This is a genomic window from Kitasatospora sp. NPDC032150, from assembly GCF_055579945.1.
In genome coordinates this window covers 1-57,671 of sequence record NZ_JBVIMH010000024.1, presented here as the reverse complement: position 1 = coordinate 57,671, position 57,671 = coordinate 1, and the positions used below count along the sequence as shown (strand labels likewise).

Annotated in this window: 37 protein-coding genes, 1 tRNA gene and 3 pseudogenes; 26 read left to right on the top strand and 15 right to left on the bottom strand. The window is 70.9% G+C overall.

Translation table 11 applies throughout. The features are described from left to right. Positions 1-111: 111 nt before the first annotated feature. The 4 genes from ACZ5ON_RS25365 to ACZ5ON_RS25350 all read left to right on the top strand — a co-directional run bounded on the left by ACZ5ON_RS25365 (position 112) and on the right by ACZ5ON_RS25350 (position 5,724). Positions 112-1,197, top strand: a complete 1,086-nt coding sequence (locus ACZ5ON_RS25365) for a PP2C family protein-serine/threonine phosphatase (protein WP_465596994.1) — start codon at positions 112-114, stop codon at positions 1,195-1,197. Between the two features lie 366 nt (positions 1,198-1,563). Further along, positions 1,564-3,525, top strand: a complete 1,962-nt coding sequence (locus ACZ5ON_RS25360; protein ID WP_465596991.1) for a glycoside hydrolase family 5 protein — start codon at positions 1,564-1,566, stop codon at positions 3,523-3,525. A 230-nt stretch (positions 3,526-3,755) separates the two neighbouring features. Next, a complete protein-coding gene (locus ACZ5ON_RS25355; RefSeq protein WP_465596988.1) occupies positions 3,756-4,679 on the top strand; it encodes an NADP-dependent oxidoreductase in 924 nt (307 codons plus the stop codon). Positions 4,680-4,785: 106 nt separating this feature from the next. Further along, a complete protein-coding gene (locus tag ACZ5ON_RS25350) occupies positions 4,786-5,724 on the top strand; it encodes an AraC family transcriptional regulator (RefSeq protein ID WP_465596985.1) in 939 nt (312 codons plus the stop codon). 78 nt (positions 5,725-5,802) lie between these two features. Here the strand turns inward: ACZ5ON_RS25350 and ACZ5ON_RS25345 are convergent, their stop codons facing one another. Then, on the bottom strand, positions 5,803-7,143 hold the full coding sequence (locus ACZ5ON_RS25345) for an N-acetylmuramoyl-L-alanine amidase (RefSeq protein ID WP_465596982.1): 1,341 nt from the start codon (positions 7,141-7,143) through the stop codon (positions 5,803-5,805). Positions 7,144-7,305: 162 nt separating this feature from the next. Here ACZ5ON_RS25345 and ACZ5ON_RS25340 point away from each other — a divergent pair, with 162 nt between their 5' ends. Beyond that, a complete protein-coding gene (locus tag ACZ5ON_RS25340) occupies positions 7,306-7,581 on the top strand; it encodes a hypothetical protein (RefSeq protein WP_465596979.1) in 276 nt (91 codons plus the stop codon). Positions 7,582-7,920: 339 nt separating this feature from the next. Here ACZ5ON_RS25340 and ACZ5ON_RS25335 read toward each other — a convergent pair. Continuing rightward, a pseudogene (locus ACZ5ON_RS25335) lies at positions 7,921-8,293 on the bottom strand (MmcQ/YjbR family DNA-binding protein). A gap of 156 nt (positions 8,294-8,449) precedes the next feature. On the opposite strand from ACZ5ON_RS25335, the gene ACZ5ON_RS25330 reads away from it, so the two are divergent. After that, entirely contained in the window at positions 8,450-9,043 is a 594-nt protein-coding gene (locus tag ACZ5ON_RS25330) for a hypothetical protein (protein WP_465596976.1), read from the top strand. Between the two features lie 147 nt (positions 9,044-9,190). Here ACZ5ON_RS25330 and ACZ5ON_RS25325 read toward each other — a convergent pair whose 3' ends face one another. After that, complete coding sequence (locus tag ACZ5ON_RS25325) at positions 9,191-13,435, bottom strand: ricin-type beta-trefoil lectin domain protein (protein WP_465596973.1); 4,245 nt, start codon at positions 13,433-13,435, stop codon at positions 9,191-9,193. A 651-nt stretch (positions 13,436-14,086) separates the two neighbouring features. On the opposite strand from ACZ5ON_RS25325, the gene ACZ5ON_RS25320 reads away from it, so the two are divergent. From ACZ5ON_RS25320 to ACZ5ON_RS25310, 3 genes and pseudogenes are all read left to right on the top strand, one after another. After that, positions 14,087-21,214 (top strand): polymorphic toxin-type HINT domain-containing protein, encoded by a 7,128-nt coding sequence (locus ACZ5ON_RS25320; RefSeq protein WP_465596969.1) that lies wholly within the window; start codon positions 14,087-14,089, stop codon positions 21,212-21,214. Positions 21,215-21,231: 17 nt separating this feature from the next. Continuing rightward, on the top strand, positions 21,232-21,420 hold the full coding sequence (locus ACZ5ON_RS25315) for a hypothetical protein (RefSeq protein ID WP_465596966.1): 189 nt from the start codon (positions 21,232-21,234) through the stop codon (positions 21,418-21,420). A gap of 311 nt (positions 21,421-21,731) precedes the next feature. Continuing rightward, positions 21,732-21,949, top strand: a pseudogene (locus ACZ5ON_RS25310) (integrase); the annotation flags it as partial. A gap of 38 nt (positions 21,950-21,987) precedes the next feature. Here the strand turns inward: ACZ5ON_RS25310 and ACZ5ON_RS25305 are convergent. From ACZ5ON_RS25305 to ACZ5ON_RS25290, 4 genes and pseudogenes are all read right to left on the bottom strand, one after another. Then, positions 21,988-22,323 (bottom strand): transposase, encoded by a 336-nt coding sequence (locus tag ACZ5ON_RS25305; protein WP_465596963.1) that lies wholly within the window; start codon positions 22,321-22,323, stop codon positions 21,988-21,990. A gap of 43 nt (positions 22,324-22,366) precedes the next feature. Further along, positions 22,367-22,504: pseudogene (locus ACZ5ON_RS25300) on the bottom strand (hypothetical protein); the annotation flags it as partial. A 10-nt stretch (positions 22,505-22,514) separates the two neighbouring features. Beyond that, positions 22,515-23,165, bottom strand: coding sequence for a transposase (locus ACZ5ON_RS25295; RefSeq protein WP_465596960.1), 651 nt, complete (start codon positions 23,163-23,165; stop codon positions 22,515-22,517). 211 nt (positions 23,166-23,376) lie between these two features. Then, positions 23,377-23,868 (bottom strand): YybH family protein, encoded by a 492-nt coding sequence (locus ACZ5ON_RS25290; RefSeq protein ID WP_465596957.1) that lies wholly within the window; start codon positions 23,866-23,868, stop codon positions 23,377-23,379. A gap of 282 nt (positions 23,869-24,150) precedes the next feature. Between ACZ5ON_RS25290 and ACZ5ON_RS25285 the strand changes: the two genes are divergently transcribed. The 4 genes from ACZ5ON_RS25285 to ACZ5ON_RS25270 all read left to right on the top strand — a co-directional run bounded on the left by ACZ5ON_RS25285 (position 24,151) and on the right by ACZ5ON_RS25270 (position 29,657). Continuing rightward, a complete protein-coding gene (locus ACZ5ON_RS25285; protein ID WP_465596954.1) occupies positions 24,151-24,537 on the top strand; it encodes a hypothetical protein in 387 nt (128 codons plus the stop codon). A 307-nt stretch (positions 24,538-24,844) separates the two neighbouring features. After that, positions 24,845-28,276 (top strand): patatin-like protein, encoded by a 3,432-nt coding sequence (locus tag ACZ5ON_RS25280; protein ID WP_465596951.1) that lies wholly within the window; start codon positions 24,845-24,847, stop codon positions 28,274-28,276. Between the two features lie 293 nt (positions 28,277-28,569). Continuing rightward, positions 28,570-29,412, top strand: a complete 843-nt coding sequence (locus ACZ5ON_RS25275) for a hypothetical protein (RefSeq protein ID WP_465596948.1) — start codon at positions 28,570-28,572, stop codon at positions 29,410-29,412. A gap of 127 nt (positions 29,413-29,539) precedes the next feature. Beyond that, positions 29,540-29,657 (top strand) — tRNA-OTHER (locus tag ACZ5ON_RS25270). A 325-nt stretch (positions 29,658-29,982) separates the two neighbouring features. Here the strand turns inward: ACZ5ON_RS25270 and ACZ5ON_RS25265 are convergent. The 3 genes from ACZ5ON_RS25265 to ACZ5ON_RS25255 form a co-directional block, all read right to left on the bottom strand. Further along, the gene (locus ACZ5ON_RS25265) at positions 29,983-31,071 is read right to left on the bottom strand and encodes an alpha/beta hydrolase (protein WP_465596945.1); all 1,089 of its coding nucleotides are present in this window, start codon (positions 31,069-31,071) and stop codon (positions 29,983-29,985) included. 176 nt (positions 31,072-31,247) lie between these two features. Then, positions 31,248-32,390 carry a serine hydrolase domain-containing protein gene (locus ACZ5ON_RS25260; RefSeq protein ID WP_465596942.1) on the bottom strand — a complete coding sequence of 381 codons (1,143 nt, stop codon included), beginning with the start codon at positions 32,388-32,390 and terminating at the stop codon, positions 31,248-31,250. Positions 32,391-32,763: 373 nt separating this feature from the next. Further along, on the bottom strand, positions 32,764-35,319 hold the full coding sequence (locus tag ACZ5ON_RS25255; RefSeq protein WP_465596939.1) for a helix-turn-helix domain-containing protein: 2,556 nt from the start codon (positions 35,317-35,319) through the stop codon (positions 32,764-32,766). 278 nt (positions 35,320-35,597) lie between these two features. Here ACZ5ON_RS25255 and ACZ5ON_RS25250 point away from each other — a divergent pair, with 278 nt between their 5' ends. Beyond that, on the top strand, positions 35,598-35,825 hold the full coding sequence (locus ACZ5ON_RS25250) for a hypothetical protein (RefSeq protein WP_465596936.1): 228 nt from the start codon (positions 35,598-35,600) through the stop codon (positions 35,823-35,825). An 87-nt stretch (positions 35,826-35,912) separates the two neighbouring features. On the opposite strand, the gene ACZ5ON_RS25245 is transcribed toward ACZ5ON_RS25250, so the two are convergent. Beyond that, positions 35,913-36,494, bottom strand: coding sequence for a TetR/AcrR family transcriptional regulator (locus ACZ5ON_RS25245; RefSeq protein ID WP_465596933.1), 582 nt, complete (start codon positions 36,492-36,494; stop codon positions 35,913-35,915). A gap of 129 nt (positions 36,495-36,623) precedes the next feature. Here ACZ5ON_RS25245 and ACZ5ON_RS25240 point away from each other — a divergent pair, with 129 nt between their 5' ends. Beyond that, positions 36,624-37,571 carry an SDR family oxidoreductase gene (locus ACZ5ON_RS25240; protein ID WP_465596930.1) on the top strand — a complete coding sequence of 316 codons (948 nt, stop codon included), beginning with the start codon at positions 36,624-36,626 and terminating at the stop codon, positions 37,569-37,571. A gap of 395 nt (positions 37,572-37,966) precedes the next feature. On the opposite strand, the gene ACZ5ON_RS25235 is transcribed toward ACZ5ON_RS25240, so the two are convergent. Both ACZ5ON_RS25235 and ACZ5ON_RS25230 read right to left on the bottom strand, forming a co-directional pair. Next, the gene (locus tag ACZ5ON_RS25235; protein ID WP_465596927.1) at positions 37,967-38,461 is read right to left on the bottom strand and encodes a cold-shock protein; all 495 of its coding nucleotides are present in this window, start codon (positions 38,459-38,461) and stop codon (positions 37,967-37,969) included. Between the two features lie 571 nt (positions 38,462-39,032). Then, entirely contained in the window at positions 39,033-40,739 is a 1,707-nt protein-coding gene (locus ACZ5ON_RS25230) for a putative Ig domain-containing protein (RefSeq protein WP_465596924.1), read from the bottom strand. A gap of 568 nt (positions 40,740-41,307) precedes the next feature. On the opposite strand from ACZ5ON_RS25230, the gene ACZ5ON_RS25225 reads away from it, so the two are divergent. Then, positions 41,308-42,624, top strand: a complete 1,317-nt coding sequence (locus ACZ5ON_RS25225) for a serpin family protein (protein WP_465596921.1) — start codon at positions 41,308-41,310, stop codon at positions 42,622-42,624. 139 nt (positions 42,625-42,763) lie between these two features. Here the strand turns inward: ACZ5ON_RS25225 and ACZ5ON_RS25220 are convergent, their stop codons facing one another. After that, entirely contained in the window at positions 42,764-43,528 is a 765-nt protein-coding gene (locus ACZ5ON_RS25220; protein ID WP_465596918.1) for a G1 family glutamic endopeptidase, read from the bottom strand. 1,029 nt (positions 43,529-44,557) lie between these two features. Here ACZ5ON_RS25220 and lanKC point away from each other — a divergent pair. Both lanKC and ACZ5ON_RS25210 read left to right on the top strand, forming a co-directional pair. Continuing rightward, positions 44,558-47,131 carry a class III lanthionine synthetase LanKC gene (gene lanKC, locus ACZ5ON_RS25215; protein WP_465596915.1) on the top strand — a complete coding sequence of 858 codons (2,574 nt, stop codon included), beginning with the start codon at positions 44,558-44,560 and terminating at the stop codon, positions 47,129-47,131. 62 nt (positions 47,132-47,193) lie between these two features. After that, positions 47,194-47,331 carry a hypothetical protein gene (locus ACZ5ON_RS25210; RefSeq protein ID WP_465596912.1) on the top strand — a complete coding sequence of 46 codons (138 nt, stop codon included), beginning with the start codon at positions 47,194-47,196 and terminating at the stop codon, positions 47,329-47,331. 223 nt (positions 47,332-47,554) lie between these two features. On the opposite strand, the gene ACZ5ON_RS25205 is transcribed toward ACZ5ON_RS25210, so the two are convergent. Beyond that, positions 47,555-48,622: a helix-turn-helix transcriptional regulator gene (locus ACZ5ON_RS25205; RefSeq protein WP_465596909.1), complete on the bottom strand. Its 1,068-nt coding sequence runs from the start codon at positions 48,620-48,622 to the stop codon at positions 47,555-47,557. 149 nt (positions 48,623-48,771) lie between these two features. On the opposite strand from ACZ5ON_RS25205, the gene ACZ5ON_RS25200 reads away from it, so the two are divergent. From ACZ5ON_RS25200 to ACZ5ON_RS25165, 8 genes are all read left to right on the top strand, one after another. Next, positions 48,772-48,993, top strand: coding sequence for a hypothetical protein (locus ACZ5ON_RS25200; RefSeq protein WP_465596906.1), 222 nt, complete (start codon positions 48,772-48,774; stop codon positions 48,991-48,993). 51 nt (positions 48,994-49,044) lie between these two features. Further along, the gene (locus tag ACZ5ON_RS25195; RefSeq protein ID WP_465596903.1) at positions 49,045-50,193 is read left to right on the top strand and encodes a helix-turn-helix transcriptional regulator; all 1,149 of its coding nucleotides are present in this window, start codon (positions 49,045-49,047) and stop codon (positions 50,191-50,193) included. 129 nt (positions 50,194-50,322) lie between these two features. Then, positions 50,323-50,523, top strand: a complete 201-nt coding sequence (locus ACZ5ON_RS25190) for a hypothetical protein (protein WP_465596900.1) — start codon at positions 50,323-50,325, stop codon at positions 50,521-50,523. Between the two features lie 113 nt (positions 50,524-50,636). Beyond that, positions 50,637-51,506 (top strand): JmjC domain-containing protein, encoded by an 870-nt coding sequence (locus ACZ5ON_RS25185; RefSeq protein WP_465596897.1) that lies wholly within the window; start codon positions 50,637-50,639, stop codon positions 51,504-51,506. A gap of 22 nt (positions 51,507-51,528) precedes the next feature. Next, positions 51,529-52,401 carry a JmjC domain-containing protein gene (locus ACZ5ON_RS25180; RefSeq protein WP_465596894.1) on the top strand — a complete coding sequence of 291 codons (873 nt, stop codon included), beginning with the start codon at positions 51,529-51,531 and terminating at the stop codon, positions 52,399-52,401. Between the two features lie 320 nt (positions 52,402-52,721). After that, positions 52,722-53,666, top strand: coding sequence for an ABC transporter ATP-binding protein (locus tag ACZ5ON_RS25175; RefSeq protein ID WP_465596891.1), 945 nt, complete (start codon positions 52,722-52,724; stop codon positions 53,664-53,666). Further along, complete coding sequence (locus ACZ5ON_RS25170; protein WP_465596888.1) at positions 53,663-55,027, top strand: ABC transporter permease; 1,365 nt, start codon at positions 53,663-53,665, stop codon at positions 55,025-55,027. The genes ACZ5ON_RS25175 and ACZ5ON_RS25170 overlap by 4 nt, the downstream gene beginning before the upstream one ends. Positions 55,028-55,121: 94 nt before the next feature. Then, positions 55,122-57,671: bifunctional YncE family protein/alkaline phosphatase family protein (locus ACZ5ON_RS25165; RefSeq protein ID WP_465596885.1), on the top strand; the 2,550-nt coding region annotated here is incomplete at its 3' end.

Genomic DNA, 57,671 nt, shown 5'->3' with positions numbered 1-57,671 from the left:
CCACCCGCTTTCGTCGCGGCCCCGGAGTCGGTGGTGAGGCGCCGGGCCGCCCGCCGATCGGCGGCGAGGCTCAGCGCCACCGGCCTCGAGGTGCCGGCTCCGCCGGCCTGGATGCGTTGGCTGCCGGCCGCCTACGTCGCGGGCGTCCTGATCCTGGAGCCCCTGACCCCGGTCCAGTGGCCGGTGAGTTTCCTGCTGGTCGCCCTGCCGGTGGTCGCCGCCTTCACCTGGGGCCCGGCCGGCGTCGCCGGTGCCACGGTCTTCGCGGTCGGGTTCGAAGCCGTCCTGGCCGGTACCCCCTGCTGTGCCGGCCGCGTCTCGCACGACCTGTGGGAGAGCCACTACGTCGGGTCCTACGTCTCCACCGCACTGGTCGGCCTGCTCGGTACCTTCCTGGCCGCCCATCGCAAACGCCAGGAAGCCCACCTGGTCAACGTCAACTCGGTCGCCGAGGCACTGATGCGCACCCTGCTGAGACCGGTGCCGCCCCGGGTCGGCCATCTGCTGGCGGCCGCCCTGTACCGCCCGGCGGTGGTCGGCAGCCTGGTCGGCGGCGACCTCTTCGACATCTGCTCCACCCCGGCGGGCGAACGTGCCATCATCGGGGACGTCCGCGGCAAGGGACTGCGGGCCGTGGGCACCGTCGCCGACATCCTCGGCAGCTTCCGCCAGGTCGTCTACGAGGCCGGTGACCTGCAGCAGGTGGCCGCCGGGATGGAACGCCGGATGACCCGCGAGGTCGAGTCGATCCCCGACTCCGAACTGTTCGTCACCGCGGCCCTGGTCGAGTACGACTCCGGTGCCCAGCAGGTGACGATCATCAACCACGGCCATGTCGAGCCCGTCCTGATCTCCGGCGGCGAGGTCGGCCTGGTCACCGGACCGCCCGCCCTCCCACTCGGCCTGGGCGCCCTGCTCGCCGAGCAGCCCGTCGCGTACACCTGCCGACTGGCCCGTGGCGACGTCCTGCTGCTCTGCACCGACGGGCTGATCGAGGCCCGCGACCCGGCCGGAGTCTTCTACCCGCTCCTCGACCGGCTGCGCCAGCGCTTCGGCGGCCGGCCGGCCCCGAGCCCCGCCGAGGTCATCGACTTCCTGGACACCGACCTGCCCCGCCACGCCGGTGTCCTGCACGACGACGTCGCCGCCCTAGCCATCACCCCGGACGGCGCCGAAGCGCCTGACGTGCCGTCATGACGGTCTTCGGGTCTGGCTGCGACGGCTGGCGCGCGGGTCGGGCGAAGAGGCGGGATCACCGCCTTCATCCCGCGGCGGGGCAACCAGTCAGGGGAAGAGCCGCAGATCCCTCCCGATGCGTGATCGCGTGACGCGCTCCCGGGACCAGCGGATGCCGCTCACCTGACACCGACTCACGCGGCTTCGATCCGGCCGGTTGCCGTCCGGCCCGCACGCGGTTGTTCAGCAGCCATCCAGCGCGCAAGTCCCTTCCGTTATCCCGTACATGGCAGGATGCATCCGACTCGACGGGGCGGCGGCATGCCGTCCCGGCGGCAGCCTTGCCCACCCACCTCCTCGCAACACCCACCCTCCGAGGGAGAAGTAGTGACAGACAGCAGGCCAGGCCCGGTCCCCAGGGGACTGTTCGCCCGTGCTCTGGTGGTCGCCGGATCCGCGCTCGCCCTGGTCGTCGGGGCGGCCGGCGGCGGGGCGGCGGTCGCGGCCACGCCCGCCGCGAGCCCCGCCGCGAACGTGCTCACGGGCGCTCAGCTCAGTGCCTCCTGGACCGGGCCGCTCAGTACCAGGGGACGCTACATCGTGGACGCGAACGGCGAGCGGTTCAAGCTGGAGTCCGGCAACTGGGAAGGTGCCCAGGGAACTTGGACCGGAAGCGGCGACCCCGCCGACCCGGCGAACCACGCGCACGGCGAGCCCGCCCACGACATGCCGCTGGGGCTGGACCGCGCCCCGATGGCGAGGATCCTGGCCGGGTTCCACAGCCTCGGCATCAACAGCATCCGGCTGCCCTTCTCCAATGCGATGGTCCACAACACCACCCCGGTGCCGGACTCGGCCGTCGCGGCCAACCCGCAGCTGCGCGGTGACACTCCGCTGCAGGTGTACGACGCCGTGGTCGCGGCGCTCACCGCGGACGGGTTCGCCGTGATCCTCAACAACCACACCACCACGTCCCGTTGGTGCTGCGGCCTGGACGGCAACGAGCGCTGGAACAGCGGCCAGTCCACCGCGCAGTGGGAGGACGACTGGCTGTTCATGGTGAAGCGCTACCAGGACAACAAGCGCGTCGTCGGCGCCGACCTGCGCAACGAGGTGCGCCGTGACACCTTCGACGACCCCAACTGGGGTCGGGGCGACGGCCACGACGAGAACGCCGCCTTCGAGGAGGCCGGCAACCGGATCCTCCAGGCCGACCCGGACATGCTGGTCATCATGGAGGGCATCAACTGGTACGGCATACCGCTGAACGGACTGCCGCACGGGCGACCGATGCTGACGCCGGTCCAGAACCTCTCCAACACCCTGATCCGCTCGGACAAGTTGGTCTACGCGGCGCACTTCTACGCCTACACCGGCCCGGCCAACAGCGGCGCGGGCAGCGGCCTCGGGGCCACCAGCGACCCTCGCTACGAGGACTTCACTCCCGCCCAGCTCGCCCAGGTGGTGAACCAGGAGGCGCTGTTCGTCACCCAGTCCGGGCAGCACTTCACCGCGCCGGTGTGGGTCAGCGAGTTCGGCGCGGCCGGCCGCGGATCGACCGACGCCAAGGAGCAGGCGTGGCTCCACAGCTTCACCGACGTCCTGGCCGCCAATGACACCGACTTCGCGATCTGGCCGCTGGTCGGCTGGACTGACAACGGCGTTCCGCTGGACAACTGGGCGCTGCTCGACTACGACCAGCACGGCAACCAGCTCAGCATCAACGACCCGGGCGACTGGCGGGCCGCCGACTGGAACCGGCTGGTGAACGCGCCGAGCCTGACCGGCCCGGTCGCGCCCACCGCCCGCTGGAACATGCTCAACCTCGACCACGCCGACTACGACGTCTCCGCCCGGATGCTCGGGCAGCCCGACTGGGACTCCGGCGCGCGCAAGGGCAACTGCCCGGACGGCCAGCGGCTGATCGGCCTCGGCCGCAACGACAGCCGGGGCCTGTGCACGGACTCCGGCGAGCCGGCGCAGTCCGGTGGCGCCTACCTGCCGGTCACCGACGAGCGCTATGTGACGGAGGGCGACTGGGCAGCCGGCTACAACAAGCTGCAGTGCCCGGACAACTCCTTCGCAGTCGGCTACAGCGTGCGCGGCAACGCCATGTCAGCGCTGCTCTGTGCACCGTCGAGCACCCCGCTGCCCACCTCGGGCCGCAACGTCTGGTTCGACCGCGGCGACAACCGTCCCGCCACCGGCGGCTCGGGCGCCAGCGACTGGGCCCCCGGCTACTACAAGGGCCAGTGCGCCGACAACGAGTACGTCGCGGGAGTCGCGTACACCTGGAAGTGGCTGCACGGCGGGGTGCCCGACGCCCTGCTGTGCCGCCCGCTGCGCTGACCCCGCGGCGCCCTGCCGGCCGGGCTCACACCCGGGTGCCGGCCGGCGGGGCGCGCAGCTGCTCGCGAGCGGTCGGCAGGCCGGCCGTCGCCAGCGTGAGCGTCCCATTGCCCGGGAGTGCCTGAAGAGAAGACGCCTGGACATGTACGGGAGACTTCAGGCCATTCTGCGTCTCGCCCGGCCTTCCTAGGGTTGATCACGTCAACCGCGAAGGAACAAGGGAGAGTCCCGTGCGCGCAGTAGTCCAGAACTCGTTCGGCGGCCCCGAGGTGCTCGAGGTCGTGGAGACCGAGCGGCCCCGGCCGGGGGCGGGTGAAGTCCTCGTCCGGGTCCACGCGAGCGCGCTGAACCCGGTGGACATCGCGGTGCGGTCGGGCATGCTGCCGCTGCTCGGGGAACCGCCGTTCGGGCTCGGCTGGGACATCTCCGGGGTGGTCGAAGAGGCCGGGCCCGGGGCCGGGTTCGCGGTCGGTGACGAGGTGTTCGGGATGCCGTTCTTCCCGCGCGCCGCCGCCGGCTACGCCGAGTACGTCACCGCGCCCGCGTCGCAGCTGGCCCGCAAGCCGGCCCCGCTCGACCACGTGCACGCCGCGGCGCTCCCGCTGGCCGCCCTCACCGCCTGGCAGGGTCTGGTGGACGGGGCCCGGGTCAAGGCCGGGGACCGGGTGTTGATCCACCGCGCGGCCGGCGGAGTCGGCCACCTCGCCGTGCAGATCGCCAAGGCGCGCGGCGCCCAGGTGATCGCGCTGGCCGGCGGGGCCAGGCACGAGTTCGTCCGCGGTCTGGGCGCCGACGAGGTGATCGACTACCGGGCGGTGGACTTCACCGAGGCGGTACGGGACGTGGACGTGGTCCTCGACTCGACCGCCCAGGGCGACCGTTCGCTCACCGTGCTGAAGCCCGGCGGTGTGCTGGTCACCATCCTGGAGCACCGGGACGACGCGCTCCGGGCCAGGACCGAGGCGGCCGGCCGGCGGTTCGCCGGGATCTCGGTGGAGCCGGACGGCGCCGCGCTCGCCACGATCGCGGGGCTCGTCGAGGCCGGCCGGATCCGCCCCCACGTCGAGGAGACCTTCCCGCTGGCCGAGGTCGCGAAGGCCCACGCGCGGGTCGAGTCGGGACGTACTCAGGGGAAGATCGTCCTGACGGTCTGAACCTGCCGGGCCCCAGGGGGCTGATCCCGCCGGCGCGAGGGTGCGGGACCTCAGGGGATGGGCGGCCCGCACCGCCCCGCGGTGAGCGAGTGAGAGGGAGCGGAGCATGGACGTCCTGACCGAGGCACTGGCATCGATGCGGACCGGTCACCCGGCGTCGGTCCGCACCGACGGCCGGGCGCCCTGGGGGCTGCGGCTGCCGCCGGTGGCCGGGGCGGGGTTCCACGTGGTGCTGCACGGGACCTGCTGGCTGATCCCGGCCGAGGAGTCCGAGGCCGGCTTCGGGCCGGTCGCCCTGGGGCCCGGCGACGTGGTCTTCCTGCGGGACGGCAGCGGCCACGTGCTCGCCGACGACCCCGCCACACCACCCACCAGGGCCCGGCCGGAGCAGTACCGTCAGGCACCGCCGATCGGATCCCTGTCGATCGGCGGAGACGGTCCGCTCACCAGCCTGCTCTGCGGCAGCTACCACCTGGACCAGACCCGGCCGCACCCGCTGGTCCGCCAGTTGCCCGAGCTGATCCACCTCCCGGCGCGGCACGGCCGGCACCCCGAACTCGCCGCCGCCGTCCAGCTGCTCGGCGCGGAGCTCGACAGTCCGAGGATCGGCTCGGAGGGCATCGTGCCGACCTTGATCGACTCACTGCTGCTGTACATCCTGCGGGCCTGGTTCGAGGAGCAGCCCGCCGCTGCCGCCCGGGGATGGGCCGCCGCGCTCGGCGATCCGGCGGTCGCACCCGCGCTCGCGGCCATCCACGACGACCCGTCGGCTCCGTGGACCGTCGAATCCCTGGCCACCCGGGCCGGACTCTCCCGTGCCGCCTTCGCCCGCCGTTTCGCCACCATGGTGGGGGAACCGCCGCTGGCCTACGTCAAGCGCTGGCGGATGACCACGGCCGCCAGACTCCTCCGCGAGGCCGACGTCCCCCTGAGCACCATCGCGTCCCAGGCCGGCTACGGCTCCGAGTTCGCCTTCGGCAAGGCCTTCAAACGCGAGTACGGCCTGGCCCCCGGCCACTACCGCCGCCGGGCCCAGGCGGCCTGACGCTCCGGACGGACCCGGGGTGGGCCGGAACAGCGGGCGCAGGGATCCACGCCGGGCCCGGCGCCCGCTCACCCGGGCTCAGCCGACCTGGACGACGTCCACGTCCGACGCTTTCACGAAGCCCACCCGGTGACCGATCTGCACGGTGACGTACCCGGTGCCGCCCGGGAAGTAGGTGTGGTCGTAGGGGAGTGAGGAGTCGAAGGTCGGCGCGTAGTAGTACCCGGCGGGCGCCTCGCTACCGCCGGGGTAGGACTGGCCGGCCTTGACGGTGTACGGGAGCGGCGCGCCGGTGCGCGGCTCGGTGAAGTCGGCCGGGTAGTCGGCGGCCTCCGGGTAGGCCGCCCCGTACACCTGGACCTCGCTGCGCCCCGCCTTGGGCCGCACCACGGTTCCGGCGGTCGGGGTGGTGGTGCGGGTGCCGCCGGGGGTCTGGAACCAGGCTTCCTGGCCGTACCACCAGATGGCGGTCCAGCCGGGTCTGCGCTCGGCCACCACCGCCTGTTGGGTCGCACTCACCTTGTCGCCCCAGTCGTCGGCGCAGTCGGTGCCCGCCGCGCCCGGCGGGTGGAGCGCCGGGTCGGCGAACAGCGGTGCGTCGGTGGACGGTTCGGTGTACAGCGGGACTGCGCTACTGGGCTGGAGCGGCAGGTCGGTGTGCTTCTCGCAGTCGCGGAAGGCCTGCAGGTTCTGCGCGAACACCGGGTTGACGGTGACGAGTCGGCTGTCGGGCGGGGCGGTGGGGACGGTGGGCCGTCCGACCAGGGCCATGAAGCGGTTCCAGTCCCAGTACGGTCCCGGGTCCCAGTGCATCGCCTTGGTGCCGGCGGTGGAGGTGGGCGGCACGTCGTCGTGCCCGAGGATGTGCTGCCGGTCGAGCGGTACGCCGTACTCGTCGGCGAGGTGGCGGACCAGCGCGGCCGTCGAACGGTACATCCAAGGCGTGAACCACCCGGCGCCGGCCGTGGCGTAGCCCTCCTGCTCGATGCCGATGGAGTGGGCGTTGACGTAGGAGTTGCCGCTCTGCCAGGCGACGTCCCCGGTCCGTACCATCTGGGTGGTGTGGCCGTCCCGGGAGCGGACCACGAAGTGCGCGGAGGCGGACCGGGCCGGGTCCTGGAAGATCCTCAGGGTGGCCGCGTACCGCTCCTCGGTGTCGTGCAGCACGAGGTACCTGATCCTGTTGGTGTACGGCCGGTCGGAGAGGTCGTAGTTGCCGTAGGCCCGCTTGTCGCCCAGGTCACCGTTCTGCTGGTAGGCCGCCGGGACCCAGTCGCAGTGGAGGAAGCGCGGGCAGTCGGTGCTCTGCCCGGTCGCGCCCGCCGCACCCGGGAACGTCGCCGGGCCGAACGTGGCGAGGCACAGGGCAGCGGCGGCGGTGAGGGCGAGTGCGGTACCGATCCGGTGCTTCGTCGTCATGACAGCCGTCCTGTGGGTGGATTGGGAGGATCACGACTCGCTTCGGATCGGGTTCCGGAACGGATTGTAGGTGCCGGAAGCAATGTCGAGCCCTCTCGCTGCGGTGGCCGCCGGAGCACGCGAGTACCAAATCTGAATGCGCTCGACGAGTGCTTCGGCGATGTGGTCTGTGACGGCGGGTTCCAGGAGACCGACGGAGGCGCGGGCCTGGTACTGGCCTTCACCGACTACCACAGGTTCGCCGAGGCCCGCTCGGAGGCCGCGCAGATCGTGCTGGACATCATCGCCGACCAGGCCCGGCGCGCGGCGGTGTTCGGGCGGCGGGTGATCTGCCTCGTCCACAGCAGTGATCAGGACATCAGCTTCGAGCCCGTCGGCGCCATGCCCGTCCTGTGGAACGACGCCGAACGGATCGACGCCAGTCGGCGCCCCGACTGAGCTTGACTCTGTCGGGGATCTTGGTCGCTGCGGCGTCAGCTGACGGCTCGCCAGGAACGCAGGCGCTGGATACCTTGCTGGTCGAGGTGGTTTTGGAAGGCAGTCGGTGGTCGTGGGGGTGTGCTCTCGCCCGGGGGCTGTCGGCTGAGGCGTTCGATGTTGACGGCGATGGCGGTGAGTACGTGCTGCAGGAGGGATTTTGAGAGCCCCACAGCGACTCCAATCCACTCTGACGCCGTAGCCGACCGATCCGCGCGTTTGGGCCCACCTGAACGCCGTTGGGCGCCCCAGGGCGCCGGACGCGGATCCCCACACCCATGCGCGGGCTCGCCGGCCAGGTCACCGGTTACCCTCACCCGGGTCGACCGGTCCCAGCACGCCGAAGTCCTCCCCGAGGCGGTCCGGTGCGGCCTGCTTCCATGAATCCACAAGAATGTCGTACAGCTCGGCCATGTCTTCAAGGGCGCCGAGCCGCACGCGCACCCAGGCGGAGGACACCTCATGCGGTGGCACCCAGAACTTCTCCGGCTCCGCGGCGATCAACTCCGCCCGATCATGCTTCGGACACCGCACAGCGAAATGACGTCTGATCGTCAGGCACCGTGATGAACATCTTCCCGGCGACCCGAAACGTCGACATGCTCCACGCCTCCTTCTCCACGGTCTCTGGGAGGGGCAACGCGATACGACGAACATCATCGGCATCCACCACGCTCACCACCCTAGACGTACGGCCACCGCCGAAGCCGTGCGATCCGCACAGCTGGCCTTTCCCTATACCACCAACACGACGCATGATGCGGGCAGTTGAGGTATCGTCCGGGGCCGTCGGTTAAGAAGTGATGGTTCGGTAAGAAGATGGAGTGAGATGAAGAGCATTATCCGGTGGCCTCTGCTGATAGCGACCGTGCCAGTTGTGCTGCTCGCGGGTGAGGCCGGGGCGGCTCTGGCCGACGGCGACGCGGATCAGCAGGCGCTGGGGCGGTTGGCCGCGTGGCTGATCGGTGGGCTGGTCTGGATCATTGCCCTTGGGCTGGTGAAGGCGGCGCTGCCGGCGACCATGCTGGCGACGGTGGAGGGCGCGTATCCGTCGGTGGGGACCAGGGTGGGTCGACTTGATCGGCTCGTTCGCCGCCGAAGGACGGTGGCCGAGGATGTGGACGCGCTCCGAAGGGGGCAGCGGATCTTCGCCCGTGCGGTCATGGTAGAGCCGGAGATCGGATCGGGCGCCCTGTTGTTGTCGGTCTCCGAGGACGGCAGCCCGGCGCTGGCGTGGAAGAGGCTCGGCCGACCGGTGACACCGCTCACTGGGCCCTACCGCCTGGACAGCGCGACTCCGCGGAAGAACCCTCTCACGCGCAGCTTTCCCGCTGCCGTGTCACTTCGCAGCGCCGAGGGGACGCATACCTTCCGGTTGAGGGATGCCGACCGGGATCTGCTGAAGCAGACGATTGCGAACTGACAACCATGGAAGGCCCATCCGATCCAAACTCGGGACGGCCTCCTTGCGTTCTGAGTCGATACACCCCACGGCCCCCGACGCGCTCCAGGGGATCGCGTCGGGGGCCGGTGTGCATGGCGGCGGACGCCGCTCAGGGGGATGTCGAGGTCATGTCCCCGGGAGCGGAGCGGTCCGCACGGGCTGAGCGTTGGAGATGCTCCAGTGCTGGGCCGGGACGTTGTAGCAGTCCCAGACCTGGAGCTGCGTCCCGTTTACGGTGCTGGCGTCGGGGTCGTCCAGGCAGCGGCCGGTTGTGGGGTTGTAGAGGCCGCCGGTGCCGGTGGGTAGCCATTGCTGGTTGGAGCCGCCGGTGCAGGTCCACAGCAGGACGTGGGTGCCGTTCGCGGGTGTTCCGTGGTCGGCGTCCAGGCAGTGGCCCTGGTTGGTGATGGTGCCGTTGGCGTTGAGGTTCCAGGACTGGGCGGCGATGCCGGGGTAGCAGTCCCAGACCTGCAGGGGGTTGCCGTCGGCGGTCTGGCCGTTGCTGTTGTCGATGCACTTCGAGACGCCGGTTCCGCTCTGGATGACGGTCGGCGCCGAGGTGGTCACCGGGCTCGCGTAGGGATGAACCGCAACCTCCGATGCGCTGCCGTTGAAGTATGCCGCCGACGCGTTGTTGTTCCTGAATCTGCCCATGACGAGCGGCCCGCCACTCTGGAAGGCGGTGTTGTGCAGTCCGGTCCCGGCGAGTGCGCCGTTGACGAAGAGAAGCAGTTGCTTGGTATCGGCATTGTAGGAGGCCGTCAGCTGCTGCCAGGTGCCGAACTGCACCCGGGCGGCGGCGTTGGTGGAGTCCGTCTGGTCGACGGCCGCGCCGTTGGTGTCGGATGCTGCCATGCCGAACCGCCACTCGGACACGCCGGATCCCCGGTCGGAGGGCCAGAGCTGGAAGGTACTGGCGGTTGTTCCGTCCTGCGAGAGGAGGACACCGCCGGAGCTGTTCGCCTTGGCCCAGAGGGAGATGGTGAACGACTTGGTGGTGTCGAGGGCGAAGGCCCCCGTGGTCAGAACGGAGTCCGTGCCGTTGAAGGCGGCGACATCGGTGCTCCGGCCGCCCACGGTGTCAGCGCGGAATGCCGCACCGCCCTGGACGGTCAGTGGGTGGGCCCCGGTGGTGTCGGCGGCAGTGGTACTGCCGGTCGCCTCGTTGAGCTTCCAGCGGCCGAGCGGCGCGCGAAAGTCGCCTGCGGTGAATGCTCCAGCGAAGTCGTTCACGGGTGTGGCGGCGGTGCCGTCCACGGTGCGACCGGGCCAGACGACCAGCTTGCCGTCGGCGGTCAGCGCCCACAGGTCGGCGATGCCGTCACCGGTGAGGTCGCCGTTGGAACCGACGACGGGGAAGGCTGCCGGGGTGACCCCGCCGGTGGTGGGGATGGTTCCGCTCGTGGGATCGGTGAGCGCGGTGTAGTTGACCGTGCCGTCCGCGTTCTTGGTGATCGGGTATGCGTGGATGGCGCCGTTGATGCGGTCGCGGGCCCACAGGGTGGGCTGGTTGCCGCCGTTGGCGGGTCCGGGGCTGATCAGGTCGTAGTTGTCCCACTTGCCCTTGGATACCTGGGTGTCGGTCGGTTTGAGCAGTCGGGCACTGGTGGTGCCGGGCGGGAAGAGCCAGAGCTGGTGGTTGATGACGGCGAGGAGGGAGGTGCGGGTGAGGATGTGGTTGCCGTTGGCGTCCGTGCCGACGTTCTCGCCTTCGGGTGTGCCGAGGGCGAGGATCTGGGTGGCGTTGGACCAGTCGGTGCCGAAGTCGGCGGGACAGGTGATGGCAGCGCCGGTGATGTCCTGGCAGGTTACCGGGGTGTTGTTGGTGGTGCCGGACTTGTAGAACGAGGTGCGGGAGATGAGGTTGCCGTGGCCGTCGTTGCCGTAGAGGTACAACCGGGGATCGCCGGTCGGGTGGGCGATCAGGTCGTCCACCGGTGCGCCGCCGTACAGTGAGGCGCGATGGGTGACCTGGACACCGTTCCATGTGCCTGTCGGCGAAAACGCGGCTGAGCCGCTGATGTTCCCGGCGGCGGCCGCTCCGTCGAGCGCTGGGCGGATCAGCCGGAGATTGCCGTTCACGTCCGGCAGTACCACATCGGGCTTCCCGTCGCCCGTAAGATCACCGAAGACCGGCATGCTGCCCGGCTTCCACGGGGCGTAGAAGCTGTAGGCGGCGGGCTGGCTGTAGTTCCCGGCGTTGTCCTGGGACTGCACGTAGAGGATGTTGGTTCCCCAAGTGCCCGGAACATAGCTGAAGTTGGTCGTTCCGTCAGCGCCGGCCGTGACTGTGCCGGGATCGCCGCAGTGCCAGCCGGTGACCGGTGCGGGGTTGTTGCTCCAGCGGAAGCAGGCGACCCCGGAGGCGCTGCCGTCGGCCGGGGCAGGGTCGGTACCGCTGATGGTGAAGGTGCCCGCGTCGGTGTTGAACTTGGTGGGGTTGTTGTTGGGCGTGCCTGAGGGTGGGAAGTCGGCGGAGCTGACGCTCACGGTCGGAGGTGTCTTGTCGACCCGGAAGTAGCACGGGTCGGAGGCCGAGGAGGTGAGGATGTCATCGGTGGCGTTGGCCGTCCAGTGGTACTGGTGGCCGTCGCTGAGGGAGTTGATCCCGACGGGGACGGTCGCCGTGTTGAACGAGCCGAGCCAGCCGCTGTCGGCCGACCAGTTGAACTGGCTGTTGTTGTCGTCCCAGAGCCGGAAGCCGGTGTGCAGGTTGAACCCGGCCGGGGACCAGCTGCTGGCCGAGAGGGTGATGTTCTGGTTGGCACCCACCCAGCCGGGGTTGTAGGAGGCGCCGCCGCCGGGAGTCCGGCATCCGTTGTACTGGTTGGTGGCGGCGAAGCCCGGGGTCGGGCTGGTGGCCGGAGCCCAGATGCTCGGGGTGATGTCGTACTCGGTGACGATCTTCGGGTTGTTCGAGAGGTGCTTTCGGTAGGTCTTGTCGTACTCGTCGTCGGGCACGATCGCGATGGTCCAGACGTCCCACTTGTGGGCGATGGCGGTCTGCATCATCGAGGTGACGTCGAAGTCGATCGGCCCGGCACCGGTGATCTTGGTGGAGGGACCGACCTTGTCGCAGCCGCTCATTCCGTTGCCGCACGGCTGGTTGTTCCAGGTGGTGTGGCTGTCGATCTGCGGGGTGTTGTAGAGGCCGAGCGGTACTTCGGTGCTGGGGCTGGAAGCGTCGACCACGTTGGCATAGAGCGTCGAGCCGTAGATGGTCGGCGGCTGGGGCGCGCCGCCGGGTTGCGTGTAGAGAACCGGGTTGACGGCGATCTGGTAGTAGGGGCGGTAACGGCCGTAGCCGGTGCAGTCACTGTACCCGCAGTAGCCGGTACCGAGGTTGGTCACCGAGTTGTAGTTCTCGACGTCCGGATGGTTCTCCTGGACCTGGAGTGAGCCCTGGGTGCTGCCGGACGCGCTGGTGAGCGTCGGGTCGAGGTACCAGGGCCCGGTGCCCTTGCCGAGCGTCTCCGAGTCGGGGGTGAGCTCGATCGCGGTATCAGTGGCCTTGATACCGATCTTCGCGACGGTGGCGCCATCGCCGGGACCTGCCGGGCCTGACCCGCCGACGGGCGTGGTGGGCTCTGCCTTCGGGGCGACACTACGAGGACTCGCCTTGGCTGCCTTGGAGTTGGCGACCGGGACCTTGGGCGTGCTGGAGTCCCACTGGAAGGGCGTGGGAGCGTGCAGGCGCACCTTCCCGTCGCCGTCCTTGACGCTGACGTTCCCTGCCTTGTCTGTGGCCACGCTCAGGCCGGTGGCCTGCACCGGGAAGTGCAAGGTCTTGAGTCTCGCATCGGCTGCCGCGGTCACCGTGTGGACGACTATGACATCCCGCCAGCCGCCGTCCGGCAGCGCGGTGAGCTGCAGGTCGACGTCGGGCAGGACGTCGCGGTAACTGGCGGTGTCGCCGGAGAGTGTGGGCGCTGGCAGCGTGAACGGTGCGGTGACGGCGAGTTTCTTGCCGTCGGCGGTGGTGATGGTTGCGAGGGGGCCGTCGCCCCCGCCCGAGACGGTCAGGGTATTGGTGGTGACCGCAGGGCTGAGAGTTCCGTCGCTGTTACGCCGCAGCGTGGTGTCCAGGTCGGCCCACGCCGTGCCGCGCTTGGTCCGCACCGGCTGAAGGAAGTCGGAAGTGGTGAGTCTGCCGTTCGGATTGGCCGTGGTCTGCGACGTCTCGGTGGTCAGTGCGTCGACCACGACAGGCTTTCCGGTGGACCTGGCCTGCTGGCGGGCGTTCAGGATCGACTGCTGCTGGTCTGCCAGCGTGGCTCGGACGGGCCCCGTGGACGGCGCAGGTCCGGCGGCGGCAGAGGCCGGCGCGATGAGCAGGCCGACGCCCAGCGCGGTGGTCGCCGCCAATACCACCAGGCGTCGCGTCCGCGCTCGTGGCGGGCTCGATGTTCTCGGTACCCGGTTTGTCGGTTTGATGTGAAACATGACGGTGAAGTGCCCCCCTCTTCAGTATCCGCAACGTTCATACGGAGGTTCGGAGCGGAACGATGTGGGTTCCGCACGGGTGCCGTCAAATGCCCTGCCGTCAAATGTCCATATGTCCTGATTGGGCATCAGGTGCTATGTAACGAATAGGCAAATCAAGGATCATCTATGTCCGTGGACGGACAGATTGGTTCCGCGGGCTTCTAAGGTCTGACTGATCTTCGGATCTCCATGTCGACAAGCCCACTCATTGGGCTGATTTGTACCCGGAGTTGACCTTTGAGAGCCACACGCGCTCAAGGACCAGTCGGGCGATGGCTGCGCAGTCGGCCTCGCTGGCTGAGTCTGATAAGTCTGCTGGCGGTCTTGATGTCCCTCCTGGCGGCACCGTCCGCCGAGGCACTGGCAGCCCGCCGCCCCCACGGCAAAGTATGGACCCCGCCGAATGCACCCCTCGGCAAGGGGGAAAAGCCTCTTTCGGGCAAGAACCTCACTGTAGGCAAACTCAGCCCGCCCAAGTTCCCTGTTCCAGCTGACTGGAAGCCATCGGCGCACCGTGAGGCGGTCGGTTCCGCCACGGTGGCGATCGGCGCCGATCCGGGTGCCACCCACCGGAGTCTCGCTGGTCAGGCCGACCGGGCAGGTGGCCAACCGCTCTCCCAGGCCGGGCAGCTGCCGATCGCGCTTGCCCCGGGCAAGAAGGCCGGCCAGTCGGCACGGCAGGTACGGGTCGAGGTCACCGACCGAAGCAAGGGCGAAGCCGCCGGAGTCAGCGGCCCCGTGGTCGCCCTGACCGATACGGCCCCTGCCTCGGACACGGTGCACAGCGTCACGGTCTCGGTCGACGTCAAATCCCTTCAGGGCGAAGGATGGTCGGATCGCGCCCGCCTGGTGGCGCTGCCCGCCTGTGCGTTGACGACACCCCAGCTTGATGCGTGCCGCACGAGGACCCCGGTCGCGTCCTCCCTCGACCCGAGCACCGGAGTGCTCACCGCCGAAGTGACTCTGCCGGGCAGGCAGGCGGCGGGCGCCGGGAAGAGCGCTCTCGCAGCGCCAGCCGGTCGGGGCGGCGAGGCCCAGCCCGGCTTCCTCCAGCCTGCTGCGGCGCCCTCGGCGTCGGCCGCCGTGCTCGCGGCCGTCTCCTCGCCGTCCGGCGCCATGGGCAGCTACTCGGCGTCCCCGCTCTCCCCGTCCGCGGCCTGGGGCGCCGGGACCAACATGGGTACCTTCACCTACTCGTACCCGATCCAGACCCCGGCCTCGCTCGGCGGTTCGGCACCCGCGGTCAGCCTCAACTACGACTCCTCGTCGATCGACGGCAAGACCTCCTCGACCAACGCGCAGGCCTCCTGGGCCGGCGAGGGCTGGGACTACCAGCCGGGCTTCATCGAGCGGACCTACCGGGGCTGCGACAAGAACGGCATCCCGGGCTCCGGTGACCAGTGCTGGGCCGGCTGGAACGCCAAGCTGGACCTGGGCGGCCACTCCGGCACCCTGGTCCGCGACGACGCGACCGGCACCTGGCACCTGAAGGGCGACGACGGTTCGAAGGTCGAGCGGCTGACCGGCGCGGCCAACGAGGCCCACGGCGGCGAGTACTGGAAGGTCACCACCACCGACGGCACGGAGTTCTACTTCGGCCTCAACCACCTTCCCGGCGGCAACAACAGCGACCCGGCGGCCAACTCCGTCGAGTACGAGCCGGTCTACTCGCCGAACAGCGGGGACGACTGCTACGACGCCTCGAAGGGCAACGCGTCGTGGTGCCAGGAGGGCTGGCGCTGGAACCTCGACTACGTCGTGGACCCGCACCAGAACCTGATCACCTTCACCTACCAGCAGGACCTGAACTACTACAGCCGCGGCGGCGGCCAGAACAACGGCACCGGCACACTCACGGCGTACGTCCGGGCCGCCGAACTGACCCAGATCGCCTACGGCCAGCGCCTGCCCGAGCAGGTCGCAGCGAACGGCGGCGCCAAGCCAGCGGCGAAGGTGCTCTTCACCACCGCCGAGCGGTGCACCCCGAACGGCAGCATCACCTGCACCGCCACCCAACGCACCACAGCCAACCAGTCGTCCTGGCCGGACACGCCGCTCGACGAGAACTGCGCCGCCACGGGCGCCTGCACCAACTACTCGCCTACCTTCTGGTCCCCGCTTCGCCTGGCGAAGATCGAGACCCAGGTGTTGGCCGGCACGGCCTACACCACGGTCGACACCTGGGACCTCAAGTACAAATTTCCCGACCCGGGTGACGGGACGAAGCCCTCGCTGTGGCTGAGCTCGATCCAGCGCACCGGCAGTAACGGGCAGACCGCCCAGACGCTGCCCGCGGTGACCTTCACAGAGCGAATGCTGCCCAACCGCGTGGACGGCCTGGTCCCGGCCGAACCGGCGTTCAACCGCCCGCGAATGCAGCAGATCGACACCGAAACCGGTGGGCGGATCATCGTCAACTACCGGTCGACCGAGTGCTCGCGGGTCAACAACACCATGCCGTCCTCCGAGGACGGCAACACCAAGGCCTGCATGCCAGTGAGGTGGTACCTGCCGGGGTCGTCCGCGAAGGACCCGGTGGCGGACTGGTTCCACAAGTACCTCGTATCCTCGGTCACCGAGCAGGACACGGTCACCGGCCCGAGCCTGGTCAAGTCCACCGACTACGGCTACGGCGGCGATGCGGCCTGGCACCGCGACGACTCCGAGCTGACCGAGGACAAGACCCGTACCTGGGACGAGTTCCGCGGCTACCAGACGGTGACCACCACCACCGGAAACGCGTATCCGGGCGAGGCTCCCAAGACCCAGCAGGTGAGCACCTACCTACGGGGTATGAACGGCGACCACAAGGCCGACGGCAGCACCCGCAGCGTCTCGGTGTCCTTCACCCCGTACCCGGGCGCCGCGGCGGTCACCCGGACCGACGACGACTGGCTCACCGGTAGCGTCCTGGGCAAGCAGAACTACGACAAGGCGGGCGGTGACGTGGTCTCCGCCGAGACCACTGTCCCGTCCGGCGATGTGGTCACCGCGACCCGCAAGCAGTCCAGGGGCATGCCCGACCTGGTGGCCCGCTTCGACTCCACCCGGACCGACGACACCTCCTCGGGGCGGAAGGCGGACGGTTCCTGGCAGACCACCAGTGAGACCGCGACCACCGATCCCGCCCACGGCAACCGGGCGGTCCAGGTGGACGACAAGGGCGACGGCACCGCCGCCACGCCCGAGGTGTGCGCCAGCAAGAGCTACGCGTCCGGCAGCAACCCGATGATGCTCACCCTCGTCGCACGCGAGCTGATCGTCACCGGCCCCTGCGGCACGACTCCGAACACGTCCAACACTCAGAAGGACACCCGGACCCTCTTCGACGGACAGCCGTTCGGCCAGGCGGGCGCGACCGCCGACCCGACCAGCACCCAGGCCGTTGACTCGTACGGCAGTGATGGCAACCCGGTCTACGCCACGCTGACCACGGCGACGTTCGACGCCTACGGCCGCCCGAAGACCTCGGCCGGCCCCGACGGCAAGGTAACCTCCACCGATCTCGCCCCCGCCAGCGGCGCGATACCGACCAAGGTCACCCTGACCGGCCCGATGGGGCCCGATTGGGCCACCTCACAGACCTTCGACCCCGGGCGCAGCCAGCCGCTCGTGTCGACCGACGCCAACGGCCGCACCTCCAGCCAGCAGTATGACGGGCTCGGCCGTCTCACCGCGGTCTGGAACGCCGACAACCCGACCAACCAGCCGTCCAACTACACCTTCTCGTACTCCGTCAACGGCCTCACCGGTCCGTCGGTGGTGACGTCGAGGTCGCTGCTCGAGGACGGCAGCTACTCGATCAAGAACGAGCTGTACGACGGCCTCGGGCGGCTGCGGCAGACCCAGGCCAACGGGGCGAACGGCCCGGGCACCGGCCGTCTGATCACGGACGTCGTCTACGACTCCCACGGCTGGCCCGTCAAGAAGTCCGCGCCGCACTTCGACAACGCCAACGAGCCGAACGGGGCGGTGTTCGTCTCGCAGGACTCGCAGGTGCCCGCACAGGACTGGGTCACCTACGACGGCCAGGGTCGGGTGCTCTCCGACGCGTTCGTCTCCTACGGCCAGCCGCAATGGACGTCCACCACCGCCTACCCGGGCGTGGACCGGACCGACACGGTGCCGCCACCCGGCGGACAGCCGAGCAGCACCATCACCGACGCCCGCGGCCGTACCACCCAGCTGTGGCAGTACCGCACCGCCACCGCCACCGGAGTCGCCTCCGACGCGAACATCACCTCCTACTCGTACACGGCGGCCGGCCAGCCGGACAAGCGCACCGACTCTTCGGGAAACGTCTGGTCGTACCTCTTCGACCTGCGCGGCCGTCAGACCTCGGTGACCGACCCCGACAGCGGCACCACGACGACGGCATACGACGTCAACTCGCGGATCGCCTCCACCACCGACGCCAAGGGCAACAAGCTCAGCTACACCTACGACGTACTCGGCCGCAAGACCGGCATGTACGCGGGCGATGCGGCGCCGTCCAACCAGCTCGCCGGCTGGACGTACGACACGGTGCCGGGCGCCAAGGGCCAAATCGCTTCGTCCACCAGGTATGTGGGCGGCGCCTCCGGCTCGGCGTACACCCAGGCCGTCACCAGCTACGACACCATGTACCGCCCGCTCACGACCAGCACCACCATCCCGGCAGCCGAGGGTGCTCTGCAAGGCACCTACACCACCAGCAACCAGTACTCCACGATCCTGGGCACCTTGATCCACACGGACTTCCCAGCACTCGGGGGACTTCCTGCGGAGGGTGTCGACTACAGCCCCAGCAACACCGGCCTGCTCCTCGCCTCTGGTGGCATCAGCAGCCTGGTAGCGAGGGTCCAGTACGACCCGCTCGGCCACGCCATCAGGACCACCCTGGGTGACTGGGGCACTCAGCTGGTCTCCACCCAGCAGTACGACTGGGCCACCGGCCACCTGATCCGGTCATACCTGGACCGCCAGGTGAGCCCGACCTCGGTGGACGACACCGGGTACACCTACAACCCGGCCGGCCAGATCACCTCGGTCACCGATCTGCAGAACACATCGGCGACCGATCGGCAGTGCTTCGGCTACGACTACCTCGGCCGGCTCACCAACGCCTGGACCGACACCGGCGGCACCACGACCAAGCCCACCGGCACGTGGACGGACACCTCGGGCAGCGTCCAGGGCTCCGGCACCGCATTGTCCGTGCCCGGCATCGGCGCCTGCACCAACGCCGACGGCCCGGCCATGAGCGGTACCCCGGCCAAGCCCAGCGTCGGCGGCCCCGCCCCGTACTGGCAGACCTACGGCTACGACGCCACCGGCAACCGCAGGAGCCTGGTCCAGCACGACGTCGCAGGCGACACCGGCAAGGACGTCACCACCACCCAGACGTTCGGGAGCGGGCCCAACACCGCGACCAGCGCCCCCAATACGGGCGGCGGTACGGGTGGCCCGCACGCCCTGCTGACCTCCTCAGTCACGTCCGCCGCTGGAACGAAGGTGACTTCGTACCAGTACGACGTCGCAGGAAACACCACCGGGATCACGGACACGGCGGGGACCACGACCCTGACCTGGAACGGTGAGGACAAACTCGACTCCCTGTCCAAGAGCGGCCAGTCGCAGTCCACGTCCTACCTCTACGATGCCGACGGCAACCAGCTGATCCGCCGCGACCCTGGCAAGACCACGGTCAACCTCGGCAGTGACGAGCTCACCCTCGACACGGCGTCCGGGTCGATGTCGGACGTCCGCTACTACCCCTCACCCGGCGGCCTGACCATCACCCGGGTCACCGCGGCCACCGGCGGCGGCAAGCTGGTCTACCAGGCCTCCGATCCGCACGGCACCAACAGCGTGCAGATCGGCACCGACGCCGCACAGACCCTCACCCGCCACCCGACCGACCCGTTCGGCAACCCGCGCGGCACCCAGCCGGATGCCTCAACCTGGGCCGGCGACAAGGGATTCGTCGGAGGCACCAAGGACGACGCCACCGGCCTCACCAACCTCGGCGCCCGCGAGTACGACCCCGCCCACGGACGGTTCATCAACCCCGATCCGCTGCTGGCCGAGTTCAACCCCCAGCAGTGGAACGGCTACTCCTACAGCGGCAACGACCCCCTCAACAGCAGTGACCCCAGCGGACTCATCTCCGACGGGGACCCGAAGATCCGCGACTACTGCAGCGCCAACCCGACGGCCACCATGTGCGGCGGTGTGCCAACCGCCCATGCCACAACCGGTGGCAACGGCAACGGTTCCGGCGGAGGCGGAGGCGGAGGCGGCGGAGGCGGAGGCGGAGGTTCCGGCGGCGGTGGCGGAGGCGGAGGGGGTGGTGGTGGCCACGCGAAGAGCAAATGCGGTGGCTTCACCGGCTGGCTGAAATGCACGGCCAAAAGCGCCACACACGCCGTCGTCAAGGTCGTCAAGGAGCATCCCGTCATCGCGGCGATGGTCGTCACGGCCGTCGTCGTCGGAGCCGCAGCCTGCATCATCGTGAGCGTTGGAGCCTGCGGGGCCGTGCTATTCGGCGCAGCCGTGGCCGCGACGACCGGCGCAGAGGCGGGAGTGGCGAGCGCCGTCATTGGCGCTGCGGCCGCTGCCACCGCCGAAGGCGCAGTGGCCCTCGGCAGTGCAGCACTGGCAAGCCTCGGCGCGGGTGCCGCAGTGGCGGCTTCGACCGCACAGAAGGCCGAGCAGGCCGCCAGTGGTGTGAGCGCCCGTGCGGCGCAGCCGGCGGCCAAGGAGGCCACGGCGGCTAGCAAGGCCGCTCGCCCGAGCAGCGGTGGCGGCAACTGCAACAGCTTCCCGGCAGGTACCCAGGTACAGCTGGCCGACGGCTCCACCAAGTCCATCGACCGCATCCAGTTGGGCGATGAAGTCACCGCCACCGACCCGCAGACCGGTACCACTGTGCCCCGCTCGGTCACAGCCACCATCGTGACCCCGGATGACAAGGAGTTCACCAACCTCACCGTCTCGACCGCCGGGCCTCGTGCCCCGCCCGCCGACCGGCAGACCATCACCTCGACGGCACACCACCCGTACTGGGACATCACCACCCAGCGCTGGACCAACGCCGCCGACCTCAAGCCCGGCGACCAACTCCGTCGCCCCGACGGCACGACCATCCAGGTCATCGCTGTCGAGTCCTACCGCACAGCCCCGCAAACCGCCTACAACCTCACCGTCGCGGACCTGCACACGTACTATGTGCTGGCGGGGGCCACGCCGGTCCTCGTACACAATTGTGGCGATGGCGCTACACTTGGTCCAGCCACGGGGAACAGGGATATGGGCCCGGGCCCTGCGAATTCTCTTCCGAGGGCGCGGTTCTTGCAAGATGGCAGCAATGCGGCTGGGGGGAGAGTTTTTACCTCAAACGCAGTCATCACGCAGGAAGACTTCGTCGGTATCGTGGACGACGCTCTTGAGCGTGGGGATGACATCCATATCCTCACCGGGACACATGGCAGTGCGAATGGTGCCATGACTCCGGAGTACCGCTTTTACACTGATGATGTTGACCGATTTGGGGACTTTCCTGGCGTCAGGATTCACGATGTCCCGTCCATGTCGCAGGAGGAGATTAGCGGAGTCCTGCAAAGCCCCGGGACTATTATCGGAGCATTCTGCCATAGCGCGATTTGCCTCAATCCTTACAGGTAAGCCACGGGAGACATGATATGAACACCGAGCCAGGAGAGCCGAAGCGCGAGTACGTCGGCTTTATTCGGATCGCCGGCCAGCCGGAAATTCAATTGCGGCTGATGGCTTCGTCATCGAGCGAAGCCCGGGCAATCGTCATCGAGCAGTATGGCGAGGGGCACATCATCTCGGTATGGAACGAAGAAGACGCCAGGCGTCCCCGGTAGACTCACCTCGACTTCTCCGAGGTTCTCTCGACGGCGCGACTGAACGGCTCCGGGCTACACCAAGGCCCAGTGCGGTTTAATAGCGAAAATTGCGACTGCCAGGCGCGACGGACCTCGTTCGGGGTCTGGTATTGGCCAGTGGCCCCACCGGATACATTCCGGTGGGGCCACTCGACCAGAAGCGCAAGCTCTGGCGTGACGGTAAGCGCTGAGCTGTGCGCAGGTCGCGGCCTTGATCGTCGATCTTCGGATCTACTTGGCGCTACCCGACGTCTTCACCTGCACCGGCACCAGCGGCATCATGATCTGTCATGCTGCTGCGTCTGGCCTACCTCGCCGCGACCAACACCCTCGCGCTGCTGCGACTCCTGCCGATGAGCGACAGAGACAAGGACATCGAGATCCTCGCTCTCCGGCATCAACTGCTGGTCCTGCAGCGCCAGGTCGGCCAGCCCGCCTTCACCGTACCGACCGCGCCATACTCGCCGGCCTGCTCCACCACCTCCCCACGGGCAAACTACGGCGTCTCTCACCTTGACTCTGTCGGGGATCTTGGTCGCTGCGGCGTCAGCTGACGGCTCGCCAGGAACGCAGGCGCTGGATACCTTGCTGGGCGAGGTGGTTTTGGAAGGCAGTCGGTGGTCGTGGGGGTGTGCTCTCGCCCGGGGGCTGTCGGCTGAGGCGTTCGATGTTGACGGCGATGGCGGTGAGTACGTGCTGCAGGTGGGCCTTGGCCAGGCCGCGGTATCGGCAGTGGCGCATGCCGTGGCCGTGGGCGAACTCGCAGATCGTGCCCTCGATGCCGGACCGCACCGCGTAGCGCTTGTGCCAGGCCGGTTCCTGCTGCTCGGCACGGCTGCGTATCTGCAGTTCGTGCAGCTCGCGCGGGGGGGAAGCCCACATTGCGGGCGGCGTCGCGGGAGGTGGTGCACTTGGCCCGGATCGGGCAGGGCTGGCATTGGCTCTTGGTGAAGCGGGCCACGATGAGCGGGGCGGCGGTCGGCGAGGATGTCGGGTAGGGGCCGTGCCAGCCCCTGCTGACCTGGCCCTGCGGGCAGGTGACCTCCTGGCGGTCGAAGTCGATGCGGAAGTCGTCACGGGCGAAGCCCTCGCCCCGGCGGGTTGGTGGGTGGGGTTGCCCGGGAGCGGTCCGACGACGGTGATTCGGTGCTCGCGCTCGGCCTGCTCCAGGTGGGCCAGGGAGGTGTAGCCGCCGTCGACCAGGTGCTGGTCGGGCCGCAGTCCCCGGTGTTCCAGCCGGGTGTGGATGCCGGGGGCAGGACTTCGGTGTCGGCGCTGGTGGCCGGCATGGTGGCCACATCCGTGATCACATTGGCGCCGTCGTTGGAGCAGGTCTCGGTCACGTGCGCGAGGAATCCCGTCCAGCGGGTGACCTGCCCCCGGCGGGCGTATCGGGCTGTCGGATCGTAGGGCGAGACGATCCGGTGTGCGGAGGGCGGCAGGCCGCTGTCGTCGTCATCGTCGCGCAGGCAGCGCGCGGCCTCGGCGGCGTCGCGGTCGGAGAGCCCGAGCAGGAACTGCAGCACGCTCACCGTGGCCAGCTGGGCGGGCGACAGCCCAGGACGCCCATCACGCGGGTACCAGTCGGCGAAGTCCTCGTCGCTCCACAGACCGTCGAGGCGGTCCCGCACCCACATCGCCGTCGTGCCACCTGGGTTGCTGGCACGCGCCATCCTCGCGGTCAGCGCCGGTACCTCGGCGCCCGGACGGGGACGCACCGACATCTCTCACTCCTCGTAAGTCTCACGGGCCTCGTACACCCGCAAGACTGACGCACCACCATGATCTCAGGCAGCCGAATACCAAGATCCCCGACAGAGTCAAGCTGAGGCTCCGGCCCGCCGAACGGGGAACCCGCCTCGGCGACCAGCGGCCCACGGGTGTCCGTACCGCAGGTGCGGGATGACTCCCCCGGCTCTCCAGCCGGGGAGGATGTCAATCGCCCCGGACGGCCCGCTGGTAGGCGCGCAGGGCGTCGGGGTCGTCGATGCTGCCGTGGTGGTGGTACTGGCGCCACTGCCCGTCCTCGTACCGGAAGTAGCGGCTGGTGCGGATCGCCAGCGGGACGGTCGTGCCGTCGGCGGTGGTGTAGCTGCCGGTCTCCCGGCCGGCGAAGACCGCGTGCTGTTCGCCCAGGTAGGCGACCACGTCGCCGAAGGTGACCAGGACGCGGACGGGGCCGTCGAAGACCTTCGCGTAGAGCTCGGCGATGGCGTCCCCGCCGCGAAGGATGCCGCCGAGCGGGTTGTTGAGCTGGGCGAGCGGGTGCGTGGACCAGTCGGCGCGGAGTGCGCCGATGTCCCGGTTGTTCAACGCGTAGTAGAACGACTCAAGCGCCGCCTCGGCGCCCTCGGCTGACGGATCGGCAGTCTCGGAGAGCCGGTTGCGGGAGTCCGGGCCGAAGGAGATGTCGGTTTTCTCGATCATGATGGTCCCAACACCGGTTGCCGGCCGGACGATTCCCGATGCCTTCCCTCACCGGGCAGTAGGGGTAAGGCCGTTGGCGTGGATTCCCGAGCCCGGCGGTCCGGGGCGTTCTCCCCGGTGGGGCGAGGGCGTCGCAGGCCGCCCCGGCCCGCTCCGGGTGGTGTGCGGCCGTCCCGTTCGACGGGGTGCGAAGGGATGTGCCCTGGATTGCGGGCGTATGTCGGCCAACTTAGCCTGCCAAGTGCCACTCAGCTGATGATGCCGATGATGAGGAGCACGTCGATGGGAAACCGGACGACCACTACCGAGCGGGCCCTTCCTCGATTCGAGGAGGCCGAAGGTCTGGGGCCGCGGGACAGCCAGTTCGTGAGCGATCTCGTGGCGGTGCTGGAGAAGCACGGTAACCTCGACCGCTTCGGCCTGGTCCTGCTGCACGACCACTTCCCCGTGGGTGACGGCGAAGTCCTGGTCGAGACCCATGACCTGGCCGCACGCACGCTGAACGTCCAGGTCGAGAAGGCGGGCACGACCAAGCACACCAAGCCCTCCCAGTGGCGGTTCGTGAGGACCACCACGAGCGCCGGTGGCAAGAGGGTCGAGAGCCACGCCTACCAGGTGATCCTCCAGTGCAGCCCGGTCAGCGGGTGCCCGGGCAGCGGTGGCAGCTGACTTCGAAGGTCCGGCTCCCACGGTGAAGTCCGACCGCCCGGTCGGGGCGAGCGCAGGCCGGGCGGTCACAGGATGGCTCGTCAGCCTCCCCGGGCGGGGTCCTGGTCCCCGTGGATCGGGACGCCCTGGAGGCGGGCCCGGATGAAGTCCGCGTACGCCTGGGGCGTGGACTGCGTGGGCGGACGGTGGTCGAGCGCGGCGAGCCGCTGTGGGAAGGGGCCGAATGCTTGCTTGAGCGGCAGCCCCGCCGGCCCTGGCCGACACTGCCAACAGCAGGTCCGAGGGGCGAACCGATGGAGATGGTGTGGTGGACACGGCGGATGAGAGCGCTGATCCGGTGGGCGGCGCGGCCGATGACGCGGACTTCGACCGCCAGGAGATCCGCCTGGCCGTGGTGCTGAACGGGGGAGTGAGCCTGGCCGTGTGGATGAGCGGCGTGACGCTGGAACTCCACCACCTGGCGATGGTCCGCCGCTGGAACCTGACGGCCTATCGCCCGCTCCTCGAACTGCTGCAGTCCGACGCACGGGTGGACGTCGTCGCCGGCACCTCCGCGGGCGGCATCAACGGCGCGTTCCTCGCCCTCGGGCTCGCGCGCAACCGGGACCTCACCGGCATGCGGGACCTGTGGCGCACCGACGGCAGCCTGGAGCAGCTGCTGCGCAGCCCGCTCCGGAAGAACCCGCCGTCCCTGCTCATGGGGGACGAGTACTTCCTGCCGGCGCTCACCGGTGCGCTGCGGCAGGTCCTCGCCTCCCCGCCGCCCGCAGGGGCCGGCGGACCGGCCCGGCGCGCCGCGGAACACCCGGTGGAGCTCATCCTCACCGGCACCCTCTGGGAGGGGCGGACCACCTCGTTCACCGACGACATGGGAACCGGGATCACCGAGGTGGACCACGACGCGACCTTCAGGTTCGCCAGTCCCGCCGACGGCACCGGCGCCCTCGGCGACCTGACGCAGGACGCGGTCGTGGACCAGTTGGCCAGCGCGGCCCGGTGCACCTCCTCCTTCCCCGGGGCGTTCGAGCCGCACTGGGTCGAGGTGACGGGCCCGCCAGCTCCCGGCGGCGGACCGTGGCCCTCCACCGCCGGCGGCGCCGACTTCGGGCAGTCGCAGTACGTGCTCGACGGCGGGGTACTGCTCAACAAGCCGATCCGCCCGGCACTGGAGGCGGTCTACCGGCAGCCCGCGGGTGTACAGGTGCGCCGGGTGCTCGCGTACGTGGTGCCCGACCCGGCCGAGGCCACCACCCTGCCCACCGAGGTGCCGTCACCGGCGAACCTCCCGCACGCCCGGGACGCGCTGCTCGGCGTGCTCACCCGGCTGCGCTCGACCGACTCGGTGTCTCGGGAGCTCACCGAGATCCGGACCCGCAACGAGGCGGTCAACCTGCGACGCCGGGCCAGGGAGCGGCTGGCGGCCGCGCTGACGGGCGGTGCCGACGACCTGTCCGGCCGGGCCTGGGAGGGATACGTCGAGGTCCGGATCGAGAACGCCGCCCGGATCATCGCGGGACTCATGGCGGCGGGCCAGCGGCCCGGGCAGCCCGGCTGGAGCCGCCGCGAGCTGGCCGACACGCTGCACGGGTTGCTCCACCGGAAGCGGGGCGAGGAAGACTCGTTCATCCCTGCCGACCCCTTCGACGTCGCCCTGACCCGGACGGGCGCGGACTGGGACTGGGGCATCACCACGGTCGAACGGCTGGCGGACGTGGCCGTCGACGTGCTGCGGCGAGCCGTCCTGCTCTCGCCCATGGGATCCGCGCAGCGCCGGGAGATCGTCGCGGCCCGCAGCCGACTGAGCCGCACGGTGGAGGGCATCCGCCGGGACCGGCGGGCGCTGGACGCCTACTGGGCGGGCGCACCCGCCGGCGGCAAGGTGGAGACGCCGGACGGCGAGCTGCGCCGCCTCCCGCCCATGCCGGCCCGCGAGCCGGACGGGCTCGGCTCGGTGACCGCCCCGGACGCCCTCGCGCGCTGGCTCGACCAGGTCATCGACGGCTGGGTGCGCCCGGGGACGCAGGGCGGGAGCGGTGAACGCAGGCAGTGGCAGTACCAGCAGGCCTGCGAGGTGGCCGCGCACCTGGGGGCGTGCCGCGACGCCATCGCCGACGTGGTCGCGATCGGGCGGACCATCGAGTCCCAGCGCCTGGAGAGCCGGCGGCTGGCGGACCTGCACGACTACCTGTTCGGGCCGGGGCCCGTACCCGTCGAGGGTGCGGAACCGCACCTGCTGCGGCGGATGCTCCGGCTCGACGTGGTCCAGCTCGCCTTCGCGGGCGCGAGCCAGGAGGTCGAACAGGAGGTGGAGCTGATCCAGTTCTCGTCGACCACCCCGGATCTGCTGACCGGCGTGCAGCTCCACCACTTCGGCGCGTTCTACCGCCCGTCCTGGCGGGTCAACGACTGGCTGCACGGGCGGATGGACGGCGCGGCGCACATCGTGCGGATGCTGCTCTCACCCGACCGGCTACGGCAGTGCGGTGCTGTGCTGGCGGACGGCGGGCCGGCCTCGCCCGAGCTGAGCGCCGAGCTGCGGCGGCGGCGCGCGGAAGAGCTGCTCGGCCTCGTCCGGGAGTGCGCCGTCGCCACCGGCCCGCAGGGTGCCGTCGACCGCGACTGGCTCGCGGAGCGCTGGGAACTGGAGGACGAGGAGGAGTGCCGGCGCTTCATCGAGAGCGTCGTCACGGTCATTCCCCGGGAGGTGGCGGACGGGCCTGACGCAGCGGAGGTACCTGACGCACCGGATACGGCTGACGCATCGGTTCGGACCGCTTCGGTCGTTCCGACCGTCTCCGCCTCCGCCGGGCAGGCGCGGGGCGGCGCCGACAGCGACACTGCTCGGCCGGGCCCGGGCGGTGCCACGGTGCCGGGTACGGCCGCGGTCGACGCGGCCGGGCTGGAGGCCTGCGTCCGGGCGGTCAGCAGATCGGTACGGACCTCGATCCTCCGGGAGGAGATCGGCGCGCTGGCGGACTCGATCCGCGGCGAGGCCCCGGACGACCGCAGCGAGGCCAGCCGGATCTGGCTGGACTGCTACGACGCCAAGCGGAAGGACACCGGCGGCGCGCTCCGGACGGACGACCTCTGGTACCTGTGGCGGGCCGCCGACGCGATCGGGCGCGAGCGGATCCCGGGCGACATGGGCAGCGACACCTTCGCCCGTACGGTCGCCCACGCGGCGGCGGCCGCCGCCAACACCGTGACCGCGTTCAAGCCCCGGCAGGCCACCGCGCACGCCCCGGGCCCGCACGGGACCAAGTCGGTCGGCATGGTCCTCGCCGCCTTCCGCGGCTACACCCTGGCCGTCTGGGGCATGGTCTCCTTCCTCACCCGCCGGAGCCGCTTCGGCACCCGGGCGGTGGAACTCGCCGTCGCCGCCGGCGGGGTACTCCTCGCGTGCGCCCTCTTCGTGCCCGGTCTGCCGATGGCCTTCACGCTCGCCGGTGTGCTCCTGCTGCTCTCCGGGTCCTCCGCGGCGGCGTTGCTTACCAGGGGAGCCCGCGGGGTGGGACGGCGTCTCGCGGTCCTCGCCGTGCTCGTCGCCGCCGCGCTGGGCTATCTCACCTGGGAATGGGTGCACCGCTCACCGGCGGACGCGGAGAGCGTGCTGATCAGGATCGGGGTGGGCGCGCTCGTCGTCCTGGCCGGATGGTGGGTGGCCCGGTCCCAACGGGAGGCCCGGACGACCCGGGTACGGGGGAAACCGGAGCCGGAGGACGGCGTACGACGGCCGTGACCGGCCGGCATTCGACGGCCCGGGGCAGGAGGACCCCAACTACCGTGCCCGCACCGGTACCGAGCGGTGATTCGTCCGCCCACCGCACCGCCGGAGGGAGTTGGTCGAACGTCAGTCCTTTCGGCCAGGTGCTCGTGTGTCAACCCCCGCTGTTCAACGGGGATTGCCGATCGAAGCCGGACGGATCTGCCGACAGGCCGCGAGTCCCGTCCCCGAAGCGGCTGACGCCCGTCCCGCGATCCGGAATCGGCCGGGCCTCCCGGAGGCCGGGCGGACACTCCACAATGATCGCCATGAGTCCCAGTCCCGCGAACGAACAGCATGATGACGCCGAGCAGCCCGCCGGGCCAGGCAGGCCCGCCGCACCCGGCGCCACCCCCGAGCTCGCCGCCGCGCTCCACCAGCGCCTCGACCGGCTCGAAGCGCTGATCTCCACCACCACCGCCGCCCCGCCGGCCGGCGCCTCGCCGGCCGTCCGTCCCGCCTGGCGCACCGCGACCGAGGCGGAGCAGCGCTGGGCGGTGACGGTCGCGATCCTGGTGGCGGTGGGCCTGCAACTCGTCCTGCCCGCCCGGTTGACGATCCATCCGGGCTGGATGCTGCCGGCGCTGGAGTTGGGCCTGCTCTGCGCCCTGGTGGTGATGCACCCCCACCGCCGGCTCGACTTCAGCACGCAGGCGCTGCGCGCGGTGAGCCTCAGTCTGGTCGCGGCGATCAGCCTGGCCAACGGCTGGTCGGCGGTGAAGCTGGTGGGCGAGCTGGTGGGCGGGGCCGGCGGCTCCGACGCGACCGAGCTGCTGGTCACGGGTGGCGCGATCTGGGCGACCAACGTCATCGCCTTCGGGCTCTGGTACTGGGAGTGGGACCGTGGCGGTCCGGCCGCCCGCGCTCTCGGCACCGCGGACCACCCGGACCTGCTCTTCCCGCAGATGCAGCAGCCGGAGATCGCCCCGCCCTCCTGGGAGCCGGGCTTCCTCGACTATCTGTACGTCGCCTACACCAACGCGACGGCCTTCAGCCCGACGGACACCATGCCGCTCTCGCGCTGGGCCAAGATGCTGATGATGACGCAGTCGACGATCTCGCTGCTGACGGTGGTGCTGGTGGTCGCCCGCGCGGTGAACATCCTGCAGTGATCTCTCCTCCCGGGCGCTCCCGACCGGTCCGTGGCCTTTCGGTACCGCTCCCGGCAAACCCGGTGGCGCCGTCCCGGCGGGCTTCCCTACGATCGCCGCAGCGGGATCGCGCAGTCCCGCAGGATGCGGGCCGTGGCAGAGCGGCCCATTGCGGTCGCCACCCGGAGGAACCCCGGGTGGCGATCGATGGGGGAGGGGCGGACCTGCTCCGAGCCCGTCCGCGGGTTCGAATCCCGCCGGCTCCCGCATCCGTCCAGGACGGGCAGGCCGCGTCGCGGGCCGTCACGCGGACCGCCCCTCCGGCATCAAAGAACGGCGCGCCGCCGAACGTGGCCGCGATGTTCCAGCTCCAGATGGTCGGAAAGGATTTGATCAAGCGGGGGATCCGCCCGGAGTTCCGGTGGGACGACGGATCGGCCTGAACCCGGGGCCTGCTGGAGCAGCCCGCCCCCCGGCGGGCGGGCTGACGCCTTCCTCGACCGGACCGTCCGCCCGGACGCGACGGCCCTTCGGCATCCAGGCGCCCAAGGGGGCGACCGGATGCCGAAGGGCCGTCAGCCGGTGGAGGGTTCAGCTCGCCGCGGTGAACGCGGCCTGGAGCCGCGTGATGTAGTCGGCGAGTGCGGGAGCCCAGCAGCCGTAGTCGTGGCCGCCGTCGCACGTGGGGGAGAGCGACGAGCCGTTGCCGTAGTCGACCAGGCGGCTGGGGATGCGGAGCTGGTCCAGGCGGGTCTTGACGGTGTTGGAGGCGATCTCCGTGAAGTGGTCGATGGGCCACTGGTTGCCGGTGTAGAGCGTGATGTCGGTTCCGCCGAGCCTGGCCAGGTTGGCGGTGGCGGCGGGGTTGACCTCGTTCCAGATGTGGTCCGCGTTGAAGACCGGGTACGGCGAGCCGAAGATCGCGTCGCTGTCGACGTAGGGCCCGTAACCGGTGCACCGGCCGGTACCCGCAGGGGTGGAGGTGCTCACGGCGCACCACGCGCCCGTGACGTTGAGTTCCGTGGCCAGGACGGCCGTGCGGACCGCCGCCATGCCGAAGTCGATGCCGCCGGACAGGGAGGCGGTGTGGCCGAACAGGTCGGGACGGACCTCGGCGTAGCGCAGTGCGCCGTAGCCGCCCATCGACAGGCCGACGACGGCCCGGTGGGACCGGTCGGCGACGGTGCGCAGGTTGGCATCGATGAAGGGGACGACCTGGGTGGTGTGGAAGGTCTGCCAGTTCGCCGCGCCCACGGTGGTGTTCTGCATGGCCCAGTCGGCGTACCAGCCCTTCAGGCCGCCGTCCGGCACCACGGTGATCATCGAGTCCGAGTGCAGCGCGGGGGCGGCCGCGGCGTCGTCCACGGTGCCGCCCCCGCCGTGCAGGAAGTACGCCACCGGCCACCGCTTGCCGGGGTCCGCTCCGTAGCCCTGGGGAAGGAAGACGCGGATCTTGTGCTCGCCGGACAGCTGCCGGGTGGTCACGGTGATGGTGAAGTCGGTGCTCGAGTGCACCTCGGGGGCGCCGACCTGGGTCAGGCCGAAGCCGTCGGCGAACGTCGGAACGCCGGCCGTGTCGGCGTGTGCGGGTGCGGCCCCGAGCAGCGCGGCCAGGGACATCGCCGCGGCGGCGACGGCTGCTTTCGCGTGCAGTCGCCAGGTGGGTAGAAGTGACTTCATGGTCGTCCTTTCGGAACGCGGGTGACATTCACGGTGCGGGAGCGGGTCCCGCTCGGCCGGGCCGTCAGTCCTCCGCTGCCGCCCGGTGTGCCAGTGCGGCCCGCCCGGTGCGCCCCGCGTCCGGAGTACCGGGCGGGCCGCCAGCAGGGTCGAAGGGCTGCGGTCCGGTCAGCGGGTCAGAGCGCGCAGAAGGCGTTGACCGTGGCGTTTCCGGTGTCCTGCTGGCCCTTCGTCCCGGAGAGCAGGTGGAACTCGTTGTTGGCGCGGACCACCTGCTTGGTGCCGTCCTCGCTGGCCAGCCAGTCGCTGAAGTAGCCCAGCACGGCACCGTTGTGGCCCCAGACCCACTGGCCGCAGGGCAGCTGCTCGTGGAAGATGCCCAGCCCGTAGCCGGCCGTGCTGCCACCGGCGATCGGGACGGTGGTCTTGAGCTCGGCCTCCTGCGCCGGCGGCAGGAGCTTTCCGGTCAGCAGCGCCCGGGAGAAGGTGGCCAGGTCGTCCAGGGTCGACACGATCGCTCCGGCGGGGCCGAAGATCTGGACGTCCGAGGCCGTGACGTCCCTGATCACGATGCCGACCACCGGATACTCGTACCCGTGCAGGTAGTTGCCGTACAGGGCCGGATCGGCGGTCGGGAAGCCGGTGTCGTGCAGGCCGAGCGGTTCGATGATCCGGTGCTGGACCTCGGTGGCCGGGTCGTTGCCGGTGACGGCCTTGATCACCATGCCCGCCAGCACGTAGTTGGTGTTGGAGTAGTTCCACTGCTGGCCCGGCGCGGAGGTGGGCTTGTGCTGCGCGAGGGCGAGGTTCACCAGGGTCTGCGGCGGCCAGGGCTGGTTGGGATTGGCGTTGATGGCGTACGTCAGGGAGAAGCCGGGGTCCTTGGCGTAATCGGGCAGGCCGGAGGTCTGGTTGAGCAACTGGCGGATCGTTATCTTCGTCCCGTCGTAGCCGTTGGCGTTGACCGCGCCGGGGAGCCACTTGCCGACGGTGTCGTCGAGCGAGAGCCGCTGTTCGGCCTCCAACTGGAGCAGCACGGTGGAGGTGAACGCCTTGGTGTTGCTGCCGATCCGGAACCGGGCCTTGGGGTCGGCGGGCACCTTGGTGCTGAGGTCGCCGACACCCGCGTGCACGTACTGGGTGGTGTCGCCCTGGCGCACCAGGCCGATCACGCCGGGGTATCCGTCGGCGACGCCCTGCTGGGCCCCGACCTGGAGGATGCCGGCCGCGGTCGACGCGCCCGCGTTCGCCGGCCCGGCACCGGCCAGCGCGGCGAGCACCAGAGTCGCGCCGACAGCGGTCAGACGTAGGGACTTCATCGGACTCCTCGATCTATGGATGGTCCCGGCACTGCGGTGAGTTGACGCGGCGCCGGGGAGGTGAGCGGGCGGCAGCGGATGTGATCCGCCTCGTGAGCCGCAAGGAGTTATGCGGCCCCGCACACCGTGCGCGGCGTCCGCGGTTCCAGGCCGGTCGCTCCGGACGCCGGTGCCGCGGACCGGGTAGCTCCGATGGTGGTGCTCGTGCGGTTCCGCGGACAGGCCAAGGCACCGGCCATCTATGACCGGTCGTCACGGAAGGCCCGCCGGCGGCCGTAAGCACCGGCCTTGCGCGCCGGCTCGGTGGGGTGTCAGGTGGTGAGTCAGCCCGGCACGCCGCCGCGCCTCCTCGGTGGACGACACGCCCCGGCCGTCAGGAGGGTCCGTTCTGCGCGGAGTGGAACCTGGCCGGCATGTAGTTGGCCTGCTGCTGGCGGAACGTGTGGCCGAGGTGGTGTTGCAGCCGGACGTGGCGGAACTGGTAGACCGCGCCGGTCTGGCGCAGCACTCCGCGGTGGTACGCGTCGTCCAGGAAGGCAACCGTGTCCCAGGGCAGCTTGCCGGTCAACGGCAGCCAGCCACGGGACAGCAGGACCCACTGCCCCCAGGCGGTGAAGGCGAGGGCGTAGGAGACCGAACCCCCGAGCCCGCCGACCGCACCGATGAGGAGCCCGTCCGACAGCCCCCAGTTCAGCGGTCCGAGCGGGCCCTGGAGCAGGTCGACGACCAGGCGCCCGCCGAGGGAGATCGCGAGGGTGAGCAGTGGCGCCAGGACGAGGACCTGCCGGCCGACCGTGGTGCGGTTGGCGGACAGCAGGCCGACCGGAGTGGCGGCGGAGGTGACGTCCACAGGCGCCTCGAGTGCGGCTGTGAGCCCGAAGACCAGCCCGGCGGCCGAGCCGAAGATCAGCCCGAAGGCCAGCATGTTGATCAGGGTGTCCTCGACCAAGGCAGGGTTGTCGAGCGGGATCCCCGGGTACACCGCGCGTTCGAGGGCGAGCGCGCACGCGAATCCGACGCCCATGACGAATCCGCCGAACAGACCGTTGCCGAAACGGCCGGTGAACGTGTGGACCGGCCGACGGCTGATGCGGCTGTGGGCGCCGGGCAGCCGCAGCCGCACGCGCGCCGGTTCGAAGGCGGTCCCGCCGCCGTACGCGATCATGACTGCGTACACGGCTCCGAAGGCGAGTCCGGCGACCGGCCCCATGAGGCTCCCCTGCAGCAGGATCTCGCCGATCCCGAGCCGGGTGACGAACGGGCAGACCAGCCAGTCGGACAGGGTGATGCACAGCGCGGTCGCCAGCACGACGGCCATGACGCGGGTCGAGCGCGGCAGCGAGTCGCCGATCTGCCACCAGGCGAGGTCCTGCCGGTCGTGGTCGAGCCGGACCAAGTGGTGGGCGAGGTAGCCGAGCCAGTGCCGGGCGCGGTCAGAGTCCCGGTTCGGCTGCCGGCGTCGTTGGCCGTCCTCGGTCCGCTCGGGGACGCGGCGCCGGTAGACGGCCGGCACGAAGCCCGCCAGCAGGTGCTCCTCCAGGGACTTCCTGGTGGGGAACCGTGTGGTGTCCAGCAGTTCGGCCGGATCCCGGCCGGGCGTCTCGCTGTACATGGTGCGTGCCAGGATGACCATGAGCGGGGTGGTCAGCACCTCGGCAAGGGGCGCGCTCGCCGGGGCTTCCCTGCGCAGTTCCCCGAGGACGACGTCCCACACCGCCCCGGTCCCGCCGTCGCCGTCGTGGTCGCCGCCGTGGCCGTTGCCGTTGCCGTGACCGACGGTTCGAGCGGTCCGGGGCAGGTAGGTCACGAGGTCGTCGATGGCGAGGTCGGTGAGCTCGATGCCGGCCGCCCAGACCACTGGTGCGTGCGCCGCTTGGACGGCTTCGGCGAACTCGCCGCGCCGGCTGGTGAGAACGAGCGGGAGCGAGGTGGCGTTGAGTGCCTCGAGTGCCTCGCGGCGCAGGCCTTCCGCGATCTCGTCGAACCCGTCCAGGACCGGGAGGATGAGGTCGGCGTCGACCAGCGCGGAGGCCATGGTCGACCCGCTGGGGCTCCTGCGGGCCAGGTGCGGGTGGTCACGCAGCAGCCGGCCGATCAGCCAGTCCCGGAGCGTGATGGCCGTCGGGTCCCAGGAACCGAGACTGAAGATGACCGGTACCCGGCCGGGAACGGGCGAGGCTTCGAGAAAGTCCAGGACGAACCTGATCGTGAGGATCGACTTGCCCGAGCCGGCCCGGCCGAGAATCACCAACCGGCCGGAGGAGATCCGCCGGTAGACCTCGGCCACGCTCCGCAGGTCACCGCTCAGGTCCACCTGGCGCGGCACCGCGCCCGGTCCGAGACGCTGGATGTTCTCCTGCCGGTCCGTCAGGCCGGCGGGCGCCTGCTGCCACCGGACCGGCAGCGGAAACGGGTCGTGGACCCGGCGCTGCTCCTCCTCGCGCCGCCAGCGACGCCTGACCTCCCTCGCCAGCTCCTGCGCGGCGTCGGCGAGCGCACCGGGTACCGGCAATGGCGAGGGGACCGCGGGCGGAGGAGGCCCGTCGACCTGTTCCGGTGAATCGGCGTTCAACTCGGCCGAGCCAGCCATCGGTTCGGCCGAAACAGTCACCAACTCGGGCGGAGCCGCCATTGATTCGGGTGGATCGGCCACCAACACGGGTGGTACGGGATCGGGTTCGGGTGCCCCGGAAGCCACTGCATCCTGCGATCTCGCGAGCGTGGCCGCCAGCCGTCGGCGGTCCTCGTGCCCGACATCGAGGGCATCCGCCAGCAGGTTCACCGTTCCCAGCCGATGATCGGTGGACTTGCCGGTCTCCAGCCGGCGAATGGTGCGAACGCTCACCCCGGAACGTTCCGCCACCTGCTCCTGCGTCAGCCCGGCCTGATGGCGCAGCCGACGTAGCAGCGGGCCGAGCTGATCTGTCACCGGGTCGCCTCCCTACTCGCCAGTATGGCCGCTGGCGAGCCTATCGTGACGACCGGTCACATCTGGCCGGTGCCTTGGCCTGTCCGCAGATCAGCGCGGACTCCACGATCAGTGACAGGTGGCTGCACGGGCAGCGGCAGGTGCAGGGCCGCGGAGGGTGGGAGGCGAGGGCCCGGACGGTCGGGCAACGGGCCAGGTCTGGTTGCCACCCGCCGATCGACCGCACCGTGCCGGCGGTGGAGAGGACAACCGCGCATGGCGACATCCGAGGAGTCAGCATGGCGTACCGCTACTGGTGCGGTGAGTGCAGCTTCAAGACACCGTGGCTCACCGAGTCCCAGGGCGAGCAGCAGCAGGTCGAGCACTATGCCAAGCGGCACCCCGGTGTTCCCCCTGGTGGCGATGTCGAGGTCGACCGGAGGGATCCGGTCGGAGGCCGTGGCTGCCTCCAGATAGCGGCGATCGCGCTCCTGTTGCTGTTCCTCGCGGCTTCGTGCCGCCGCTAGCGGCGTCCCGGGGGCCGAAGAGCCCTTTCCCCCGGAGCGGTCGGATCGCGGCGCGGAGTTCGAACTCCTCGTAGAGGGGGAAGCCGGTCAGCGCTCTGCGGACGGGCGGCCCGCCGTCACGTCTCTGAGCTCGCCGAGCGACTCCCGGATGAGTTGCGCCAGGCTCCGCCGGCCGGTTTCGTCGAGCCAGCGTTCGAACGCGATCTTGAATACGGCGATCCCTGCCTCGGCGGCCAGACCTGCGGCCGTGTCCGCGACGCCGCGCTGACGCAGTGCCTCGGCGAGTGCCGCGGACAGCGACGCGAGCTTGATCAGTTCCCGTTCTCGGAGCTCCGCGTTCGCGGCGATGACGGTCTGACGCTGCCTGGCGCTGTCGCGGCGCTCCTGGAGCACGACGGCGGCGGCCTCGAGGGCCGCGCCCACCGCCTCGATCGGCGCCGCGGAATCAGGTGCCTCGGCGACGGTGCTCACGAAGAGGTCCTGCAACGCGCCCGCGCCCGCGAACAGGACCTCGCGCTTGTCGGCGTAGTGCCGGAAGAACGTCCGCTCCGTCAGCCCGGCCCGTTTGGCGATCTCCGCCACCGTGGTCTGCTCGTACCCGCGCTCGATGTAGAGCTCCAGTGCCGCCTGTTCGAGCCGGCCGCGCGCGTTTGGCTCCCATCGCCCCATGTGCTGAATCCTAGCTGATGACAGTGACTGACATCAGAGCTATGCTGGGAGTGATGACAGTCCCTGACATCGCGACCTGTCGTCGCGCATGCCTTTGCAGGGATCCAGAACTCACCTGGAGGTCTTCTCATGCGTGTCCTCGTCACCGGAGCGTCCGGCTGGATCGGCTCCGCCGTCGTACCCGAGCTCATCGGCGCGGGCCATCAGGTTGTCGGGCTCGCCCGCTCGGACGCCTCGGCCGCCGCCCTCACCGAGGCCGGGGCCGAGGTGCACCGCGGCACTCTTGACGATCTCGACAGCCTGCGGAGTGCGGCTGCCGCCTCGGACGGTGTGATCCACCTCGCGTTCAAGCACGACATCGCCTTCTCGGGGGACTTCCAGGGCGCTGCCGATGCGGATCGCCGCGCCATCGAGGCGTTCGGAGAGGCGCTCGCGGGATCTGATCGACCGTTCGTCATCGCCTCCGGGATGCTCGGGCTCGCACCGGGGCGGGTGATGACCGAAGCCGACGGGCTCGGGCCCGACTCCGGGGCGGCGGCGTCGCTGATCAGCGGTGTGCAGACTCGAATGGCCAATGCCCGGGCGACGCTCGCCCTCGCTTCCCGCAGCGTCCGCTCGTCCGTCGTGCGACTCCCCCCGACGGTGCACGGCGAGGGAGATCACGCCTTCATGGCGACCCTGGTCGCCATCGCTCGCGACAAGGGCGTTTCCGGCTACCCCGGTGACGGGTCCAACCGCTGGCCGACGGTGCACCGGACCGATGCCGCGCACCTCTTCCGGCTGGCGCTGGAGACGGCTCCGGCGGGATCGATGCTGCACGCGGTCGCCGACGAGGGCGTGCCGATCCGTGCCGTCGCCGAGGTGATCGGCCGGCAGCTCGACCTCCCGGTGGCCGCCGTCTCCAGCGAGGACGCGGGTGAGCACTTCGGCTGGCTGGCCAGCCTCCTCGCGGTGGACAGCCCGGCTTCGAGCGCGCTGACCCGTGAGCTGCTGGGGTGGCAGCCGACCGGTCCTGGGCTCGTCGACGATCTGGAGAAGGGCCACTACTTCCGGGTCGACCGGCCCTCTCGGTGGTAGCCGGCATCACCGTCCGGCAGGACGGGTTGGCCCCGGTGGATGCGACGTGTCCGTCCAGCCGATGCGCCGGGACGGCTCGCGGGGGTGCGTGATGCGCCGACTCCTCGGTCTCGCCAGGGAGGCGGAGCGGCGGACGAGGGCAGGCCCCCAGGGGCTCCTGGCGTGCGCTCAGCGGTCTCCCCCCGTTCGCGGCCGGCGCCCATCCGGAACCGGATGCCAAGGGCCGCCGCCGAAGCCGGACTCCACCTGCCGAGAACCGGAGAACTGCGGGAGCTGATCGTCGAGCGGATCGAGTCCGCCTGAAACCGGCCGGGGGCCGGATCAGGCGGACTCGACGCTCACCCGGGTGCGATTCGGACGGGCGAGGGCATCGGCCATCCGGTAGAGGCGATGAGTCAGGCCGCGACCCAGCCGCGTGACTGTGCGGACGCGATGACGGCTTCCCGGATCTGAAGGATCTGGGCGGAAGTCAGTGTCGGCACTTCCTCGAGGAGGAGTTCGGTCAACTGCTGCCGGAAGTCGGCGGTCGGCAGCGCATCGCTCGCGCCGCTGCTCGCGCCTGCGCCTGCGCCCGCGCCGCTGCTCGCGCCTGCGCCCGCGCCTGCGCCCGCGCTCGCGAGGTCGCCCGAGCGGAGCAGTCGCCGCTGTGGTGCCGGCTTCGCTGCCGAGCCGTCGGATCCGGCGGAGTCGAGAAGCCGGACCTGAGACGCGACCGGGCCGCGATCGCCGTCCTGAAGTTCGAACTCGACTCGCACCCCGGAACGGAACAGGTACTTCTCCTCCATCAGGTCGTTCGCGTGCATGAAGACGTCCTCACCACCCAGGTCGGACGCGATGAAACCGTACCCGCGGACGTCGTCGAACCTCAGAACCCTGCCGGAAACCAACACGAACCACACACCCCAACACAACTCAGGCCGTCGACGAAGACGCCACCTCGATCGGCGTCCGAGGCAGCGTACCTCCCTCCTTCCGCAGGGTATCCAGGTTTCCCGAAACCGATCCTTCGTGGCCGAGTTCCAGGGACGCGCCCGTGCTGACGGGCCACGGCCAGTCGGCGGTGCGGCGAACTGCCATCGAGAGCGTCAGCCCGCGATGGCGTGGACACCCGGGCGGGCAAGGGAGTTCGCCCGGCCAGGCGTCCCACGCGTGGCGGGCCGACCTGCTCCGGTTGCAGCCGGGCTCGCAAGGCACGCAGGAGCTGCGCCAAGTCGGAATGCTGCGGGGCTCGATGACTTCCCATGACGATCAGGATCCGGCCACCACCCCCGCGACGGTCACCGCGTTCACCACGAGCAGCCACATCATCAGCTACAACATCACCGCGACCGCCCGGCGTTGATACCGCCCGACCGGCCTCCCCGGCCGTCGAGCCATCAGCGTGGACGAGGTCGTCGGCAGGCGCAGGGTCCGACCACGAACGCCGGTTGCCCTCCGGAGCGGAGGGCAACCGGCGCTCGGTCACGACACGTTGACCGCGGTGTCATCGAGGACGAAGGAGGTCTGCTTGGTGTAGTCCTCGATGCCGCTGAACTTGAGGGTCACGGTCTGGCCGGCGTAGGCGGCCAGGTTGAAGCCGTGCTGCTGGTAGCCGGCGGCGGCGTTGACGTTGGAGTAGGTCGCCAGGGTGGTGCCGTTCGCGGTCACCGTCAGCTTGTCGTACGCGGCGGTGCCGGGCTCGGCGGTGTCAATGTGCAGCCAGAAGCTGAAGTCGTAGCTGGTGCAGCCGGCCGGCAGGGTCACCGTCTGGGCGAGCGTGTCGGTGTTGGTGCTGCCGTATCCGTCCAGCCAGGCATCGTACGTGCCGGAGTGCGACGGCTCGCTGGAGCTGCTGTTGATGGTGCTGCTGCCGCCGGTGCTGGTCTCCGTCCAGCCGGCCGTCGAACCGGCCTCGAAGCCCGGGTTGGTGAGCAGCTGGGCCGCGGCGCAGCCGCTGCCGCCGGAGGGCTGAACGGTCCAGGTGAAGGTGGCGGAGGACGACGGACCGGTGGAGTCGGTCGCGGTGGCCGTCACGGAGTAGGTCCCGGCGGTGGTCGGGGTGCCGCTGATCAGCCCGGTCGAGGAGTTGAGGCTCAGGCCGGCGGGGAGGCCGGACGCGGTGTAGCTCAGGCTGCCCCCGGCGGTGTCGGTGGCCGAGAGCTGGAGGCTGGTGGCGCTGCCGGTGGTGGCCGTCCGGGCACCGGGGTTGGTGAGGCTGACGCTGCCGGCCGTGGTGCCGCCGCTGCCCGAGGCGAGCCAGGCGCTGGCGTTCAGGGCGAGCGCGGCATCGGTGCCGGCCGGGTCGTTCCAGCCGTCGTAGAGGGTCTTCCCCGCCGTGCCGGTGCCGTCGTCGATGGCCGAGCTGTCGCCCCAGAGGGCGAGCCGGCCCTTGCCGAAGGTGCTGGTCGCGAAGAAGGCGCCGGTGGTTCCGGAGTAGCCGGTGCGGTAGACGATGCCCTTGACCGAGGGGTTGTCGGCGGGCTTGAGGGTGAAGGTGGTTCCGTTGCGGATGATGCTGCCGGTGACGGTGCCGAAGGGCCCGTGCAGCACGGGGTCGGTGGCGTCGTTGATCGCGGTCGGGTTGTCGGTCTGGATGTTGAGCAGGTCGACCGAGAGCCCGAACGGGTCGTTGCTGTCGACCGAGTTGGTGGTCATCAGGTCGTTGATGATCGCGGGGGAGTCCCAGCCGTCGTTGTTGCGGTCGCTGACGGTGTGGTCGGAGATCAGGAAGAGGCCGCCGCCGTTCTGGACGAACTTCATCACCGCGGTCTTCTCCGCGTCGCTCAGCCGGATGTTCGGCTCGGGCAGCACGAACTCGTCGAAGTTGGCGAGGTCCAGCGCTCCACCGGTGCCGTAGGTGATGGTGGAACCGCTCGGCAGGGTCTTCAGGCTGTACTGGCCGGTCTTCTGGAGGGCCACGCCCCAGCTGGAGATGGCACCCGTCCAGTCGGTCTCGGACTGCGGGTTGGCGTTCTGCCCGAGCGGGTCCGGCTGGCTGGTGCTGATGATCCAGTCCGCGTTGCCGGCGGTCTCGGCCTTGCTGTTGTCGAACAGGATCCGGTGCTGCGTGGTCGTGGCGGCCGGCGTCGCCGCCGCAGCGCGGTGGGGTACGGCGGTCATCCCGGCGATCGCTGCCAGAGAGGCGGCGGTCAGGGCTAGCGGGCGGATGGTGCATCTCGATCTGAGCATGAGTCAGTCTCCTCGTGCTGTGGGGTGACAGAGGACGGTGCTACGCGCGTAGGCGCGCCGGACACCGTTCCATGATGGGGTAATCGGAGCTTGAACGGAGTACGTCGGATCGGTGTAACCGCTGCTCCGTCGCGCCTTCTGCGACTCCTTCGACCGGTCGCTCGAGCGCCTGGACGTGTCCTGAGCAGCCCTTCTAGGGGGACAGCGGTGGCTTGAAGCGTCGCAGATGCTGGAACGGCCTTCAGATTTGCCGAAAATGACGGTGCGTCTCGGCGCGAATTCTTCAGACGCACCGTCAAGCCTTGTGCCCTCTGCCCTCTGCCGTCTGCCTACTTGCCTTCGGCTTGCGGCGGCTACCGGCTGTACTGATCGTAGGTTGACGGGCCGCAGTTCGGTCGGCAGCGGCCGCGCCTCCCGGACGGCTTCACCGCGATGCCGCGAGGTCGAACGCCGCCGTCCTCTGGCACAACAACCAGGACTCCCCAAGGCGGTTGCAGCGGGCGGGCGGCCGTGGTGACCGAGCTCGGACAGCGGGGAACCGTCGCCGCCCCCGTCACGTCGAAGGGCCATGACGAACCGCAGTTCCGGGAACCGCCGCAGCGCGGCCCTGCTCCTCGGCGCCACGCTCGCCGCTCCGCTGCTCACCGGCTGCGGTAGCAGCGACACCGCCCCCGTGGTGGTCCGGGCCTCCGCGCCCGCCACCCCGGCTCCGGTCGACCCCGCACAGGTCACCGCGGTCTCCGCCGCCACCAATGCCTTCGGCCTGGACCTCCTGCACGCCCTCGCCGGTACGTCCGACGGCGCGAGCCGCAACCTCGTCCTCTCCCCGTCTGGCCTGGCCACCGCGCTCGCCATGGTGCTGCCCGGCGCCCGCGGTGCCACCGCCGACGAACTCGCCAGGGCCCTGCACACCGATCTCACCCCACAGCAGTACGCGCTCGCCGCCGGGGCACTGGACCGCCGCATCCCGCCCACCGACGGGCTCACCCTGCGCCAGACCGACGACCTCTGGGCCCAGCAGGGCTTCCCACTCGCCCAGGCGTACCTCGCCACTCTCGCCGCCGCCTTCGACACCGGCGTGCACACCACCGACTTCAAGAAGGACCCGGACGGCTCCCGCACGAAGGTCAATCAGGCCGTGGAGAAGGCCACCGACGGCCGGATCAAGGACCTCTTCAGCGAGAAGCAGATCACCAAGGACACCCGGCTGGCGCTAACCGACGCCCTCTACCTCAAGGCGAAGTGGGCCTCTCCGTTCAAGCACGCGCACACCTCGGACCAGCCGTTCCACCGCCTCGACGGCTCCACCCCAGCGGTCAGCACGATGAGCCAGAACAGCACCTTCCGCTACGCCGAAGGCTCCGGCGGCATCCTCGGCGAACCCTGGCAGGCCGTCGAACTCCCCTACGCGAAGAGCGGGTTGGCGATGGATCTGATCGTGCCCGCGCAGGGCGGCTTCGCCGCCTTCAGCAAGGCGCTGGACCAGGCCCAGCTCGACCGGATCCTCGGCGGGCTCGGCGAGCGGCAAATCGACCTCACCTTGCCGAAGTTCCACTTCGACACGTCCGACGACCTCGTCCCCGCCCTGCACGTGCTCGGCGTCCAGGCGGCCTTCGACAACCGCGCCGACTTCACCGGCCTCCTCGGGCCCGGGACGTCCGAGCGGCTCAAGGTCGGCGCTGTGGTGCAGAAGGCCACCATCCAGGTGGACGAGGACGGCACGGTGGCCGCGGCCGGCAGTGGGGTCGTCATGGTGCCGGGCGCCGCGGCCCCGACGAAGGCCGTCCAACTCCACATCGACCGGCCGTTCCTGTTCCTGATCCGGGACACCGCCTCGGGCCGGCCGGTCTTCCTCGGCCAGGTCACCGACCCGCAGGCGAGGTGACCGGGCCCGCTCACCGGGCCTGGGGTGGGATGCCGATCCCGGGTTCGCCGACGCCTGCGCCGAGGTGACGCGGGGCGCGGCTGTTGCTGCGCGAGCTGCCGTGGACCCTGGCCGACAACATGTCATCGGGGCGGGACGGTCAGCTGTGCTGCCAGGTCACCGAGAAGTTCCCGCCGCCGGAGAGGGTGGAGGTGGTGGCCTTGGTGGTGCTGCCCGATGCCATGTTGATCTGGTCGGGCGAGAAGTTGCCGATCGGCTGGCCGTTGGCGGTGGCGCTGGTGAAGCTTGCCGTGCCGAAGTTGGTGAGCGGGAGCACGCCGGTGCCACTGGAGGGTGCCTCGGCGATGATCTCGGCGGAGGCCAGAGCCGCGCTCTTCAGCGTCTTGTTGACGGTGTGGCTCCAGCCCTGAGTGGTGTCCGACAGCTTCAGGGTGAAGGAGCCGCTGCCGTTGGTGGTGACGCTCGCGGTGAAGTGGTCGCCGGGGCGGACGGTGCCGCTGAAGTTCACCGGGTAGGCCGGGTACATCTCGTACCAGGAGTAGTACTGCGGGGAGCCGCCCGAGCAGTCCACCTCGCTGCCGGTCTGCTCGACGGAGTTGCTGCCGTCACCGTCGAGGCCGATCCAGAAGCTGGAGTACGTGGTGGCGCTGGTGCACTTGCCCGCGGGCTGGACCCAACTCGCTGTGACGCTGGTGAACTTGGAGCCGGTCGCGGCGTATCCCGACCAGTTGCTGCTGGTGCTGTCGCGCCCAACGCCGCCGTGCAGGCCGACCACGTGCGGTCGTGCGGCGGATGCCATCGGCGCTTGCAGCGGCAGGGAGCCGGAGGCGGCGAGCGCCGGTACGGCGTTGCCGAGAACGGCCAGGACGGCGGCGGACACAGCGGTGCAACGGCGTATCGACATGGGTTCTCCGTGGGGGTGGAGGAGGCCCGTGGTGCTGCCTCGGAGACATGGGGGGTGTCATCGGCACAGGACCTTGGCTGCGCTCAGGCAAATGTAGGGGGAGGCAGCTCTCATGGGCGGTAACGAGTGCGCAAAGCTTGCTTTCTCATCTGACGCATCAGCAGAAACGGTGAAATATGGGTCGAGAGGTGGTCATTCGTCAGTTTCATATGGTCTGGGCGCCTTTGGTGCTAACAGCAATGGGGCTGGACGCGATGAGTGTCAATGAGTCGAAACGGGCGTCTGGGCGCGAACTCAAACGATCTCGCTGGGGGAAACCGGCGGTCATCGCCCCGCGCGGGCCTCCGAGGCGGGCGCCACCGGGGACCTGGCGGGCTCGGGAGCCCAGCACCCCCTGCCCGGCGGACAGTCGAAGGGAGCCGCCTTCCGGAAGCCTCTCGGCGAATCACGCCAGCGATTTCGGTGCGCTCTCGAGTGGCCAATCTCCCGCGCTCCCCGAAGGGCATCCGCTGTGCGCCCGACGCCTTCTCGAAGGTGCTGGATTCTCGGTCGTCCAAATGCTGTCGGCAGGGATGTGAATCCCCGTCACCACTTGTGGCTGCGCGGTGCACTGAGATCGTCCGTCGGCATCAAGGGCGGGCGTTGCCGACGACCTCTGCCAGCTCGCTGCATGCATCCACCGTCCGACGCGGGACACCTGACCGCTTCGGCGGCACGCTCGCCGAAGTCGCCACCCCCGCGCACGAGATCAGCCGCCGCCGCTCGGGAGAGCCACCTTCCGGCGGGACGGGAACGGGCAGACCCGCGGGCCGCCTCCTCTCCATCCGTCCACAAGCTGCCTGGCACGAAGGTGGCGGATCGGATCCGTCGACCGCGCTGCCCGCGGCTGGCAGGGTCGAAGGCAGCCCGCAGTCGGCGGGGCCCACTGCACCGGGGGAACTCCCTTGACGACGACATCCGACACCTGGGCGACCACCGGGCGGGGCGCGGGCGGGAGCCGGCCGCGGACCGCGGGCTGAGGCGAGCGCCATGGACGACCGCTACGAGCGCCACTGCCTCGCCGACCCGCTGTTCTACGACGACCCCGCCCGTGCCGAGCGCCCGGACGACCGCTTCGCCGCCGCCACCGCCGCGCTGCCGCCGGGTTGGCTGCGCCACGAGCACGGCCCCTGGGTGCACCTCCGGCCGCCGCACGCCCGACTGCCCGAGCAGGGCTGGAAGGTGCACGTCTCGGCGACCGTGGACGAGGCCGAGCGGGTGATCGACCAGCTCCTGGCGTACTGCCTGGAGCAGGAGCTGACCTGGAAGTTCCTGCGCAGCCGGGCCACCGTGCTGGCGCTGAACGGCAAGTACGCCGACCGGCGCTCCAGCGGCAAGCTGATCACGCTCTACCCGGAGGACGACGCCCGGCTCGAGCAGGTGCTCGACGAGCTGTCCACCGTCCTCAAGGGCGTCCCCGGCCCGTACGTGCTCAGCGACCTTCGCTACCGGGAGGGCCCGCTCTACCTGCGCTACGGCTCGTTCGCCGAGCGCTACTGCACCGACGAGCACGGCGAGCGGGTGCCGGCCATGCGCGGGCCGGACGGCGAGTTGGTGCCCGACACCCGTGGCACGGTCTTCACGGTCCCGGACTGGGCGCCGGTGCCGGAGGTCGTCGCGGCCCAGCTGGCCGCCGACCGCGAGCGGGAGAGCGAGACGGCCGCCGACTTCCCGTTCGAGGTGACCAAGGCGCTTCACTTCTCCAACGGCGGTGGGATCTACCTGGCCACCGACCAACGGGACGGCCGCCAGGTGGTCCTGCGCGAGGCCCGCCCGCACGCCGGGCTCGACCACACCGGCAGGGACGCCGTACAGCGGCTGCTGAGCGAGCGCCAGGTGCTGGAGGCGCTGGCCGGCGTCGACTTCGTGCCCGCGCTCTACGAGTACCGGCAGGTCTGGGAGCACCACTACCTGGTCGAGGAGTACATCGAGGGCGAGCGGCTGGAGGACGTCTTCACCCGCACCTGCCCGCTCGCCCACCCCGACCCGCGACCGGCGGAGCTGACCGAGTACACCGCCTGGGCGCTCGACGTGATCGACCAGGTGAGCGGCGTGCTGGCGGTGCTGCACGAGCGCGGGCTGGTCTTCGGCGACCTGCACCCCAACAACGTGCTGATCCGCCCGGACGGGCGCTGCGCGCTGGTCGACTTCGAGATCACCTTCCCGGCCGGCGACGCCACCGCTCCGCCGCTGGGCGCCACCGGCTTCGTCTCAACCGCGGCCCGGCGCGGCACGGCGGTGGACGCGTACGCGCTGGCCGCGCTGCGGCTCTACCTGTTCCTACCGCTGAACAACCTGCTCGGGCTGGACTCGGGCAAGGCCGAGCTGGCCGGCCGGGAGATCGCGCGGCGCTACCCCGTCGCATCCGGCTTCGGGGCCGAGGTCACCGACGCGCTGCACCGGGCGGCCGGCGGGCAGCTGCCGCCGGGAGCCACCGAGCGTCGCCCGGGGCCGCCGCGGCCGGCCTGGCCGCAGGCGCCGGCGGCGGACACCGAGGCCTGGCGTCCGGTGCTGGACTCGCTGGCCGCAGGCGTGCTGGCGATGGCCACGCCGGAGCGGACGGACCGTCTCTACCCCGGCGACGTCGCACAGTTCGGGCCGGGCCACGCAGGCCTGGGCCTGTCCTACGGCGCCGCCGGCGTGCTCCACGCGCTGCAGGCCTGCGGCCGGCCCGTTCCGCCCGAGCACGTCGACTGGCTGGTGACCAGGGCGAACGCGGCACCGGACCTGCCACCCGGACTGTACGACGGACTGACCGGCATCGCCTGGTCACTGGCCCGGCTGGGCGCGCCGCAGGCGGCCGGCGCGCTGGTCGAGCGACTGCTCGCCGGCGACCTGCCGATCGACCCGGGGCTCGGCTCCGGGCGGGCCGGTATCGCGCTCGGGCTGCTCGACCTGGCCGGCGCGCTCGGCCAGGACCGCCTCGCCGAGCGGGCCCTGGCACTCGGGCACGAGCTGGCCCGGGAGGAGCGGTCGCCACGGCTGCGCGGCCTGCTGGACGGCTGGAGCGGGCAGGCGTCGCTCTTCCTGCGACTGCACGGGCACACCGGCGAGCCGGACTGGCTGCGGGCGGCCGAGGCGGCGCTGGGCCGCGAGCTGGACGAAGCGGATTTCACCGACGGGATGCTCTTCCTGATCGAGGACCGCTACCGCCGCAAGCTGCCCTACCTGGCCGCGGGCGGGGCGGGCACTGCGGGCCTGATCGCCGAACTGGCCCGGCGCACCGGCCCGGACCGGCTGCCGACCCGCTTCACCGAGGCGCTGGCCGCCGCCGACCGCGCCTGCCTCCCGGACCTGGTCGCCGCGCCGGGCCTGTTCGAGGGCCGGGCCGGGCTGCTGCTGCACCTGGTCAGGAGCGGCCGCGGCGCCGGAGCCGACCGCCACCTGCGGCTGCTGGAGTGGCATGTGATGAACCACCAAGGTCATCTCGCGTTCCCGGGCCGCCGCTCTATGCGGCTCTCGGCGGACCTGGCCACCGGCGCGGCCGGGATCCTGGCCGCCCTGCACGGGGCGGCGCTCGGCCCGGTGCCGCTGCCCGGCATCACGGATTTCCCCCGGCCCTGACGTCGGGGGAGCACGAGGGTCACCTCGCGGTGGCCGAGACGATCACCGGAAAGGAGTGGGTCATGTCGCAGATCCTGGCCCTGCAGGGGCTCGAGAGCGAGAGCGGTTCGGGGCTCTACACCACGAACACCAACAGCCACTGGAGCAGCGAGGCGCACATGCGCGTCGAGCAGCCCGTCTCGGACGAGGCGGTGCGCTGATGTCGCAGATCCTCGCCCTGCAGGGGCTCGAGGCGGTCGAGACCCCGGACGCGCTGCCCAGCTTCATCAGCACCGTCTCGCACCTTTGGGTGGACGCGCCGGTCGAGGAGTAACGGCCGGTCCGCATTGGCGGCTGCCCGCCGGGTCCACCCCGACGGGCAGCCGCTTTTCGCGCGCCGCCCTGCCACGGCCTGGTCACGCACGGCCGCACGGCGACGCCGCCTCAGCTCGGCGCCGTGGCGTCCACCGGGACGGTCAGCCCCTCGCGCTCGGCCAGCACGCCGGCCTGGAACCGGCTCTGCGCGCCGAGGCGCTGCAGCAACTCGGCGATGTGGCGCCGACAGGTCCGGGTCGACATGCCGAGCCGTCGGGCGATCGTGTCGTCCTTCTCCCCGGCCGCGAGCAGCACGGCGATCGCGTCCTCGACCGAGCGGGACACCGTGCGGGCCGCGGTCGGCGCGGTGTCGTACGGGATCGCCTGGCCCCACTCGTGCTCGAAGAGCCGGACGAAGTAGGCCACCAAGGACGGTTCGCGGACCAGCAGCGCCCCACCGGTGGCGAGCCGGGCCGGCACGAAGGCGGTGGCCCGGTCCACCACGACCAGCTGGGCCGGCACCTCGGCGCGGGTCCGGATCTCCGCCCCCGCGGCCATGATCAGCTCCGCGTAGGACCGGGTGGGCGGGTCGAACCGGGTCAGGTGCTGGTACACGCTCCGCAGCCGGATCCCCCGCTCCAGCATGTCCAGGTCGCGGGGGAGCGACTCCATCAGGGCGGCCTTCGGGTGCCCGCCACCCGGCTGGACCGCCAGCACTTCGTCCTTGGCGGCGCCCACCGCGGAGGTGAGGGCCGAGCGGACCACGTGCATGTCCTCCAGGACCTCGACCGAGCCGTCCGAGCCGCCGCCCTCCGCCAGGTAGACCGGCCCCAGCGAGGCCACGTCGGCGCGCAACCTGGCCAGCTCCGCCTGCCGCCGGCTCAGCTCTGCCTCCTCGGCGCGCAGCCGTGCCTCCTCCTGCCCGGTCAGCCGCGCCGCGGCCGCCTCCGGTCCGACCGCCGCGAAGCAGCCCGGCTCTGCCGCCGGGCGCTGGACCAGCAGGCAGAGCGCCACCAGCAGGTCGACGGCCTGCCGGCACTCCTCCTCGGTGAGCCCGAGCTCGAGGGCGATCCGTGCCGGGTCGGCGTGGTCGATCCCCCGGTGCCGCACCGCCCACTCGTAGACCAGCCGTGCCTCGTGATCGAGCAGGGCCCCCTGCCCCGACGACTCGACCGCGTCCGGATTGACCGGATTCATCCACCCCTCCTCAGTCGGACATCATCTTCCTGTCCCCCTCGGACCCTGGCGCCCGCGGCCCGCTCTGGCGAATATCGAACAACCGCTCCGGAGTTGACCCGATCACCGGACGCGCCTACCGACCGCCACCAGCTGTCAAGAAGGATGCCATGAAGGAACCCGGAAACCTCCGCCGTGCGCTCACCGCACTCGTGCTGGCGGCCGTCCTCGGCCCGGTCGCGGGCCTGACCGGCACCCTCGAACCGGCCGGCGGCCGGGCCACCACCGTGCAGGCCAACACGAGTTGGGGCTGGCCGGTCTGCGTCCCGCACTGGGCCGGGCCGGACCCGTGCAAGCACGAGCCGCGCCCGAAGTGGCCCGGCACCACCTGAGCCCCCGGAGCAGTGGCCGTCCCCGACCCGACCCCAGCGAGGAGCCCGCGGATGGACACCTCGGTCACCGCCGACCCCACCCCCGAGATCGACCACGATGCCGTCACGTTCTACTCCTGGGCCACCCGGCAGGACCGGTTCGACGCGGCCGACCTGCACCGGGCCGGCGCGGAGACCGGCCTCAGCGCCACCGCCTGCCGCGCCGCCATCGGCGCGCTGCGGCGCCGGGGTCTGCTGCAGCCCGCGCCCGGCGGTGCCCTGGTGGCGACCGGGCCTCGCGAGGCCGCGGCTGCGCTGACCCGCGCGCAGGCCGAACTGGACCGCAGCGCCGCCGAGTTGCTGATCCGCCGGCAGCGGATCGAGCAGACCTGGACGGCCGTGCAGGCGGTGCGGTCGCGGCCGGCCCACGGCGGTCCCGCCGAACAGCTGGAGGTCCTGTCGGACCCCGGCACGGTGCGCGAGGTGGTCGGCGACCGGCTGCTGCGGGCCCGCCGGGAGGTGTCCGTCTGCTGCCCCGGCGGTGACGCGGCCGCGGCGGCGCTGGCCGACCTGGTGCTGGGCGACCTGCCACGGACCGGCCCCCGGGTGCGCACCCGGATCGTCCACCAGCACCCGGCGCGCTTCCACCGGCCCACCCAGCACCAGGCCCAGGCCGCGGTCCGGGCCGGCGCCGAGGTGCGGACCACCGGGGAGAGCTGCGGCCCGCTGCTGGTCATCGACCGGGTGACCGCCTTCCTGCCGGAGCGGGACCACCCCGAGGGGTTGGTGCTGGTCGCGCAGCCCTCGGTGGTGGCCCACCTGGCCGACTCCTTCGAGACGCTCTGGCACCAGGGCGCGGTCTTCCGCAGCGGGCCGGCCGCCGCTCGCGCCGTCTCCGACGAGCTCCGGGCCACGGTACTGCGCCTGCTCGCCGACGGCCTGAAGGACGAAGTCATCGCCCGCAGGCTCGGGCTCTCGCTGCGCAGTTGCCGACGGCACATCGCCGGGCTGTACAGCTCGCTGGGTGCGGACAGCCGCTTCCAGGCGGGCGTGCTGGCCGAGCGCCACGGCCTCACCGGGTGCGCGGCGGCGACCGCATCCGCGCCGACCGTCGCACCCGCTCCCGCGTCCCCGCCCGCCGCCGTGGCCGCACCCGTCGAGGCTTCGGCGCCGGCGGCCGCTGTTCCCGCCGCCGTCGCCTGCGCCGGCGGGCGCCGCTGAGCGGCCGCCGCCCCGCACCCACCCCCAGACGTCCGACGCCCGGCCCGCACGGCGGCCAGGCGCTCGGCTGCTCCACCCTGCCCACCCGGGCAGGCCCGACCAGTCACACCATCCGAAAGGAGCACCACCATGGGTACCTCCCAACACGCCGACCTCGCCGGCAAGTTCGCTGCGCTGACCCGCCAGACCGCGCTGTCGGTCGCGGTCGCGGCCGCCATCGGCGGCGCGGTCTTCGTTCCCGCCGCGCAGGCCCAGGCCGCCACCCCGACCGTCTCGGCGGGCCACGTCGTGCCGGACAAGTGCGGCGAGTGCCACCCGGACGTCATCTGACGCCCGTCCCCCCGGGTGCCCCGCCGGCCTCCCACGGTCCGGCGGGGCACAGCCGCTCTGGCTCTGGCTCCGGCCCGGCCGGACCGCACACACGAGAAGAGGAGTGACGGGCCATGGACTGGTTCGAACGCTGCGTGGCCGACCCGGAGGCCTTCCTTCGGACCCAGTGGCGGCGCGGCCCCGCCCTGCTGCGCCCCGCCGACCCCCCGACCGACCTGCTCACCCCCACCGACCTGGACGCCCTGCTCGACGCAGGCACCCTGCGCACGCCCTACGCGGGCCTGTTCACCGCTGCCGGGACCGTCCCGGAGGAGCGCTTCTGTCCGCCCCGGACCATCGCAGGCAACCCGCTCGGCGGCTGCCCGGACCCCGACCTCGTGCGGGCCCTGATCCGCGACGAGGCGGCCACCCTCCAACTGCGCTACCTCAACCACTGGCACCCCGGGGTGCGCGAACTCACCGATGCCCTGACCGGGCAACTGGGCCGGCTCACCGAGGCATTCCTCTTCTACTCGCAGCCCGGACGCCACGGGCCGGTCCACCGCGACGACGGCGACATCCTGGTGATCCAGCTGAGCGGCACCAAGCACTGGCAGGTGTACGCCGGCCCCACCGACCCCGCCTGGCAGCCCGTCCGCGAGGAGCACCCGGGAGCGCCCGTACTGGAGACCCTGGTGCACCCGGGCGAGGTCCTCTACGTGCCCAACGGCTACGCCCACACCGCCCGCGCCACCGGGGCCGGGCCCTCGCTGCACCTGACCGTCGTGCTGCGCGAGGCGGGCGCCGGCCACCTGCGTGCCCGGCTGCGCACGCTGCTCGCCGACGGCCTCGCGCTGCCCGCCCGCCCGCTCGACGAGGAAGCCCTGCTCCGGGTCGCCGCCGAGATGCTGGAGCACCTGCGTGCCCGGCTCGCCGCCACCACCCCCGAGGCCCTGGTCGCCGCCGCCCGCCGCACCGCGTGCAGCAGCCGCCCCACCGCCTGACCACCTTGACGGAGAACCGATCGTGACGGAAAACTGGCTGCGCCGCTGCGTGGCCGACGAAGCCCACTTCCGCACCGCGCTGTGGCGCACCGCCCCCGCCGTGCTGCGTCCGGCCGACCCGCCGCTCGTGGTGCTGCCCGAGGCCGAGGTGGACCAACTGCTCGACCACGGGCTGCTGAAGGTCCCCTACATCGGCCTGGTCCAGCGCGACGCCCACCTGCCCGCCGCCCGCTTCTGCCAACCGCGCGTGGTGCTGGGCGAGTTGGTGCAGGACTACGCCGACGGCCAGGCGGTCCGCGACCTGGTCGAGCAGGAGCGGGCCACCGTGTTGCTGCGCTACGTCGACCAGTGGCACCAGGGCGTCCGCGCGCTCGCCCGCGGCCTCGCCGGGCAACTCGGCCGCCACGTCGAGGCGTTCTGGTTCCGCACCCCCGCCGGCACCCAGGGCCGCCCGGTGCACCGCGACGACGCCGACGTGCTGGCCATCCAGCTCGGCGGCACCAAGCGCTGGTGGGTACACGGCGGGCCCGTGGACGGCAACTGGATCCCGGAGCGGGAGGACGGCGACCCGGGCGAGGTCCTGCTGGAGGCAGTGCTGCGCCCCGGCGAGGTGCTCTACATCCCCCGGGGCTTCGCCCACCGCGCCCGCGCCGAGGGGACCGGACCCTCGACCCACCTTTCCCTGACCATCCGCGAGGCCGCCACCGCCAACCTCTACGCGCTGGCCGAGGCCCTGCTCGTCGACTGCTGCGAGCTGCCCGGCCGCCCGCTCGACGACACCGCCCTGCACAACGCGGCCGCCGACCTGCTCACCCACGCGAGCGCCACCCTGGCCCAACTGACCCCCACCGACCTGGTCGCCCTCGCCCGCACCGCGATGCTCCAGGCAGGGTAGGTGGCGCCTACCGTCCGCCGGACACCGCGGCACGTGGACGGCGCCGCCGGGCGGAGCAGTGGTTCGTGGCGGCGACCGTGCCGTGTGGAGGGGGCCGCCCGTGGTCTGCCGATCGCGCCGGTTCACGGCGCGGCCCGCAACCGTCCCTGGTGTCGGGCCGGGCCGGCGGGAGCCGAGTTGGCTACCGGTCAACGCTCCGAGTCCTGGGCCCGCCATCGCCGGAGAGCCGACCGTCTGCTGTTCCATCGGTGTTCAACCGCCCGCTCCTGACTGCGCCCCGTCAACGCCTTAGGTTCCCTGGGGGACTGCGAGAAGGAGCCATGGACGACACACAACTTGCGGTGCGGGCACGTGGATTGACGAAGTACTTCGGTGACGTCGTGGCGCTCGACGGTGTCGGGCTGGACTTGGCGCCCGGGCGGATCCACGGGCTGGCCGGACCGAACGGTGCCGGGAAGACGACGCTGCTCGGGTTGCTGCTCGGGCTGGCCGTCGCCGACGACGGCGAGTTGGAGGTGTTGGGCAGACCGGTCGGGCGGGCCTTGGCGGCGCCGCACGGAGTGGCCGGGTTCGTGGACGGGCCCGGGTTGTACCCGTCGCTGACCGCGCGGAAGAACCTGGCCGCGATGGCGGCGCTGAGCGGGCCGGACCCGCGGGCGGGGCGGATCGACGAGGTACTGGCCGAGGTCGGGCTGACCGAGGTCGCCGACGACCGGGTGCGGGGGTTCTCGCTGGGAATGCGGCAGCGGCTCGGCCTGGCCGCGGCGCTGCTCACGAATCCGCGGCTGCTGGTGCTCGACGAGCCTTCCAACGGTCTGGACCCGGCGGGCAAGCAGCACGTGCACCGGGCGCTGCAGCGGCTCGCGGCCGACGGAGTGACCGTCGTGCTGTCCAGTCACCGCATGGACGACCTCCAGGTGCTGTGCGACGAGGTCACGATCCTCGCGACCGGGCGCGTCCGGTTCTCCGGCCCGCTGGAGAAATTGGCGGCCGAGAACCGCGAACTCGAGTACCGCCTGTTCACCTCCGAGCCGCAGGTCGCGCGGCGGGTGGCCGGCGGGGCTGCGGGGGTGCGGGCCGTGGAGGAGGCCGGCGCGCGGCGCGGGGACGAGGCACTGGTCGTTCGCGCCTCGGCGCCGGCCGTCGAGGAGTTGGTGGCCGCGCTGGTGCACGCGGGCGTGCGGGTGCGCGAAGTCACGCCCGTGGTTTCGGCGTTGGAGGCCGCATTCCTCGCCTTGACCGAACAGCAGGAGGGTCAGCAATGAGCACGGCCATGGTCGGGGACACGGTGGCCGGTGCCGGCGTCGCAGCCGAGGCGCGACGGGTACCGGTGAGCCGCGCGTACCGCTTCGAGGTGGTCAAACTCGTCTCCCAGTGGCGGATCCGGCTGCTGATGCTGGCCTGTTGGACCCTGCCGGGGCTGTTCGTGGCCGCGGTGGCCCAGCAGGGCACGCTGCCGTCCGACACACTGTTCGGCCGCTGGATGCACGCCACGGGCTGGGCCGGCCCGCTGGTGGTGCTGGGGTTCTCGGGCTCGTGGGCGCTGCCGCTGCTGACCTCCGTCGTCGCGGGCGACGTGTTCGCCGCCGAGGACCGGCTCGGAACCTGGCGGCACCTGCTGGTGACGGTTCGCTCGCCGCGGCGGATCTTCGTGGCGAAGGCACTGGCGAGCGGGACCGTGATCGTGCTGCTGGTGGCCGGGTTGGTGGCCGCAAGCACGGTGGGCGGGTTGGTGGCGGTCGGGAACCAGCCCCTGGTCGGCGTCGACGGGCACCTGCTGTCCCCGCCGGACGCGGCGGGGAGCGTGCTGCTGGCGTGGGGGTGCGCGCTGGCGCCCACGCTGGCGCTGGCCGCGATCGGGCTGCTCGGCTCCGTCATCCTGGGGCGCTCGCCGATGGGGCTGCTCGTCCCCGCGTTGGCGGCGGTCGCGATGCAGCTCGCGCAGATGCTGCCGCTGCCGGTGGCGCTGCGCCTCGCGCTGCCCGGCTACGCCTTCGTCTCCTGGAACGGGGTGTTCGCCGACCCCGTGCAGCTCGACGAGTTGCTGATCGCCATCGCGGTGAGCCTGGTGTGGGTCGGGGTGGCGACCGCGGCGGCCTATCGGCTCTTCGTGCGGCGGGACTTCACAGGCGGCAACGAGGACGGTACGGGGCGCCGCGCGCTCGCCTTCGGGGTGCTGCCGCTCGCCGGTCTGCTCGTGCTGACCTTCGGTGCGGTCGCCGTGGCCACGCCCTCGACGGGCTCGGGGATCTCGCAAGCGAAGGTGCAGCAGTCGGTCGCGACCGTGTTCTCGCACCTCTACCGGCTGCAGACCGAGCAACTGCACCGCCCTGCCGTCACGGAGACACAGCTGCAGGTCACGGCGGTGTGCGACCGGGGTGACGGCCAGGTCGACCCGGTGGGGCCGGGCAACGACTGGCGCTGCGTCGTCACCTGGCACCTGCCCGGTACGGCAGCGCCGGGGACGGCGATCTACCAGCTCGACGTGGCCCCGGACGGACGGCTGATGGCCGACGGCGACGGACCGAAGGAAGTGAACGGCTACTTCCTGGTGCACACCCGGACCGGGGACGCGCCGAACCCGCTGTGGCAGTTCGACGGCCAGGTCGAGCTGCTCTCCTCCTGAACGAACTCCCCGAACCCCCGAACCCCCGGACCCCCGGAACCCCCGCACTCAACCGACTCGACGAACTCCCCAAACTCAACGAAGGGATGACGCCATGCAGGTAACGCGTCGTCGACGCGTCCAGGAGGAGCACTCCGTCCTTCTCGGCCGGCGTATGCGCCGCCGCGCCACGCTCGCCACGGCATGCATCACGGCGGTGGCCGTGGCCACGGGCACGGCTTTCGCTACCACCCGTCAGTTCGGCACGGACCGGGTCGGTCAGGTCACCGCCAATGGCCAGGTCGTCTCCAGCGACCAGTACATCGCCCCGTACGGCAGTCGGCTCGTCATCAACGACGGCAAGATCATGGCGTCCACGGTCAGCCAGGACGGCGGTCACCTGGCCGCCTCGGTCGCCGACGGCGACGCGTCGCTGGTCGTGGTGGACCTGAAGACCGGGCGGGTGCAGCAGCGCGTCGGCAAGGCCAAGGCGGACGACCTGCACCTGAGTGACGGCTCGGTCGGCCAGGCGGCCCCGGTGTACTCGCCGGACGGCTCGCAGCTGTGGCTGGGCCAGCTCGACGGCTACACCAGGTTCACCGTGAACGCCGACGGATCCCTGTCCAACCCGGTGAAGGTGTCGATCCCGGCCGACGGGGACAAGCGCGCGCTGGCGTCGGGCGCGGTGTTCTCCGCCGACGGCTCGACGGTGTACGCGGCGGTCAACGGGCAGAACCGGGTGGTCGCGATCAACGCGGCGACCGGAGCGATCGGGCGCAGCTGGACGGTCGGCAACGCGCCGCGCGGCATGGTGCAGGTCGGCCACAAGCTGTACGTCAGCAATGAGGGCGGGCGTGCGGCCACGCCCGATGACGACACGCTCAACTCCTACGGCACGCAGGTGGTAGCCGACCCGGCGACCGGTGCCACGACCACGGGAACCGTCAGCGTGATCGACCTCGCGGACCCGGCCGCCGCCGTCGGGTCCATCGCCGTCGGCCTGCACCCGACGGCGGTGTACGCCAAGAACGGGGCGCTGTTCGTCACCGACACCGCCAGCGACGAGGTGTCGGTCATCGACACCAAGCAGGACGAGGTCGTGCAGCGCATCTCCACCAAGCCGTGGCCGGAGGCGTCAGTGGGCTATGAGCCCGACGCGGTGACGCTCACCGACGACGGGCACCTGCTGGTCACCCTCGGTCGCGCCAACGCGGTGGCCGTCTACCGCTACACCAGCCCGCAGGAGCCGGTCGGCTACGTCGGCCTGCTGCCCACGGACTACTTCCCGACGGAGATCACCACCGTCGGCTCGAAGGTGGTCGTCTCCAACACCCGCGGCATCGACGCGCGGCGGCCCGACTCCACCGGCGCGCACAACACCCACGACACGACCTCCAGCCTGACCCAGTTCACGCTGCCCGGCGACCGGGGGATCCGGTCCCAGACCGCCAAGGTCTTCCGGCAGAACGGCTGGACCAGCGGCGCGGTCCAGACGACCGGCCGGCACAAGGCGAAGCCGGTGCCGGTGCCGGCGCGGATCGGCGACCCGTCAACGATCAAGCACGTCTTCCTGATCGTCAAGGAGAACCGGACTTACGACCAGCTCCTCGGCGACATGGCGAAGGGCAACGGGGATTCGAAGCTGACCCAGTTCGGCGCGAACGTGACGCCGAACCAACACGCGCTGGCCGAGCAGTTCGGGCTCTACGACAACACCTACGACATCGGCACGAACTCCGCCGAGGGCCACAACTGGCTGATGCAGGCGGACAACCCGGAGTACACCGAGTCCTCGGCCGGTGAGTACGAGCGCAGCTACGACACCGAGGACGACGGTCTGGGCCACCAGAGGTCGGGCTTCCTGTGGACGGGCGCGCAGGCGGCGGGCCAGGACGTGCGGGACTTCGGGGAGTTCCACCAGTTCCTGACCAAGCCCGACGGCGCGAGCTGGCAGAACCTGTACTGCGACGCGAAGAACATGGACGCGACCGGGCAGGAGAGCACCTACCCCCTCAAGTCGTCGTCGCCGATCCCCTCGCTCAACAGCGTGTCGGTGCCAGGCTTCCCCAAGTTCGACCTCGACGTGCCGGACCAGTACCGGTACCAGATCTGGAAGCAGGACTTCGAGCAGAACGGTCCGGCGAACCTCAACGTGCTGTGGCTGTCCAGCGACCACACCGGTGGTCCGGCGAGCCCGGCCGCGCAGGTCGCCGACAACGACCTGGCGGTCGGCAAGATCGTCGACGAGATCTCGCACAGCGGGTACTGGAAGGACTCGGCGATCTTCGTGGTCGAGGACGACTCACAGGCAGGCCTCGACCACGTGGACGGCCACCGCGCCCCGATCCAGATCATCAGCCCCTGGGCGCAGCACGGGACCGTCGACAGCCGCTACTACTCGCAGATCACGATGGTCCGCACCATCGAGCAGATCCTCGGGATCCACCCGATGAACCAGAAGGACAGCGCGGCCAGCCCGATGGCCACGGCCTTCACCGACAAGCCGGACTACAAGCCGTTCACGGCGGTGCCCAACCGGACCTCGCTGACCGACGGCCTGGGGGGGGGGGACGGGGGGGGGGGGGGGGGGGGGGGGGGGGGGGGAAAAAAAACGAAGGAGGATCCTGTTGGGGAACAGCAACCTGGTGGGGGGGAGGGAGTCTCC

Coding starts and splice junctions, on each gene's coding strand:
- ACZ5ON_RS25365 (WP_465596994.1), top strand. CDS start 112: ATGCGTTGGCTGCCGGCCGCCTACGTCGCGGGCGTCCTGATCCTGGAG.
- ACZ5ON_RS25350 (WP_465596985.1), top strand. CDS start 4,786: ATGGACGTCCTGACCGAGGCACTGGCATCGATGCGGACCGGTCACCCG.
- ACZ5ON_RS25345 (WP_465596982.1), bottom strand. CDS start 7,143: ATGACGACGAAGCACCGGATCGGTACCGCACTCGCCCTCACCGCCGCC.
- ACZ5ON_RS25330 (WP_465596976.1), top strand. CDS start 8,450: ATGAAGAGCATTATCCGGTGGCCTCTGCTGATAGCGACCGTGCCAGTT.
- ACZ5ON_RS25315 (WP_465596966.1), top strand. CDS start 21,232: ATGAACACCGAGCCAGGAGAGCCGAAGCGCGAGTACGTCGGCTTTATT.
- ACZ5ON_RS25305 (WP_465596963.1), bottom strand. CDS start 22,323: ATGTGGGCTTCCCCCCCGCGCGAGCTGCACGAACTGCAGATACGCAGC.
- ACZ5ON_RS25295 (WP_465596960.1), bottom strand. CDS start 23,165: ATGTCGGTGCGTCCCCGTCCGGGCGCCGAGGTACCGGCGCTGACCGCG.
- ACZ5ON_RS25290 (WP_465596957.1), bottom strand. CDS start 23,868: ATGATCGAGAAAACCGACATCTCCTTCGGCCCGGACTCCCGCAACCGG.
- ACZ5ON_RS25285 (WP_465596954.1), top strand. CDS start 24,151: ATGGGAAACCGGACGACCACTACCGAGCGGGCCCTTCCTCGATTCGAG.
- ACZ5ON_RS25275 (WP_465596948.1), top strand. CDS start 28,570: ATGAGTCCCAGTCCCGCGAACGAACAGCATGATGACGCCGAGCAGCCC.
- ACZ5ON_RS25265 (WP_465596945.1), bottom strand. CDS start 31,071: ATGAAGTCACTTCTACCCACCTGGCGACTGCACGCGAAAGCAGCCGTC.
- ACZ5ON_RS25260 (WP_465596942.1), bottom strand. CDS start 32,390: ATGAAGTCCCTACGTCTGACCGCTGTCGGCGCGACTCTGGTGCTCGCC.
- ACZ5ON_RS25250 (WP_465596936.1), top strand. CDS start 35,598: ATGGCGTACCGCTACTGGTGCGGTGAGTGCAGCTTCAAGACACCGTGG.
- ACZ5ON_RS25245 (WP_465596933.1), bottom strand. CDS start 36,494: ATGGGGCGATGGGAGCCAAACGCGCGCGGCCGGCTCGAACAGGCGGCA.
- ACZ5ON_RS25240 (WP_465596930.1), top strand. CDS start 36,624: ATGCGTGTCCTCGTCACCGGAGCGTCCGGCTGGATCGGCTCCGCCGTC.
- ACZ5ON_RS25230 (WP_465596924.1), bottom strand. CDS start 40,739: ATGCTCAGATCGAGATGCACCATCCGCCCGCTAGCCCTGACCGCCGCC.
- ACZ5ON_RS25225 (WP_465596921.1), top strand. CDS start 41,308: ATGACGAACCGCAGTTCCGGGAACCGCCGCAGCGCGGCCCTGCTCCTC.
- ACZ5ON_RS25220 (WP_465596918.1), bottom strand. CDS start 43,528: ATGTCGATACGCCGTTGCACCGCTGTGTCCGCCGCCGTCCTGGCCGTT.
- lanKC (WP_465596915.1), top strand. CDS start 44,558: ATGGACGACCGCTACGAGCGCCACTGCCTCGCCGACCCGCTGTTCTAC.
- ACZ5ON_RS25210 (WP_465596912.1), top strand. CDS start 47,194: ATGTCGCAGATCCTGGCCCTGCAGGGGCTCGAGAGCGAGAGCGGTTCG.
- ACZ5ON_RS25205 (WP_465596909.1), bottom strand. CDS start 48,622: ATGAATCCGGTCAATCCGGACGCGGTCGAGTCGTCGGGGCAGGGGGCC.
- ACZ5ON_RS25200 (WP_465596906.1), top strand. CDS start 48,772: ATGAAGGAACCCGGAAACCTCCGCCGTGCGCTCACCGCACTCGTGCTG.
- ACZ5ON_RS25195 (WP_465596903.1), top strand. CDS start 49,045: ATGGACACCTCGGTCACCGCCGACCCCACCCCCGAGATCGACCACGAT.
- ACZ5ON_RS25190 (WP_465596900.1), top strand. CDS start 50,323: ATGGGTACCTCCCAACACGCCGACCTCGCCGGCAAGTTCGCTGCGCTG.
- ACZ5ON_RS25185 (WP_465596897.1), top strand. CDS start 50,637: ATGGACTGGTTCGAACGCTGCGTGGCCGACCCGGAGGCCTTCCTTCGG.
- ACZ5ON_RS25175 (WP_465596891.1), top strand. CDS start 52,722: ATGGACGACACACAACTTGCGGTGCGGGCACGTGGATTGACGAAGTAC.
- ACZ5ON_RS25170 (WP_465596888.1), top strand. CDS start 53,663: ATGAGCACGGCCATGGTCGGGGACACGGTGGCCGGTGCCGGCGTCGCA.